The organism is Spirosoma arboris, assembly GCF_009754945.1.
GTDB classification, from domain to species: domain Bacteria; phylum Bacteroidota; class Bacteroidia; order Cytophagales; family Spirosomataceae; genus Spirosoma; species Spirosoma arboris.
In genome coordinates this window covers 346,029-403,699 of the sequence record NZ_WPIN01000008.1, presented here as the reverse complement: position 1 = coordinate 403,699, position 57,671 = coordinate 346,029, and the positions used below count along the sequence as shown (strand labels likewise).

The window sequence follows — 57,671 nt, the reverse complement described above, 5'->3', positions numbered from 1 at the left end:
TTTCTTGTATTCAGATTTCGACTCAAAAACATTAGATCCATTTTGAACTAGCATTTCAACTAAGTCGAAAATAAAGTACCATGAGCTATTTAAGACCAAATTTTCACAGCTTTTGATAACCTGCTTTGGATCATTACTGGGGAAAACCAATAAAGAATTATGAAATATTTCTCTATCTATCTTCATTAGCAGGTTTTTCCCCGCCCTCGAATCATCTTCTTCTAGATCTATTTCAATTTGGATCATAAAGAAGAAGTAAATCTCTTCCCAAAGGAAATTCTTTGTTATTCTATCCAAGGAGCCGAATTGTACTTGTTTAACAACGTAGCCGTATCGTTCTGAGAAAAGTTTATCCATTATTACTGTAGCGTTAAAGGATTGATTATAAGATATTTTCAGAGATTTAGAAAGTGTTGACACGATGTTTACTATTCGGGCATCAAATCAATCTCCTTTCGTTTTCGCTCCTCATCGACGTGCACATAGATCATTGTCGTTTCAATGTGTTTATGACCCAGTAGCAGCTGGAGTACTTCGAGTCGTCCACCGTGGCGTAGGAACCGGGTAGCAAACGTGTGCCTGGCCCAGTGAAAGGATATTTTGGGATTTAGGTCGAGTCGGCCAGCAATCACTTTAATCGTTCGGTTCATCGACTGTTCGACCACGGTTTCCAAGAGTTTGCCCTTTTGGGTGGTGATCAGAGCCACGGCCTGGGGATGTAGCGGCACCTTAATTTCTTCCATTATATCCCGCGTCTTTTTATAGGGTTTAAAGTGTAGGGTATTGCGCCGAACCTCTTTCCAGGTGATGGCCAACAGATCACTGATCCGAAGGCCGGTGTAACAGCTGAACAAAAATGCCCGAAGGGTGGTAACGTGCCCCTCTTCTAGCTTATCAGAATAAAAGTGCCGCTTCAAGGTCAAAAACTCCTCTTCATTTAGATAGTCCACCCGTCCAACTACTTTTGGCATTTTAAATCCCTTGAACGGATAGGTAAATACGTACTGGTCTTTCTTTGCCCAATTGCAATAGGTACGCATGTCCTTGAGCTTTTTCCAGACCGTATTGCCAGATCCCGCCTGTCGAAACAGCCAGGTTTTATAATCATCAAGCCAGGTAGTTGATAATTCTGAGAAAGGAACCCTTGCCTGATACTGCCTAAGCGTAGCCAGGGAGGATTTCTGAGCTGACCATGTAGCTTTTTTAATCCGCCCTTTCTGGTGGTTCTCCTCGACCTTTCGTTCCCAGTAAGCCGCAAAATCATCTCTCGAATGCTGGTTGGCCAATTCCCGCTGAAACGAATCGACTGTCAGCTCAATTCTGGAAAGCCTGGCCCAGATAAAGACCTCATTAATCTCTCCAGCTTTCCGCTCAATCGCCCGGCAGTAATCTTCATGCAATTTATCCCCACGCTGCCGGGGCAAAATCGTCTCTTTTTCCTCATCAACTTTTTCGGCTGGCCAGTGCAGATCCAGGGGCACGGTCGTCTTTTTGCTATTAATAATTATCTGAAAAAATAGCGCTGCTGTACCATCGATACGAATGCGCTGCCGGTTGATGCGCAGCTTGTAGGAAAACTTCATGTTGAAGTGGTGTTGAAATACAATGCTCTCTGAAGCGCCTGTGGCCAGTGTTGAAGCGATGTTGAAATGAAAAATCCGCGTCTACAGATCGTACACGCGGATTATATCAACTTTGGTGGCCTTATAGGGACTCGAACCCCAACCAACAGTTCCGAAGACTGTGATGCTATCCATTACACCATAAAGCCATTGCGCAAAAGTAAGCCTATTTCTACAATTTAAAGCCCTGCTACTTCAAATAGAGCCTATATTTTAAAAAATCAGAGAAAAAAGCGCAAACGACAGCTCATAAAACAAACTTGAACGACTCTATAACATCTCTTTCTCCAGTCGCGCTTTGCGGCAATTTTTCCGATAATACTCAATCTAGTAGCATTCAGGCCAAACAATCTACTAAGTATATAAGTCCTTAAAAAACAATATTTTACAAGGCAATGAATAGACATAGGCAGCTATAATCGTAATCTAAGGAAAATCTAATGTCACTCTAATCCAGCCTTAATAGCAGGAAATTATTTTTGCTTTAGAATTGGTCATTTAAGGGATAGACATAAAACACCAGACTTTTTTAATCTGGTGTTTTTATTGTTAAGCCTTAATCATTCAATATCCCGTTTGTGGATGTTAGTTTATAGGTCCTCTGCATGAAAAAAATAGTAATTATTGAAGACGACCGACGTATTGCTCAAACGATTAGCCGTGGTCTCCAGGCAGAAGGATATGCTACTGAAATTGTTTATGAAGGCGGCAATGGGAGACAGGTAGCCCTGCAACCAGACGTCGATTTATTAATTTTAGATCTCAACCTACCCGATATTAATGGCTTTGAAGTTTGTCGTAGCGTACGAGCAGCAAAACCCCATTTACCAATTATCATACTGTCGGCGCTGGGAGAAATAGAGGATAAGGAAGAAGGACTTGCGCTGGGAGCCGATGATTACATCGTCAAGCCATTTGATTTTCGGGAGTTGATTGCCCGAATAAAGACTTGTCTACGGCGCTCAGTATTTATGACCGCGGCAACTGCCGATAAACAAAAAGTCTTGCAGATCGCCAATTTAACCGTGAACGTCATCACCAAAGAAGCTCGACGGGGAGAAACCATAATCAATCTTACTGCTCGTGAATTTACGCTATTAGAATACCTGGTCCGAAATCAAGGACGCGTATTGAGTCGACTGGATATTGCGGAGCAGGTATGGTCTAGTCATTATGACTCAAGTTCTACCGTTGTAGAAGTCTATATTAATTACCTGCGCAAAAAGATTGATCGCGATTTTACGCCCAAACTGATTCATACTCGACTGGGTATGGGCTATGTGCTTAAAGAAGAATAAGCCTCTAATCATTTTCTAATTGTTTTCTATAGAGATTATAACTTTTCATTAAGCCTGCTGTAACCTGCACAATAGACCTTTGTCGCTGTCTATCACTTAACGCATGCGACTGTTTATTTTTCTGTTTTTTCTTTTTCTAAGTGCCTCTTCTGTTCGATCACAAAGTACTCTTGGACAGGATTCCCTATCGCTTACCTTGCAGCAGGCCGACAGCCTGTTCATCAAAAATAATTTACTGCTGCTGGCTGAACGGTTTCGTATTGATGCCAGTCAGGCGCAAGTGCTGCAGGCGGGTTTGTACGATAATCCTTCGGTCAGTATCGAACTGAGTGCCTATAATAATGAAGCTCGTCGGGTGCTTGATGTAGGCGCTCAGGGAGAGAAAATTGTTTCCATACAGCAATTACTGTATACAGCAGGCAAACGAAATAAGCGGATTGCACTAGCCTCAGAAGCAACTCAATTAACCCAATTTGAGCTATTGGATCTACTCCGGGGTCTACGTTTCGATCTACGCAGTCGATTCTACTCGATTTATTTCCAACAAAAAACACTGGCTCGTTTCGATCAGCAGCTCGCTACTTTACAAACGACTGTAGCGGCTTATGAAATCCAGTATTCGCGGAGCAATGTATCACTCCGAGAACTACTTCGTCTCAAAGCCTTGCTGTTTCAACTAAATAATGATCGCACAGCTATTGTGTTTCAATTGGCCGACGACCAACGGGCACTACGCACGTTATTATCAATCGATCAGCCGGTTAAACCTCAGGTTGTTGATGAAACGTTGGCGCGCTATCACTTGCCTGCTCAGACCGAAGACACGCTTCAGCAAATGGCGTTACGCAACCGACCCGACTTGAAAGCGACGGAATCGCTGACGCGACAGGCGCAGTTGAATTATAACCTCCAACGCGCCTTAGCCGTGCCCGATATGCGTGTAGGAGGCACCTACGACCAGGCGGGTAGCTACATTCAGAACTATGTTGGCCTGTCTGTTTCAGCTGATATTCCGGTATTCAACCGAAATCAGGGAGCCATTCGGGCAGCTCGCAGTCAGATTCAGTATCAGCAACAACTCCAGCGACAAAAAGCAATGCAGGTAGGCAATGAAATGGCTACAGCCCTGCAAAAAGTACAGGAAGTAGAGCGTCGGGTACAGGCGGTTGAGCAGTCCTTTACCGACCAATTCGATCAGTTGAACCGGGGCGTTGTTACCAGTTTTCAAAAGGGCAATATCACTCTGCTGGAGTTTGTCGATCTGATCGAATCCTACAATGATAGCATTAGTCAACTCAATCGACTGAAGGCCGACCGGGTAAGCGCCTACGAAGAACTCAATTACCTCATTGGCGAAGATTTATTTAAGTAAAGCTGGGCGTCTGCTCAACTAGCCAATCATCAGCAACGTGCTATCCTTCATACTGCCGGATAAGCTGTCCGGTTCAATAAAACAATTATGAGAATCAACGTTTTTTTGTTACTCGGTAGCCTGACCATTGTTAGTTCATGCGGTCCGAAACCGACGCCTGAAGTAGCCGGAGCCTTTATGCTCTCCGATACAATGATGCATCGTATTCGGATAGATAGCGCCATAACGCAACCTGTTCGAAGTGAATTAACCCTGGTGGGCAAGGTTGTTGCCGACGAAAATCGGGTTATTAAAGTGTTTCCATTGGTGGGTGGAAACGTAGAAGGTGTAAATGTAGAGTTAGGCGATTACGTCCATAAAGGGCAAACGCTGGCCTCTATCCGATCTGGAGAGGTTGCCGATCTGGAACGTCAGTCGATTCAGGCGCAGTCAGATTTATTAGTGGCCGAAAAGAACCTTCGGGTTGCCCAGGACTTGTTTGAAACCAAACTTACCTCCCAGCGCGAAGTAGTAGCCGCTCAGAAAGAAGTAGAAAAGGCGCAGGCAGAAGCCAATCGAGTTAAAGAAGTGTCGCGGATTTATGGTATCGGGAAAGCGTCGATGTATACCGTAAAAGCGCCTATTGACGGATACGTCATCGAAAAGAATGTCAATCGCGACATGCAGCTCCGCTCCGATAACGCAGATAATCTATTCACAATCGGTCAGATTAGCCAGGTTTGGGTATTAGCCAATGTCAATGAAAGCGACATTCGGCAGGTGTATACAGGCATGGAAGCCAGCGTACAAACGCTGAGTTATCCTGATGAGAATTTCAAGGGACAGGTCGACAAGATCTATACCGTTCTGGACCCTAATACCAAGGCGATGACCGTTCGGATTCGGCTCAACAATCAGGGCATGAAACTTCGTCCGGAGATGCATGCGACCGTAACTCTACGCTATGAAGACGGAGGCAAACTGGCCACAGTGCCGTCTGATGCCGTCATCTTCGACCGCTCCAAGCAGTACGTTTTGGTCTTCCGAAGCCGCTCCGATATTGAAACCCGCGAAGTGGATGTCCTCAAATCACTCGGCGACAGGGCCTACATCAAGCAAGGCATTAAACCAGGCGAAAAAGTCATTTCCAAAAATCAGTTGCTGGTCTACAACGCACTTAATAATTAAGCGAGGAGCAGAGAGCTCGGAGCTCGGTTTTCGCCCTGCTCCGAGCTCCCTGCCCCGTGCCCCTCTCCATGAACAAATTCATCCGTAGCCTGGTCGGCTTTTCGCTGAAGAATCGCTTCTTTATTTTCTTCATGACCTTAGGGCTGATTATCGCTGGTATATTCAGCTATTTACATACCCCGCTGGAAGCTTTTCCAGACGTAACCAATACCCAGATTATTGTCGTGACGGAGTGGAATGGCCGCTCCGCAGAAGAAGTTGAACGTTTCGTGACGGTACCGATTGAGGTGGCCATGAACTCTGTTCAACGGAAAAGCAATGTCCGCTCCACAACCATGTTCGGCCTATCGGTCATGAAAATCATCTTCGACGATGGGGTCGATGATTTTTTTGCCCGCCAGCAGGTGAATAACTTATTGCGCAATGTAGCATTGCCCGACGGAGTTGAACCTGAAATCCAGCCGCCCTATGGCCCGACCGGAGAAATCTTTCGCTATACGCTCGAAAGCAAAAATCGCGATAGCCGTGAACTTCTCACACTGCAAAACTGGGTCGTTGATCGGCAGTTACGGAGCGTGCCAGGCGTCGCTGATATTGTCGCGTTTGGTGGTCGCGATAAGATCTACGAATTACGCGTTAATCCGACCCAACTGACCAAATACGACATTACTCCGCTGGAAGTATACCAGGCCGTAACCCGCAGCAACATCAATGTGGGGGGCGATGTCATCGAACATAACGCCCAGGCCTATGTGGTTCGGGGAATTGGCCTGTTGACTTCTATTCAGGATATCGAAAATATTCTGATCGAGGAAGTTGGCGGCAATCCGGTGCTGGTTAAAAACGTAGCAGAAGTTGCTGAATCGAATTTACCGCGCGTAGGACAGGTCGGTCTGGATACCAACGATGACGTTGTAGAGGGCATTATTGTGATGCGGAAGGGCGAAAATCCCAGCGAAATTCTAGGCCGGGTAAAGGCTAAAATTGAGGAGCTAAACACACAGGTACTCCCATCCGATGTGAAGATGGTGACCTTCTATGACCGCGACAACCTCATCGAGTTTTGTACACATACTGTACTCCACAACCTCACCGAAGGTATTGTTCTGGTAACAGTCATTGTGTTCCTGTTTATGGCCGACTGGCGCACCACGTTGATCGTTTCGATTATTATTCCGCTGGCGTTGTTGTTTGCGTTCATGTGTTTGAAACTACGCGGCATGTCGGCCAATCTGCTGTCGATGGGCGCGGTCGATTTTGGTATCATTATCGACGGAGCTGTAGTCATGGTTGAGGGTATTTTCGTCTCACTGGATCATCTGGCTCACCGAGTTGGCATGGAACGCTATAACAAAATGGCCAAACTCGGATTGATTCGAAAAACAGGTGGCGACTTGGGCAAAGCGGTCTTCTTCTCCAAACTGATCATTATCACGGCCTTACTGCCCATTTTCTCCTTTGAGAAAGTAGAAGGTAAGATGTTCTCGCCTCTGGCCTGGACATTGGGCTTTGCCTTACTGGGTGCCTTATTATTCACCCTCACACTCGTACCGGTACTATGCTCGATGCTCCTTCGGAAAAACGTCCGGGAGAAAAATAATCCCATCGTCAATTTTTTCAACTGGATCGTAATGGCTGGTTTTGGCTGGTGCTTTCGCCACCGCCGACTTAGTCTGGTTGCGGCAATTGGCTTTATGGTGGCAACCTTTTTCTCATCTACGATGCTGGGCACTGAGTTTCTGCCTCAGCTTAACGAAGGAGCACTGTGGGTAACCGCCGAATTACCCATGAGCATGTCGCTACCCGAAAGTGTCGATATGGCTCAAACGATTCGTAAGGATCTGAATACGTTTCCCGAAGTAAAGCAGGTGCTCTCACAAGTTGGGCGTTCCAACGATGGAACCGACCCGAATGGCTTCTATTTCTGTCAGTTTCAGGTCGATTTGAAGCCTAAAGAAGAATGGTCGAGAAAAATTTCTGTTGAGCAATTGACCGATGAAATGGACGGCAAGTTGAAGAACTACGCTGGTGTTTTATACAATTACTCACAGCCAATTATCGACAACGTGGCCGAGGCCGTAGCCGGCTACAAAGCCAGCAACGGAATCAAGATTTTCGGGCCAGACGTTTACGAACTGGAAAAATATGCCAATCAGGCTATGGATGCAGTTCGGGACGTTGAGGGCATTAAGGATCTGGGTATCATCCGAAATGTGGGACAACCGGAAATGAGCGTGCTGCTTCACGATCATAAAATGGCCCTTTACGGCGTGTCCACTTCCGACGCTCAGGCTGTCATCGAAATGGCGATTGGGGGCAAAACGGCGTCCATTCTGTACGAAGGAGAACGCAAGTTCGACATTCGGGTTCGCTTTCTGCCCCAGTATCGTAAAAGTGAAGATGATATTATGCGGTTAATGGTGCCAACGATGAGTGGCGGCAAAATTCCCCTGAAAGAAATTGCTACCATCCGAAAAATCACAGGCCCAGCGTTCATTTATCGCGATCTCAACAAACGCTTCATTGGGGTAAAATTCTCGGTACGTGGCCGTGATCTGGGCGGTACTATTGCTGAAGCGCAGCAACGGGTCCAGCAGAAACTCCAGACCGCCAAAGGGTACTCGGTAGAATGGGTTGGCGAATTTGAGAATCAGGTTCGTGCCACCGGGCGACTTGGTCAGGTCGTACCGATCAGTATTGCTGCTATTTTCGTCATTCTGTTTATCACATTCGGTAATGCCAAAGACGCTGGCCTGGTTCTGTTCAATGTGCCCTTTGCACTCATCGGCGGTATTCTGGCCCTGCATATAACGGGGATGAACTTTGGAATTTCGGCAGGTGTGGGCTTTATTGCGCTGTTCGGTATCTGTGTTCAGAATGGGGTCATCCTGATTTCAGTCTTTAATCAGAATCGTAACGATCGAATGCCCCTCGATGAAGCTATTCGGGAGGGCGTCCGATCCCGCATTCGGCCCGTAGTCATGACGGCGCTCATGGCAGCTATTGGTCTGCTACCCGCTGCCGTCTCGACCGGTATTGGTTCTGAAACCCAAAAGCCGCTGGCCATCGTCGTTATTGGGGGATTGATTACCGCAACGGTATTAACTTTACTGATCTTTCCTATCATTTATCGGCTCTTTAACCGGCACCATGTGCACCGGTTTAGCGATTTGGATTGACAATGATGTTCTAACAGTATAGTGGTATCAGACATGAGTGTCTGATACCACAAAACATAAATACCGAATACATGACCCAGCATTACCGATTGTGTTTTTTAGGATACTGCCTGGGGATATCGGGTTGTTTGGCGCAACGTACTGACTCACTGAGGAGCACTTTTTTTCGGGCTGAACTGGGCAGTTATATCACCAGCCAAACATCGGTACCGTTTTGGCTACGAACCAATCAGTATGGGATTGTTCCCCTGAAAGGTTCGATTGGTACGATTAGGTTGGGCGCTTACTCAGATTACCGATCTTTTAAGACCAATGAAAAAGCAGGCAGCCGTCGGCGATTCGATTGGGGCTATGGCACAGAAGTGGTTGCTAATGGTGGAGTCGCCAATCAACTTATTCTACCCGAAGCATACGTCAAAATACGCTATGGAACAGTAGAGTTTTATGCCGGTCGTCGGAGGGAATTATTTGGATTAGCGGATTCGACGCTCTCAACAGGCTCGTATGCCTGGTCGGGGAATGCCTTGCCTGTCCCCAAAGTACAGCTCGAAATTCGATCATTTAAACCACTTGGTTTTACCAAAAACTTTGTCGCCATTAAGGGAAGTTTCGCCCACGGTTGGCTGGGTGGGCGGTTTGTACAACACACCCTGCTGCATCAAAAGTCCTTTTATATTCGATTAGGGAAACCAGCAAGCCGTTTCAAGGCCTATGGGGGTCTAAATCATCAGGTTGTGTGGGGCGGAGAAAGTCCTGATTTACTAAAAATAGGCTTGATCACAAGCGAGCAATTACCATCGAGTTTTAAGGACTATCTGAGTCTAGTGAGTGGGCTTCGATCCTCCGATTCAGGCATCACGAATGCGGCCGCCTATACAGATTTTGACCTGACTAACCGAGTCGGCAACCACTTAGGTTCGGTTGATATTGCTCTGGAGTTGGCTACCAATTCCCTCACCTATTATCTCTACCGGCAGAATCCCTATGAAACTGGCGCATTGTTCTACGGAACGAGTCTGGCTGATGGATTGAACGGTTTACGTATCCGGTCCAGAAATCCTAAGGCAGTTATCCAGCAAGTATTGATTGAATACCTAAATACGGCCAATCAGGGGGGAGATGAGTTTATTATTAATGATCCCCAACATAGAGGCCGGGTTGATTACTTTAATCACGCCCAATTTCGCGATGGCTGGTCTTATCAGGGTTTGGGAATTGGTACCCCTTTTATTCCACCCGCTTTAGGCCCCAATAATGCGCTTCCGTACGGAACCTTTACCAGCGACAATCGGGTGCAGGTGTGGCATCTGGGTATTATGGGCAATCTTTTTCCCCGTACTCATCGCTGGTTGTCAGGCCCTGTAACCATTCAAAGTAAATTATCTTATAGTCGAAACTTAGGAACCTATACAATTCCCTACCCTCAACCAATTTATCAGTTCTCGGGCATACTGACCGTAGCTGCTCCGTTGATCTGGCTGCAAGGCTTACAGGCAACCTCATCATTTGCTTTAGATGAAGGCGGCCTTTATCCTACTGCGGCTGGGTTTTATATTGGTATTCGGAAAGAGTGGTCAACATCAACTGCAAAACGATAGAAAACGATACCGACTATTTACCAGAAAATTCCTATTTATTGTATCGCTATAGTTAACATAAATAACCATAAAGTAACTATTATTTTCACTATAAAGGCGCCATAATTCCTAAATTATTTTATTATTAGCCCTAAAATCACTACCGTTCAGTAAATTTAGTATAATACCTACATTAACCCAATTGTGTGGTTAGCGCCAAAAACTGACCTAAATCCGCCTATTTTACCAATAAATACAAATTATATGTTAAATAAATTACATTCACACACATTAAAAGTAGATACATTAAATGTTTTAACAAATTTTAGTTTAACCAATATAGTAATTCTTATACATCTATCTTAAATTTGTAACCGTAACCAGTACCTAGCCTGTATAATGTAACTATAATGAAACGAACTCTGCTAACAAGCAGCCAGCTCCAGCAGCGGCTATATGACAAACCACCAGTCGATACCTTTGAGAGTCTTTACAAACAATACGTAGACAAAGTTTATCGAAAATGCCTGAGCATGACCAAAGACGAGGACACGGCTCAGGACTATACGCAAGATATCTTTCTCAAAGTATTCGAAAAGTTCGATTCGTTTCAAAATCGTTCCAGCTTCTCTACCTGGCTCTATTCGATTGCTTACAATTACTGCGCTGATCAGCTTCGGTTAGCTAAACGATTACCAACAACGACTTGGGAGGAAGATGGCATTGGCCATGATCAATCTGACTTACCAGAAGCTCAGTTGCACGAAGATACACTTCAGGTGGTTCAGCAGGCCATGGAAACACTCTCAGCCAAAGAGCAGAACTTACTCCGATTGAAATACGAGGATGGCATGAGTATCGAGGAGATTGCTCAGTTGTACGATATCAAGCCAAGTGCGGTCAAAATGCGGCTCAAGCGGAGTCGGGAGAAAGTGCAAAGTCTCTGTGCCCAACGGGTATTGGACTGATCGATTTCGGCTGAGCCCGCATTCAGTATGCCCCATCTGATGACTATTCACAAAGTTCGACACTCTATATGAGATGTTCCCAATAATAAATCCGTCATTTATTGTTCTAATAAAGGGCGAATTACGTATAAGGGGATACGTGAAAGGGAGTTGGTTTGACTTTCTATTTGAAGATTTTCTGAGAAAATTCCGTCAAATACTTGCGCCAGTTTGCCCAGGTATGGCTACCATCCGTTTCTAAAAAATCATATTTCATACCAATGCCATCCAGTTGATTTCGGAAGTCCTGGATGCCACTTAATAAGATAGGAAAATCACTCTTCCCGACGGCTATCCAGTACAATTTATAGCCATTGCGCTTCTGAATCACCAGCTTCTCCTTCAGGTTTTGATAAGCTGGTGATTCAGAGTGATCTTCGGGTTTATTGTTCAGGGCAGGTGAAAATAGTCCCATGTAATCAAACGTGTTGGGATAGTTTTGGGAGATGTAACATGTATGATAACCACCCATAGATAAACCGGCAATGGCACGACTCTCTTTTGTGGCCTTTACCCGATAATTGCCTTCAACGAATTTCAGTATATACCCAAAGGTTTCTTCAAATTTCCCATCCATCGTTTGAGGAAGCATAAAACTTGGCTTTGTAAACCCTTCACTTCCTTCGCCGGGTGCGGCTTCCTGGGAGACATTGCCATTGGTCATGACCAGAATCATGGGTTTGGTTTTACCCTGCGCAATCAGGTTATCCAGAATTTGGGAAGCTCTACCTAAACCCATCCAGGCTTCCTCATCCCCCCCAATGCCGTGCAATAAATACAGTACAGGGAAGTTGGCTTTGCTGTTTTCATATCCTGGAGGTGTATAAATAGTAACCCGACGAACCTTATTATTTCCGGGAGAGCTATACCAGCGACGGCTAACCGTTCCATGAGGCACTTCAGTCACTTTGTAAAGATCGGCATACCCACCATCAATAATGAAGGCATTCGATACATTGGCAACATCACGGATGACATACGCATTAGCAGGATCAACGGTTTTCATACCATCCACGACATACGAATAGGAGTAAAATTCAGGCGACAAAACGTCCGTTGTGTACGTCCAAATGCCATCCTCCCCTCTTTTCATTTCGGCGGAAGGACGCGTAACGCCGACACTGTTCATCCAGCCCCCAGTAATTGTAACTGTAGATGCTTTCGGGGCATTCAGTCTGAACGTAACCGACTTATCTTTATGGATTTCAGGCGAAATAAGTTGAGGCTCTCTAGTAAGCGCCTGCTGGGCATTCATTGAACGTATCGTAAGTCCAATCAGTAAAATCAATAAAGGCAATTTTTTCATGTTTTGAAGTTAAGTACAGCTCCAGATTCACTACTTACTCTTTTGGGCAGACACAATACTGACCATCGCCAATTTCAACCGATTGCCGGTAGTCGTACTCATGCTACTTCGCTGTCGATTTTTTCAGCTTATTGAGCGTAAACGGTTCACCTGGTGCCAACACGTTGATTCGTCCCGGATTAACTACCGCTTTCGCCAGCTTTTCGGGGTCGCCGTTGAACGGATTAAAATCAGGTGCATCAACTGAGCCCCAATGGCAAAGTAGCAGCGGGGTATTAGGATAGGCATTGGCGATTTTAACTGCTCCCTCGAACGTGAAATGCCATTCGCTGTCCGAAAAATCAAAGAAAATAGCATCCGGTATAGGCATCGTCAGGTGGCCCGGTGTTAGACGGGAGTCGCCTGGTGCCCAGATATTGCCATCGGGTGTTTCGATCCAGAAGCCGCAGGCGTCTTCATTCTTGAAACGTCGCTTACTCATCCCCGGATACGCATTTTGATAGGCGTGATCTGCAGGCGTTAATTTGACTCGTATGGGGCCAAACTTGAATGTATCACCAATGTTATGTCCGGCAGATGGTAAGCCTAAGTTTTTCATTAGTGAGTCGACATAGACTGTCGAGTGGTATACGCGAGTGACGCCTTTCAGATCCTGATTGGTCGGCACGCTGAAGTGATCATTATCTGCATGCGTGACCAATACAGCATCCAGCCTGGGAACATCTTTGGGCGCAATCGGAAAATCAATCAGGACGGGCATATCAAACCCTTCTAACAACGGGTCAACCATAAACGTAGTCCCGCGGGAGTTGACAAAAAAGCCCGCAAAGCCCAGCCATCGGATTGTGGTTTGTTTTGAGGCTGCAAACGCACTGGCTCCAAAGGGCTGCGTTTTCGGCGCCTTGGCCTGGTACTTCTTAACGACCTTTTTTGTGCTGTCAGCCGCGGTTTGTGCTTGTGCACTGATCGTCAGGAAAATACCCATAACTATGAGGAATGCCCATTTTTTTGCACGTATCATCGGTGTTATATTTTTTACCTCTCCCAGGGAAGAAACGACTTCGACCACAGGCGATTTGGCTAATTGATGGGACAAAGGTCCTGCGTTTTTGTGGTCAGCCGCTTATACAGATTCCGGTTTTACTTACCAATATTACCGATTGAGGCTACCCGGTGAACACTCCTAAAATTCGGCTGTTACTTTTGAGTCAGTTGACTTACAAGCCGATGGATAAAATCAAAAAAGTAGACAGCGTTGCCCAGTTCAACACTCAGCGAGGACAGCAAACCCAGCACCCACTGGTTAGCGTGTTGGATCAGTCCAAATCAACGCCCATTCATCCCTTTCGTCACCTGTCGGAACTCTACATTGTCTTTTTGAAAGATGCCCACTGTTCTCCACTGAGCTATGGACGTAATCAATACGACTACCAGGATGAGACGCTATTATTCATTGCACCGGGCCAGGTCTTTGGATTTGATGAGAACGAAGAATCCCTGCAACCCAATGGGTGGGCACTGGCCTTTCACCCCGATCTGATTCGCGGCACCTCGCTGGGAAAGCATATTAAGGATTATAACTTTTTTGGTTATGACATCAATGAAGCGCTGCACATTTCCCATCGGGAACGACAAATTGTGCTGGAATGCTTTCAGAAAATCCAGTACGAACTAGAGTACCCTATTGATAAACATAGCCGTACGTTGATCGTCAGCACGATTGAGTTGTTTCTCAACTACTGCGTTCGGTTTTATGACCGGCAGTTTATCACCCGAGAGCATCTTCATAAAGATATCCTGGTTCGGTTTGAGGAACTATTGGATAGCTATTTTGACTCAGATCAACCCCAAACATTAGGTCTACCATCGGTTAGCTACTGTGCCGAACAACTGAATTTATCGGCTAATTATTTCGGAGAGCTGGTCAAGAAGGAAACCGGCAAATCAGCCCAGGACTACATCCAGACTAAAGTCATTGAGGTAGCCAAAGAAAAGATCTTTAATGTCAGCAAGTCACTCAGTGAGATCGCCTATGAAATGGGCTTCAAATATCCACAGCACTTTACACGACTCTTCAAGCAGCACGTGGGACAATCCCCTAGTGCATACCGGCTTTCATCGAATTAGCAACCGCAGGACGACTGCAACAGTATAGTGAGCGCACTGTTGACGTGTGGTACAGTCTCAAAAGAAAGTCCCACTCACCTGACTCTGTTTGAGCTTTATGCTTCTAAAGCGACTCATAAAGCCCAGCAATAGACGACTCATTGTCTAAAATACAGATAGATAGGCGAAGGGATGGTGAAATCAGTCATGCGTACTGAAATTCTACCGGTCGCACTCGAAGCAAAATTTCAATCTATAACTCTGAAGCTTACTAACTTATAATTCAAAAGCACTCGATGTTTATACATGGATACTAAATTAAATTTCAGTCTGTTCGTTCCCACCCGAATTGTCTTTGGCCGTGGGGAGTTAACCAATCTGCATAGCCAGCCCATGCCGGGAAAGAAAGCATTACTGCTCATTTCCAACGGCAAATCGACCCGGCAGCACGGCTATCTGGCCCGAACCGAAGCGCAGTTGAAACAGGCAGGTATTGACACGGTGCTATTTGATCAGATCGAGGCCAATCCATTCAAATCAACGGTCATGGCTGCCAGTATACTGGCTCGCCAGCACCAGTGTGATTTCATTGTAGCGCTGGGCGGGGGTAGTGTAATCGATGCGTCCAAGGCAATTGCAGTTGTATCGACTAATCCGGGCGATTTCTGGGACTATATCGCAGTTGGTACCGGTAAAAAAAAGCCCGTTGAACACAAACCTCTACCGATTGTTGCCATTCCGACCACCGCCGGAACTGGCTCCGAAGTCGACCCATGGGGTGCGATCATCAATGAAGAAACCAATGAAAAAGTAGGCTTCGGCATTGATGATACGTACCCGGTACTCGCTGTGATCGACCCGGAACTCACCATGAGCGTTCCACCCGCTTTTACGGCTTATCAGGGTTTCGATGCGATGTTTCACAGCATCGAACGCTATCTTTCCAAAACAGCCAACGCGCTGAGCGATGTGGTCACGCTGAACGCCGTAGAGACCATTGCAGGCCACATTGCCCAGGCCGTTAATCATGGCAATGACCTCAACGCCAGAGAACAAATTGCGCTGGGTAATTTGATGTCGGGGATCATCATGAAACTCAGCAGCGGGATCTCCCAGCACTCGCTCGAAAATGCGATGACGGCTTTTTATCCCGATCTACCGCACGGTGCAGGGCTGCTTATTCTCTGCGAAGCCTATTTCACAGATATGATCGACAAGCACGTCTGTGATGAGCGGTTCGTACAACTCGCCCGCGTCATGGGTATACCCGATGCGACCGAGCCGACAGAATTTATAACGGCCCTAACCCATCTGATGGCCGAATGTGGAGTAGCTCAATTGAACATGGCCGATTACGGTATTTCTCCGGATGAGTTTGGCAAGTTTACGGTGAATGCAAGAGCTACTATGGGTGGCTTGTTTTTGGCCGACCGAGTGCCCCTGAGTGATGAAGACTGTGTGGCGATCTATACGACCGCTTATTATAAGATGTCTACCATAAACCAAGCTTAATCCATGAAACGCTTGCTATTAATGGGCATAATGCTAACTCTCCCGATAGCTTCCCTGCTGGGTCAGGTATCCAGCAAGCCCGCCAATCAAAAAAGTCCAGATATGAACCGCGTCGAACGTACCGAGAAAAAATACCAGGAATTATTCAATCAACAGATTATGGCCAGCAAAACCGATCCTGAATTGCTGACCATTCTGCAACGATTCATCTTTGGCGAAGTGTTCTATATCGGTAATTTAACCGATAAAACACGAGAATTGATTACCCTAACGGCCCTGGCCACCAATCAAACGATTCCGCAATTAACTCCGCATACCAATGCCGCATTGAATGTTGGGGTAACACCTATTGAAATTCGGGAAGTGATTTATCAGCTAGCCCCCTTCATTGGCTACCCAAAGGTATTGAATGCAATGGAAGCCATTAATAAAGTGTTCGAAAGCCGAGGTATCAAATTGCCATTGGCCAATCAGGGGACTGTACGCGAAGGAGAGCGGTTTGACAAAGGCAAAGAAAAGCAAGCTCCCCTTTACGGCGACGGCATGAAACAAAACATGAAAACATTGCCGGGTGAGTTCGCCGATGCAGTGCCAAGAATCCTGACAGAATCCTGTTTTGGTGATTTCTATACGCGGGCCGGTTTAGATCTCAAAACTAGAGAACTCATGATCTTGTGTGCCCTGGCCACCCTAGGTGGTACTGAACGGCAAATGGTATCCCACGCATCGGGTAATCTAAAAGTCGGCAACGATAAAGAAACAATGCTGTCAGCGATGGTGCAGCTCTACCCCCTACATTGGCTTCCCACGTATTTCTAACGCCATCAGCGTGATCCGGGAAGCAAAGCCCGAAGAGCCAACGGCCACAACAGACAAACGCTAAAACGTAAACAAATTCAAAAACGAACGCCTGGAAACAATTAGCTAACCGTATCAGCCTTAGGGCTTGTAAGCCACTAAGTGTATCATTATCAATTTAACGTAAAATGGAAAAGCAAGCTCAAAACAAGGACATACCTGAAGGTTATCAACTGGGTGCCGTACAGTATTTTTCGGGGAATGTATACGTGAAGTCGTTAGTCGTCCCAGACGATATAACCAATTGCAGCGTTGCCGACGTGCTGTTCGAGCCGGGTGTTATAAACAACTGGCACATACACCCTGCTAACCAGATATTAATGGTAAAGGAGGGCGTATGCTACTATCAGGAAGAAGGGCAGCCGTTACAAAAATTTCAAGTAGGCGAAGTCGTAAATATTCTACCAGGTATTAAACACTGGCATGGCGCATCTCCCGATGGCAGAATGATCCATACGGCGATCAACATCAATACAGAGAAAGGAATAGTGACCTGGCTAGAACCAGTAGCAAGCCCGAAATAATTTATCTACTCAACAATCATCCTGGTGGATTTTTATCTCGATGAATGCACAAACAAATACGCCAGCCTATTTCCGCAGTTCCAATACCAAAGCTGTTTTGGCGGGTAGTTTGATATCGTTCAAATCAGCCAATGCCTGATCAGTCAGTACATTTTTTGCCGATGAGAACCCCTTCAATCGCTCAGCAAAGCGAGCAGTATTGAGCGTAATCTCTTTTTCATTGGTGTTAGTGGCTACCATCACCGTTTTGTTATTATCGTACCGGAAGTACACATAAGTGCCTTCCTGTGGCAGAAACTGCATCAGTTTTCCGGCGTGCATTACGGGATTATCGCGCCGATAAGTGGCCAATTTACGAACAAACTGATAGGCCTCATTTTCACGATCTGTACGCCCGGCGGTTTCGAATTTATTGTCTTTATCGCCGGGGAAACCACCGGGAAAATCACGTCGAACTTCGGCATCCGAAGGATCTTTAAAGTTCTTCATCAGAATCTCGGTGCCGTAGTACATAGACGGAATTCCCCGCGTGGTCAGCAGCCAAGTCAGGCCAATTTTATATTTTTCGAAATCCTCGCCAATAACCGACAGATAGCGATCGGTGTCGTGGTTATCCAGGAAAGTTACTAGTTTAGTAGGGTCTTGATAAACGGCATCCTGAGCCAAGGCCTGATAGAATCGATTTACGCCATCATCCCAACTGAATTTTTGCTTCAGCGCATCGGTCATAGCCGCATATACCACAAAATCCAATCCACCGGGCTGATTCGATTTAAAGGGGAAATCGATCTTGTTTCGGGTATAATACGCCTGATCCACTACGTTGTTGACCCACGATTCGCCGAAGATGTGAATCTTGGGGTATTCGGTCAACAGCGCCTGATTACAACGGTTCATGAAAGGTTGATCGTTATACATGTACGTATCGATACGCCAGGCATCGACGCCAAAATTTTCGACCGACCAGATGGCGTGTTGAATCAGGAAATTGGCCACAAACGGGTTACTTTGATTAAGATCCGGCAGGAATGGAACGAACCACCCATCGAGCGTCACTTTTCGATCACTTTCGGCTCCATGCGGATCGGTGATGGGTTGGTATTTATACGATGTATTGGTGTACGTTGGCCACTGGTGAAGCCAGTCTTTGCTGGGCATATCTTTAATAAACCAGTGATTGATACCGCAGTGATTATACACCGCATCCTGCACCACCTTCATGCCTGCTGCATGCGCCTGCTTTACAAACGATTTATAGGCTTCATTCCCGCCAAAGCGCCGGTCAACAGCGTAGTGATCAGTGAATCCATAGCCGTGATAAGCCGAACGCATGGCGCCACCCTCATTCGTAAGAGGTTGATTATTTTCGAGCACAGGCGTAAACCAGATGGCCGTAACGCCCAAATCTTTCAGGTAATTAATTCGCTGGGCGGCTCCGGCCAAATCGCCCCCATGCCGGTAGAAGGGGTTGGCACGATCAGCATTGGGGTCGGCCATATCCGCAAATTTATCGTTGCTCTGATCGCCGTTGGCAAAACGGTCAGGCATGGCTAAATAAATAAAGTCAGCAGCCGTAACTCCCTGCCCTTTAGGGCTGGCGTCACGAGCTTTCAACGCAAAGGGTTGGGTGAGGGTCTGATTCCCTCGTTTACCCACAATATTAAGTGTACCCGGTTTTGCCGTTGGCGCAATGACAAGATCCAGAAAGGCATAGTTCGGGTTTTCGACAGTGTGTGCTTTTACTAGTTTCACTCCCGGATAATTGAGCGAGTAAGCTAACGTTCCGGCATTGGGGCCATAGACTAATAGTTGCAGATTTGGGTTTTTCAAACCCACCCACCAGTTGGTAGGATTAACGCGCTGAATCAGGGCATTTTGAGCAAAAGCAGTGCTAAAAACCGAAAGCAGAGCGATTAAGAGCGTAAAAGTGAGTCTTTTCATAGGTAGCAATTAACAGAACTAAGAATAATGCAACAAGAACGTAAAAATAACCCAAGATTTTCGTTGAAAAAGGCCATAGTTTTGCGGATACGAACCTGACTTGTTTCCGAAACCTGAATTAAGCCGACCTATGTATACTGCGTCTGTTGTCCCGGTGATGGACAAACTGATTATTTACCAGATTTTTACACGCCTGTTTGGCAATCAGAACACCACAAACCAGACAAACGGAAGCCGTGACGAAAATGGTGTCGGAAAATTTAACGATATCAACGATGCAGCCCTAAAATCCATCCGGCAGTTTGGGGCATCGCATATCTGGTTTACAGGTATTATTGAGCACGCGACCCAAACCAACTACTCGGCCGATGGAATTCAACCCGATGACCCAGCCGTTGTGAAAGGGCAGGCTGGGTCGCCTTATGCCGTTAAAGATTATTATGATGTTGACCCCGATCTGGCCGTTAATGTACCCGATCGTATGGACGAGTTCGATGCGCTTGTGCAACGAACGCATGCCAATGGACTGAAGGTTATCATCGACTTTGTACCGAACCATGTTGCCCGGCAATACCAATCTGATGTAAAACCAGCGGACGTTGTAGATCTTGGCCAGGACGACGATACAAGTGTGGCATTTTCCAACAAGAATAATTTTTATTATCTGCCGGGGCAAACGTTTGTCGGGCCACAAGACTACTTATATCATCAGCAGAATAATACCAACAAGCTACATGAGTTTCCAGCCAAAGTGACTGGTAGCGGATCGATTACGGCTACTCCTGATATCAATGACTGGTACGAAACGGTAAAGCTCAATTACGGCTTCAATATTTTTGACGGAAGTACCCAATTCGATCCTATTCCGGCAACCTGGCATCAGATGCTTGATATTCTGTTGTTCTGGTCCGACAAAGGTGTTGATGGGTTTCGCTGTGATATGGCCCACCTGGTACCCGTTGAGTTCTGGCAATGGGCGATCAGTCGGGTTAAGCAGCGCTATCCTCGCCTAATTTTCATCGCTGAAATTTACGATCCAGGCTTATATCGTTCCTTTATTTTCGGAGGTGGATTCGATTATCTGTACGATAAAGTGGGTTTATACGATGCTATTCGGCGGCTTATGGAAAATCATGGCTCCTGTTATGATCTTACTCGTGTATGGCAACAGGAATCCGGCGATTTTGCCCAACACATGCTTCGTTTCTTAGAAACCCACGACGAACAGCGAATTGCCTCCCGCTTCTTCACCAACGACCCCTGGGCGGCCATTCCGGGCATGACACTCCTCGCCACCATGCATACGGGTCCTATGTTGCTCTACTTCGGGCAGGAGATTGGTGTACGGGCCGAGGGAGTGGAAGGCTTTAGTGGCGACGACGGTCGTACAACCATCTTCGATTATTGGGGGCTGGCCGACTGGCAGGGCTATGTCAATCAGGGACGTTACGACGGAGGTGGCTTAACCGAAAGCCAGCGCCAGTTGCGGTTGTTTTATCAACAACTAAATTACCTTGTTAGTGGCTCTGACGCGATTCAGAACGGGTATTTCTACGATTTACAGTATGCCAACGACAATGGCCAAAGTGCGAGTTATGACGCCCATCAGGTCTACAGCTATCTTCGCTATACCGAACGTCAAAAATTACTAATTGTCTGTAATTTCTCGAATTATAACACCTATGAAACAACCGTTATAATACCGAATCCTGCCTTTGGAGCGATGGGACTGGACCCAGCGGGTACGTATCAGTTCAGCGATATTTTTATTAGTGGCATTCAGATTGAAACAGTTGGTTTAGCAGGTGTACCCATTCTTTTACCTCCACGAGCAGTATACGTGCTGGAAATTAAATCGTAGATTCATGGTACCTTTTGTCCGTTTCTTCAGTCAATAGATTATAGCCGAAACTGTAATACCCACCTATGCAAAAATTGTTTACAGCTTTTCTCCTCTTGCTGACATCGTTGGCCGGCCAGGCTCAGGAGGTTGTTTTATCAACTAATCTGCATTCATTGACTGTTGTGGGTGGTAAAACAATTCCCGAAACGACCATTAACATCGGAAAGCAGTTTCTGGGCACCCCTTACATTCCTCACACGCTGGATATAAATCCTACCGAACAATTGGTTGTCAATGTGCTTGAGTTTGATTGTACGACGTATTTAGAAACAGTTCTGGCACTTTCGTTAGCCTGGCAGGAGGTATCTGACAAGCAGAACCAACTTCTTTTTGAACAAACATTTCGAAAATACCTAACCAAACTCCGCTACCGCGATGGGCGTATCGACGGTTATGCCAGTCGACTACATTATTTCTCAGACTGGCTTCGCGACAACGAGCGTAAAGGACTTGTTTCCGACGTAACTCATGAATTACCAGGAAGCGTGACAGTGGCGAAGTCAGTTTCGTATATGACTAGCTCGACCTACAAATATCCACATCTAAATGACCCTACCGTTTTCAAGCAGGTAGCTCAAACCGAAGCTGCACTCAGTCAGAAGTCCTTTTCATTCATTCCGAAGAAAAACATCCGGCTTGCCGAAGCGCAACTTCGCGAAGGTGACATTATTATGCTGACAGCCGCCCGGCCTGGTTTAGATATGAAGCATGTAGGACTGGCCGTTCGCCAACCTGATGGACGAATGCACCTCCTCCATGCATCTTCTGATCAGGGTGTCGTGGTGATTACGCCCTATCCCATTAGCGACTATGTACTGTGGCACAATCGTCTTTCTGGCGTCAGAGTAGCCCGATTGCGGCCGATTGGTACGCCGGTAACGGCCGCTGCGAGTGGTCAGTAAGCTGAGAACTGATTTCTTAGTAGGCTAGATTCCTAAGGAGAATAACTGCTTTAAATAGGCTGACTACCATAAGGCCCCATAGTAGACCGTTAAGGAACATAACCGCCACCATGCCCGGAAGAGAAAAGACTCCGATTTTCTCATTATCGACGGGAAATTCCATCAGAAATTGTACGAACTTTTGCCAGGGTTTGGCAGGCCCCCAGTAAATCAGGAACGGGAAAGTAGCGACAAGAATCAGGGTATAAAGTAGGCCAAAGCCAGCTATCTGAAGAAAGAATCGAACCATTATGCTTTGGATTTACAAGCTGAATTGGTTCTTAAAAGTAAGATAGGGCACCAGGCATTTGCCAGCCTAAACGAATAACTGGTATCAAGTAAGGCATAACACGTTGTATACCTCAATCTTTTGGTTGCCTCTATTACCGGTCCACTGGCAAATACTCATAAAATGTATGGCTAACGATCATGTGTACGACTACCATTTACACGAACGCCAATTCATGTAAATGGTAGTCGTACGCTATTGAGTCGATTAACTCTGGGGCGACACCGTTAACCGGCAGCCCGTGTAACAATGATATAATCCTGAAAAAAGGCAGCCCCAGATTTCCCCTGAATCCGAATCGTATTGTTACCCGGAGTGAGCGAAATTGTTGCATTATAGGTCCGCATTCCTCCATCAGTGCCTTCTATGGGGAAATCAACTGGAGTCCCTCCGTTAATAATAAGGCTGGCAATACCTGCTGCTTGTGTATTTGTCTGATAACGTAGTGCCAGACTATAATTAGACGCGGTTGCCGGCGCCCCTGTTACTGTGTAGGTTAAATAGTCGGTGTTTTTACTATAGGGTCCACGCACATTGCTATCACCCGACGATCCCGATGCGGTTCCCGTTCCTGCGGCATCCTCAGCCTGTATTTTCTGCGAAAAAGGGGAATTGTTTATGGCTCCGGGCTTTATCAGGGGAGGTATTGTTCCCGCCGGAATTACGGCTCCATTATCAACCGTCAACGTAAAACTTCCAGAACTGGCGGCAGCCTCGAAAGCTGCCTGCCCCGCACTGTTCAAAGGGTAATCGGCTGTATTTCGGCTCGTGGTTGCCAGGTAAAGTACTTGGCCGTCTGTAGTGCGACGAATTCTAATTAGTTGTGTACCTAGTGCCATAATAGATATGATTAAGTAACCAACAGAATTGGTTAGTCAGAATAAAGTATTGTGTCAGAAAAAAAACTCAACAGTATTGAATAAGGCCAGTTTACTACCTTGTAAATTGACTTCTATCTGGACATTTGGGACCGGATTTAGAATAATTGTTTCATAACTATTTTTACCTCGGCTAGGGTCGAATGCCCAAACATCGATCGCGTTATCTTTAATCCGGAACATGGCATCAGGGCGGCCGCGCCGGGCATTAGGATTATTTCCATAGGGTCCGTCGAATGCCGCAGCATGTTCCAGAATGGTAGTTCCATCGGTTTTAGGCTCAACCCATACCCCAGAATCTTTAAATTGGTAGCGACAGTATTGCCAGGGTTCCCCTTCCGTTCGGCTGCATTGAGCATAATAATAAGCCGCTTCGAAACCGGCATCATGCCAACGGCAGGGTTCAGTAGGGTAACCGTCTGACGTTATTGGAGCAGGCGTACCTGGCGAATTCGGTTGCCATTGCCAGATATTGGGAGGTGTACCAGGATCTCTGGCTTTTACTTCATTGGGATTGGTGCCGAACTGATCATACTGACTTCGATCATCAAAAATGATATAGCCAATTGTGCGACAAAAGCCAACACCAAAGATATTGCCTACCTGCCAGTCATAGTCAACCTGAGGGTGTTTGTCGGTTTTAATGGCGCCTAGATTTCCAACCGGACGAGTGAAAATATAGCCATTATGTAAACTACTATTTTCGCTACCAAGCCCTTCTACTTTCCCCCAGTCCAGGTAAATTAATTGAGCGGGCGGAATTCCCGGCGGGGTGTCATTTATACCTTTCGCCATTACTTCAGCAGCAAATGCTTTGTTGTAATAGCGACTGGCGTAATCAGGCTGGTCGGCATAGTGTTTAATAATGGCACCCACTCCCATGGCTTCGAGCCCTGCCAGTGGAAAAAAATAATTGCAGGTTTGTCGGGCACCATCGACACTGGAAATCTTCTGTTTAAACTGCGGATCAGTGGGCATCGTATTTCCCCCACCAGGCACCTGGTAATTCCAGGGGTCGCCATTGTAATTGGCATCGCCCCCATACGTTCCAAAATCCCGGAAAGGCAGTCCACGTGGATTTGCCTGAGGGTCCCGATATTTTTTCAGCCGTGCTGCATACCATTGATAATATTGCGGAGCATAGTTTGGCATGCCATAGAGACCTTCCTGAAACTCATTGGCCTCAAACAGCGCACAGGGTGTTTTATTACTAGCCCGAACCATGTCATCATTACTCAAACTTTGTCCTCCATATCCATCACCCGTATAGGGGCCTGGCGCACCAGGAGTTTGAAGGTCTATACTATGCATCCAGTTAATTCTCTTCTCATCCGTCAACTGCTGATTATCCATGACTGCCTGCACACCCCCTCGCCTTAACGAAACAATGCTGTCAGATGTAATATCCGTTCGCTTCCGGACAACAGCAAAAACCCGATTATCTGGCAATGACATCGTTGGAGCATCTTTCATACCCCGAGCTACCCAGATATCGGTTGGTGAAAGCCAGGCGGGTCTGGTTACCCGATAAGGAAGAATGGGCTGATAAGTGGGCAGCGGATCTGTACCCAACATGAGCTGAACAAACGCTTTTCGATTCCAGTGATAAGGGCCTATCGGCGTTGACCCGATAGTCATCATAATGGATATACTATCGCCCGGACTAAAGTCATAGGTAGTTGGCAAACTAGTTAAAGCGGGCATTCCACCTATGTAATAATAAGTCGACTCTCCCGGTCCAACGCCCAGTTGTACTGTATTGACAATTCGGGCTTTGCCAAGTGCATTCCACTCTACAGCTGGTGTAAATAGCTCAGGGTTCGCAACAATCACTTGTACGGCTACATTCGGATTGGGTGTAAAATCGCCATTTGAGGCTGTAGCATAGGTGTCGTTTGGACTTACTGGATCTGCCGTAAAATCAGTATTTAAGGCTGTGGCGTAGGTGTCGTAAGGCATAAGACATAAAAAGTGTAAAAAAAGAAATAGATACGTCTACGGCGGTGACTACACAGGGAAACTACCCCCTTTAGGTTAATTATAATGTGACTATTTCTAGTCGTCTACTAGGATAAAACAGGTATAGCAACAATCTTTCCAGAACATCAAGAATTCAATACATTATTAGCGAACGGTAATCAACAGGTTATAAAAGGTCTATTAATTGAGTTCTATGAGAGAAAACCGTCGTTTTTCTATTTCGACCGCTGGAAATTCCAATTCTTTTCTTTCTCCCCTGATTTATTCAAGAGCTACTTACTTCTACGCTAGTCCAAGTGCATCAAAAATAGGATTATTCATAGTATAATCGATTTATTCAGCAACGTATACATCCAAAATGTAGTTTTGGCGAGATGTTTGCTGTTATTCCAAGAGAGTAACATAGAGTCGTCATATCTATCAACTCGTTATTTAGTAAAAGTTATATCTACTCAACAAGCTTTATCTTTTTTAGTATGAGAATAGCACTCTACATCGCGTTTTTTAGCTGCACAACAAGACTTATCCTGGCTCAAACGAATTACGTAACCAGTTCCCCTAATGCAAATTCGCCAGGTACCTATAATACCATTGTTGGGCCGTCTGCTGGGAATGGTACGTTGACCGGCTATTTCAATTCGTTCTACGGTTTTCAAACGGGATTATCGAACACGGAAGGCTATGAGAATACATTCATCGGTAATGCAGCGGGTAAGTATAATACCGTAGGTACTGATAACACATATTTGGGTCATCATACGGGCATGTCCAGTATTACAGGTAATTACAACACGTTTATGGGCTCTATGTCGGGCCAGGCAACTACCACCGGGAATCGCAATACGTTTATAGGCTATGAATCTGGCCTGTCAACGACTACAGCCAGCTTTAATGCATTCTTCGGGAATGGAGCTGGCCGATTAAATACGATTGGTTACAATAACGTCTTTTTAGGAAACAATTCGGGCTATTCGAACAATACGGGTTATTACAACACATTTATCGGGAGCGATGCGGGCTACTCGAACTCGGCGGGTTCAAGTAATGCTTATATGGGGTATCGGGCTGGTTATAATACGACAACTGGTTCAGGAAATACCTTTGTAGGCAATGTAGCAGGCCAGGCGAATACCACTGGCGCGAATAACACGTTCATCGGCGGAAATGCGGGTATCTTAAATGCGACTGGCAATCAAAATGCATTTGTCGGCTATGCATCAGGCTCCAATGCAACCGCAGGTTCTCAAAATGCATTTTTAGGCTATAACGCTGGCTTTAACACGACTACAGGCTCTGGCAATACGTTTATTGGCAGCGCAGCTGGTTATGCCAATACAACAGGAGCGGGAAGTACTTTTTTGGGAAGTAATGCCGGGTATGCCAATACAACAGGGTCAAATAATACACTAATTGGCGTTAATACCGGACAGGCGAATACCACGGGGAGCTTTAACGCCTTTGCGGGTTCCTATGCCGGACAGGCGAATACTACGGGCTCCCAAAATGCATTCATCGGTACCAACGCTGGTTATAATAACACAGCAGGTTCGACAAATACCTTTATTGGTAGCTCGGCTGGTTATGAGAATACAACAGGTTCCAGCAATGCGTTTATGGGTGGCAATACGGGCTCCTTCAACACCACTGGTTCGGGAAATACGTTCTTAGGTATCTCTACTGGCCTCCGCAATACGACGGGCTCGAACAATGTATCAATTGGCTTTCGGGCTGCCAGTAAAAGCCAGACTGCCAATAAAAATGTCATCATTGGCGACAGTGCGGGCTTTAATAATACCGTCGATGGCAACGTAATGCTCGGTTCTAAAGCGGGATTTAACAGCCTGACTGGGCAAAAAAGTACTTTTTTAGGTTTTCAGGCAGGTTATAATGCCCTTGCAGATTCGAATACGTTTATCGGTTATCAGTCGGGTTTCGCCACGACTACAGGCAAAGGAAATACTTTTCTGGGCGTAAGTGCAGGCCGGGGGAATTCAACCGGTAGTCATAACACCATTATTGGGAACGGAGCCGGACCAGCGAATCTGGATGGAAATGACAATGTTTATTTAGGCTATAATTCGGGGCAGTTCGACAGGGGTTCGCAAAATATACTGCTGGGTACAGGAACGGATGTATTGGCTCAGAACTTAACCCGTGCTACAGCCATTGGGGCAGGCGCCCGAGTAGGGGTCAGTAATGCCGTAGTGTTGGGCGACAACGCGAATGTAGGCATTGGCACATCCTCGCCAATGGCTCGACTGGAGGTTGTTGGTGAAACGCCAGATGCTAGCGGTTTTCGGCTAACTCAGTTGACAGCCAGTAGCCCTACGGCCCATTCTACCGATCAGTTTCTGACGGTAAACGAGCAGGGTGATGTTGTTAAAGCCCGCTATCTACTACGCATCAATAATACGGATGAGTGGAGTGACAAAGTTTTCGTATCGACCTATAAACTAAAATCACTGGAATCGGTGGCTACTTATATTAGCCAGCATGGTCATTTACCAGGCATACCATCGGCAGAGCAGGTTGTTCGGGAAGGAGTTGACCTGGCAAAGATGAACGCCACATTGTTGGAGAAAGTAGAAGAACTGACCTTGTATTTGCTTGACATGAAAAAAGCAGATCAGCAAAAGGGCAAACAGATAAACCAACAAAACCTACGTATTCGGCGGTTAGAAGCCCAAGTTCGAGCCTCAAAGAAAAATAGATAATAGCGGAATCCTCCTTTATGTAGCAATAGCTAACGCAACGTTTGGCGCATTACCTGCGTATCGACGTATAAGGGGCGTGGTGAATGCCTTGGAGAATGCTTTTAACTACCAACCTATGAAAGCAGCCCCGCCGGTCATGGCGGGGCTGCTGCATTTAACGATAATACCCCTCCCCTTCTCGCTAGTAGAATCAGCCAAAGACGTTTAGGTGCTTTTGAAAGAGAGCTTCATATTTCATCGCAGCCGCCTTCTGATTCGCGTCCTTGCAGGCTTCTACAATCGTTTGGAGTATATACAAGTCAGCATTGGGGCTACGAGTCTGACTACTTCGGGCATAAATAAGGTTCTGATCAGCACGGGTAGCCATTGTATCGGCAATTGTCAGGGCTTTCTGCGTATCATTTACAGCAAACAGGAACCGTACGTAGTTGGATGAAATCTGATCGTATGGAATACTCTTATCCGGCATAACTTTCAGCGAATAGTCGAGCACTTGACGGGCTTTGTCGGTCTTCCCTTCCCGGATTAACTGATCCGCCAACCGGAAAAAGGCTATTCTTGCCGAAATAACAGGTGGACCTTTATAGGTTTCGTCGTAGTAAACATCTGGGTTGTCGAACTCCCTCCAGAACGTCTTCTTCATCATATTGGTATACATTACCTCCGAGTTGACATAACCATCTGTAGCTCCCGGCACGGCCACCGGCATCAGACGGTAGGTATAACCTTCCAACTGCATATAATTCTTTAGATTCAGGTAATGATCATTGGCCAGCGTACTCGAAAAATAGATAGGTCGCTGCCAGTTGTTGGTAGCAATCATGTCGAGCATAACCAGGTCGGGTTTAAAGAGATCTTTTTTGCCAAGAGTCCACTGCAATGTATCCTTCAGGAGTGGCCGTAGCGAGGCCGGAACAAATTTTGCCTGATCAACCGCTTGCTTATCAATAGGCAGAAACAGAATTGACGATGGCAGAATATTCGTCATCTCACCCGTAGTCAGTGGCACCTGAATGGCTGGGTTATTGGTCTTAATCAGGTTGATGTATTGCTTCAGGTCGATACCGTTTTTTACACCAGCTACTTCATAAAAAGGAACAATATCATTTTTACCTTTATTAAACTGATCAAATTCCAGCGACATCGGCACGGCATCGGACTCATAGGTTTTGCGCTTCATCTGCTGAATATACCACTCCGTACCCAACAGGCTCAGGTTACAGACACGCACGTCGCGCCGAAAACTTTCTACTTCCTGCACATACCAGAGCGGAAATGTATCGTTGTCGCCCTCGGTAAACAGGATAGCATTAGGGGCACACGAGTTGAGCATATTTTTAGCAAAATCGACCGAATGAAAGCGGTGATCGCGGTTATGATTATCCCAGCTTTTAACGCACATCATGACCGGTATAAGCAGGCACATGCCAATAACAAATTCGTTTCGGAACGTAACCGATTTAAATCGGATAAAGAAAGCGCGTAGCACCTCAACAATGGGCAACACGCCTAACCCAAGCCAAATGGCAAAGAAGTAGTACGATCCAACATAGATATAATCGCGTTCGCGCGGCTCGGAGGGTGGTGAGTTGAGGAAAACCTGAAGACCAATCCCCGTAATTAGAAACAGGAAGCCGATAATCAGGAAGTCGTGACGGCGACGAACGTACTGAAATAGCAGGCCGAAGAGCCCTAGTAAAAACGGCAGCATGTAGAAATTGTCGTGAGCCTTATTAGCTTTCAACAGGTCAGGTACGTTCTGATCCGACGACCAGGGCAGTAAATAACCAGCTCCCTCTTCGTCGCTTTCCCGCCCGGTGAAGTTCCACATCAGGTAGCGCCACCACATATGGTTTAACTGGTAGGTAAACAGAAATCGGAGGTTATCACCCATGGTCGGTTTCTGACCTTCTGCCAGGCCAAGCATCTGCCGGTAGAGTTGTAGGTGATTGAACTGACTGCTGTACAAACGCGGAAATAGCATTTCATCGCCAGGTGCATAGATATACTCGGGCTGATAGTCGAAGATGACGTACTTGTCCCCTTGTTTTTTCCACATCGGCGCTCCTTTTTTCTGATCAATCGGCCGGGCTGTAAATACCGGGCCGAAGAGTAGGGAGCGGCTTCCATACTGTTCCCGATTCTGGTAAGACTTGAAGTTCAGTACATCGCTGGGCGCGTTTTCGTTGATGGGTGGATTAAAGCTGGCCCGCACTAATACCTGCATATAAGACGCATAGCCAATCAACAGGAACGCCAGGCCAAGTAGGGATGTGTTCAGAACAACTCGTTTTTGGCGGGCAGACCAGATAATACCATAGCCAACAGCTCCCAGAAAAACCAGCGTAAAGAAAATCACCCCCGAGTTGAAAGGAAGGCCAAACGTATTAACGAACAGACGCTCAACGAAGAAGGCCATACCCGGCAAACCTGGGATCGACGCGTTAATGATGCCGAGCACGACGAAACCAATACCCAGTGCGCTAGTGCCGCCCCAGAACGTTGGTTGAGGATACTTTTTAAAGTAATAGATAAGGGCCAGCGCCGGTATAATAACCAGATTCAGTAAGTGAACACCGATCGATAAGCCAATGAGATAGGCGATCAGAACAAGCCAACGGTTAGCTGCCGCATCATCCTGAATACGCTCCCACTTGAAGGTTGCCCATAGAACAATCGCCGTAAAAAATGATGACATACCGTATACCTCCGCTTCAACGGCCGAAAACCAGAAAGTATCCGAGAATGTATAGGCCAGCGCACCAACGGCCCCCGTCCCAATGATCAACAACGTATCAGTAAGTGTATATTCCTCTTCGGACTGGCCAGCGTCTCGGTTACTCAACAGCTTTCGGGTAAGCATCGTAATGGTCCAGAACAGGAACAGGATTGTGAACGCACTGGCCAAAACAGATCCCATGTTGACCCAATAGGCTACGCGGGTAAGATCTCCCAGCGACAGCATCGAGAAGATTCTACCCAATAAGAGAAACAAAGGTGCGCCGGGCGGGTGAGGAATCTGGAGTTTGAAGGACGAAGCAATAAACTCACCACAGTCCCAGAAGCTGGCCGTTCGTTCTACGGTCATGGCGTAGGTGGTGAAGGCAATTGCAAAAATGAGCCAGCCAGTCAAATTGTTCAGGCGTTTAAACGAGAGCATAGACGTAGAGATTTTAGCGATATGTATTTGTGTAAGAAGTCGCCAAAACTACAGTCGGAGTTTGCTTTCTTAGATTACCTACATCGTTAAGAATTGTTAATAAGTTCTTGATTTATACTTATTTAACATTTGCATCGGGCAATATCATGCTGCTGTTAGATCAAACTATACTTTTCTTCATTCAGGCACGCTATTTGGCTTCTATAAGTTGCCGTTTACTAAAAAGATTTACGTTCAAATAACGTAATAATAACGCAATGGCTATATGTACCATAATATGTATGTATACTAGTGGATATTTATATAAGTTGACTTTCCTTCCTCTGCATGAAACATCTCTCCACCATTATCTTACTAACTAGTATTATTTATTCTCCCATCCATGCCCAGACAAGTAATCATCAAGCTTATATAGAAGTGGGTGGGCTGGTTTCATCAGCAGACCGGACGCCATTCTGGCTGAGGGCAAATCAATTTGGGGTAGTGCCTTATTCATCACCAGTCGGTACGTTGCGGGTGGGCGTGGCAGGCTCTGTTTCCCTCACCGACACTATGCGTAAATCAGCAGCTCGTGCCTGGGTGCTTAGTTATGCCGCTGAAGCTGTTGGGAATGCGGGAAAAGAGAATCAACTGCTCGCTCCCGAATATTACGTAAAGCTGTCCCATCGACAAATTCAGTTCATAATTGGCCGCCGAAAAGAGGTCATTGGTCTGGTTGACACCACGCTCTCTTCGGGGTCTTACTCCTGGTCGGGGAATGCGCTGCCGATTCCTAAAGTTCAGTTTGGAACAAAAGGATTTGCGCCATTGGGGCGCAGGCAATGGCTGGCTATCAACGCTTTTATAGCCCACGGTTGGTTTGCCAATACCGACTATATGCAGCATTCGTTTCTGCACCAGAAATCGGTTATATTCAGAGTCGGCAAACCCTCCTCTCCTGTGCGCTTATATGCCGGCATTAACCATAATGTCCAGTGGGGTGGCCATTCCGATTACTTAGATTATCATTATGCCGTTAATGGCCAGCTTCCTGGTGAGCTACGTGATTTCCCAAATGTTTTCCTGGCTATTCGGACAGATGGCTTGAATAATCCCCGTATTACGTCTTTTGATTATGTCAATCTATACGGCAATCATGTTGGCAGCATTGATTTTGGCGCCGAGTTAAGACTAGCGTCGGTCAATTTGATGTTCTATCACCAGCATAGCTATGATGATGCCTCAGGTATGTTTTTCAAGAACGTGCCGGATGGGCTAAGTGGTCTTCGAATTCGACCGTTACGATCTGGTTCATCTGGCTTCCACGTCGACGATTTTCTGGTCGAATTCCTAACTACACTGAGCCAGAGTGGCGCAATATTTGCCCCTTGGAATGGCCTGTCAGGCAATGATAATTATTTTAACAATGAGCAATATAAGGAGGGATGGGCTTATAAAAATCATATTCTAGGAACCCCTTTTATTACATTAAGGCAGGATAGCAAGCCGGAATACCAGACCGCAACGAGCTTAACTGTAAACAATAATCGTCTTCAGATGGCTCATATTGGCTTACGGGCTACGGTAGCACACCGGATGACTTTAATGGCGAAACTATCATACAGCCAAAATCTGGGAACTTATGCTGAACCTTTCGCAGGTTCGCCAAAACAATTGTCTTCGATAGTACAGATTGGTATGCCACTGTCCTGGCTGGGTGGTTTATCGCTAACAGCATCTGTTGCCGCTGATATTGGTGAATTATATACTAATACTGTTGGTGGATATGTAGGGTTACGGAAGACAGTTTGGCGGAGGTAAGCGTTCATGAAACGCTTGGTCTCCCCTCTTTCGGCCAGAAATCAGGCCGATTATAGCCTCATTTCCACCGTCTTTAAAGCCAAGTCCGCCTTCTATATAGTCTCCCCTTTGGGTACTGCCTTGCTGTAGTAGCTTTAGTTCATCAAACTGAAGGCAAACTAAAAACCGTCAAAAGTTCACCCCAAAATCCCTACATCCATGAAAGTACTACACTGCAAAGACGTTGGTTTCGATTGCCCAGGTATCATCCAGGCCGGAAGTGAAGCCGAAGTGCTACAATTAGCCGCGCAACATGCGCAAGAAGCCCATCAGGTAACGGTTACGCCAGAAATGGCCGAACAAATCAAGCCCCTAATTCATGAGGCTTAGCCCGTTGACCAAAATCATGAACGCCAAACGAATTCTACTTACCCTACTTGGAATCTTGTGGATGGGCGCAATAGCTCACGCACAAGTATCGACAGCAAGTGCCGCTAAAAAGATGAAATTCCTGATTCATATTACGTGCGCTCCAGACAATGCAACGAAGGCTGCTTTAGGTTTTCTGGTAGCTAAAACAGCCTTAGACGAAGGCCATACCGTCGCGCTGTTTCTGGCGGGCGATGCCGTTACGTTACTGAAAGACGTGGAGTTAGATAAGGTTGTCGGCTTGGGTACGGGCAAACTCCGTGACCATTATGAAGCCATCGTGAAAGCGGGTGGGCGGTTCTATTTGTCGGGCATGTCATCGAAAGCACGGGGTCTAACCGATGCCGATATAAGCGGAAAACCGGCTGAATTTGCGATGCCTACGGTGCTGGTTCGGCTAGCTGCCGACAGTGACCGGATGTTTACGTATTAGGAATACCTAAGTAATTATTAACCGCAGCGTCACAGAGAACATAAAACACTTGTTCCCTCTGTGACGCTGCGGTTAAATAATCAGGCTGCTTTTAGTACGTCATTCATTAAGGAAATGACATAGTTGATTTCCGATTGAGTCTGATCCAGCAATTCACGTACTATATTCGAATCAAACCGATCCAGATGCTCCAGCTTATATGCCAATTTAGCCAGGCTGGGCATACCGGCGCTCAATGCAGTTCCATTCAACTTGTGTCCTGCCGATTTTAACCCATCCAGATTCCGGTTTGCTGCCAATTGTAAAAGTACAGACAACGAACTAGTTAGTTCCCCTTCAGCAGCTTCCATTAGCTTCTCCAGAAAATCCAAATCCTGCCCTGCTATCATTTTTAACACCTGAGCGTCAAAATGAGCATCGGGCTCATCCGAATTAGCAATCGTTTGCGTCTCAACGGATTGTGTCTCCAGCCATTTTTGAAAGAGGGAAACCATTGATTTTTCAACAATCGGTTTCGTAATAAAATCATCCATACCCGCTGCCAAACACTTTTCCCGTTCACCCTTAACGGTACCGGCCGTTAAAGCAATGATCGGAATATGACGTCCCTGTTCTAATTCCCGAATGCGTTGTGTAGCCTCATACCCATTCATGACAGGCATTTGAATATCCATCAAAATCAGATCAGGCTGGTGCTGGACGTACATATCGACTGCTTCCTGCCCATTAACGGCTTCTATGACCTGGGCATTCGGTACTAGCTTGGTCACGAAGGTTTTAGCCAGTAATTGGTTTACTTTATTATCCTCAACCAACAATACTTTGACCGCACTGGTACCAACCAGAGTCGAATCCTCAACCTCTATAGTCAAGGGCTTGTCATTTTGCTGATCTAGTCGGGATAAAGCCCGGAACAAATCATTCATTTTAACCGGCTTCACTAAGCGCTGGTTAATGTCTAACAATTCACTCGCTTTGATAAGTCGTTCATCATCCGATGAGCTATGCAGGAGGATAATAGCCTGTTTGTCGGTAGACGACGAGAAATTAGCCCGAATTTTCTCAATGGTTTCCAGGCCGTCCATATACGGCATATGGTAATCCATCAGAATCACATCGTACTGTTTATTTTTGGCTAGTAGCTGAAGGGCCTCAAATCCGTTACTGGCTTCTTCGACGATAATCTGTTTTAACAAAAACATTTGCCGTAAGATCATACGGTTGTTTTCATTATCATCTACAATCAGCACATTCTTCACCAAATCGACATTCTGCCAGTTAATTGGATCACCAGTTTCGGTTTTAAGTCGAACATCGAACGAAAAGCAACTACCTTCTCCCAGTTTGCTAACCAACTCAAGGCGGCTTCCCATCAAGCCTAATAGCTTGTTAGAGATAGTCAATCCAAGTCCAGTTCCGCCGTATTTTTTCGTGGTCGAGGCATCTTCCTGAGAGAACGCGTCAAAGATGCGATCCTGCATTTCGGGTTTAATGCCAATACCCGTATCCCGTACCTCAAAGCGGAAAGTGACATACTCTTGCGCCGGATCGGTTAATGGTGTGATTTTTAATTCAATCTCGCCTTTCTCGGTAAATTTGACAGCGTTACCCAGCAGATTGACCAGTATCTGCTTTAAGCGTACAGAGTCGATATAAATAAAGCGAGGTAAATTGGTAGGCAAATTCAGCAACATTTCAAGGCCCTTGTTCTGAGCCTGATAGGTGATTATATCGGCGGCCTGGCTACTGATTTCGTAGACGTCTACTTTCTCAATAGCCATCTCCAGTTTACCCGCTTCAATTTTAGAAAAGTCCAGAATATCGTTAATGATGCTTAATAACGCATTCGCCGATTGGTCGACTATAGACAGATACTGGTGTTGGGTTTCATTAAGTGATGTTTTCAGAACCAGATCGGTAAAGCCAATTACCCCATTTAACGGAGTCCTGATTTCATGACTCATGTTGGCCAGAAATTCAGATTTTGCCACGCTGGCTTGTTCTGCCAGTTGTTTGGCTTTTTTCAACTCCTCTCGTTGGAGACAGGATTCGGTAATATCCTGGGTAAACATCATGATGCCTCCAATAGACCCATCAAACTGGTACCAGGGCCTCATCTCCCACCGAATATATTGAGCATGCTCCCAGCCGTCTGGTCGTCGGATATATTCATCATTTTTTACCACCTCTCCGTTAAGGCCTCGCTCAATAACGGCCTTCCACTCATCAGATATAGTTGGGAATACGTCATAATGCGATAAGCCAACGACACTATTCTCCAGATGGTAATCTTCCATCCAGCGGTTACTGGTAGCCAGGTAAGTCATTTCCCGATCGAACATAGCTACAGCCGCCGGAGCATGTTCAACAAAGGCCGCCAGTCTTGATTTTTCGTTGACTAATTCCTGCTCTGCTTTTTTCTTTTCGTCAATATCCTGAAACGTGCCATATAGGCGTTTGCACCCTTCTCCGCCAAATTCGGGCCTTCCTACTACGCGCACCCATACTTCCCGATCTGCCGCTGTAATGATCTGAAGTTCTACATCAAATGCAGTCCCTTCACTAATGGATCGGTCAACAGCCTCGACAATACGGTCGTAGTTTTTCCCTCTAAAAAAGGTTTCGCCCGTATCAAGCATAGGTGTAAACTCATCGGGTACCTCATGAATCGCTTTGGTAACTGATGACCAGTACATAGTTCCCTCGGTAAAATCCGCTTCCCAGGTGCCAATTCGAGCTACCTCATTGGTTTGCTCCAGCATTTGCTTCGTCCACTTCAAATCGACTTCCAGCTGGTGCCGCCTGGTAATGTCGATGGCATTCCCGATGATGTAAGAATCGCCATTTAGTTCATGCTCCAGAACGTTCGCAAATAACCAGATGTGCAGGGAGCCATTTTTATGCAGTGTATGCATAATACCATTAGCCCGACCATTTTTACGAATGGCCTCCAGGTAAGCCTCAAATCCCGCATGTTGTTCTTGAGGGACAACATTTTGCAAACGGTGACCAATCAACTCTTCGGGTTGGTAACCTAACGCCTGAGCCCCAGCAGCATTGACCGACAGAAGTGTACCGTCCAGGTCATGCACGCACATGAGTCCCTGAGAATTTTCAAAAAATGAGCGGAATCGATTCTCCGACTGATACAGCTTAAACTCTTTCTGTTTTTCGTCGGTGACATCTCTGGCAACGGCAAACAGGTAACCCGTTGCTGGTTCAGGTGTAGCTACCCATTGGAGATAGCGGTAGGTGCCATTTTGGCACTGGAAGCGATGGGTAAAATTGATGGCGGTATTGCCCGTCGCCAACTTCCTGATCTCTTGCTCAGTAGCCAGTCGATCGTCGGGGTGAACCAGCTCGAAAAAAGATGTGGTCAATAAATAATCTTCATCCCAGCCTAATACCTGATGAAAAGCGGGGTTTATTTTTTTGAGGTACCCATCGGTACCAGCCACAAAAATCAGATCGTTAGATAGCGTAAAGAGATTTTCAAAATAGGCAAGCTCCTGTTTCTGGCGGTTTTCAACAATAAGGTCCGTTGCCATGTCGCCCAGTATTTTTAACGCCTGCAACTGCGTTTCGGTAAGTTTTCTGGGAGCCCGGTCCAATACACAAAGTGTTCCTAAGGCGTGTCCATCGGGGTCGGTCAGCGGATAGCCAGCATAAAACCGTACATTAGGATCTGATGTTACGAATGGGTTCTCTTTAAAGCGCGTATCCAATGTGGCATCTTCCACCTCAAGAATAGAGCTCCCTAAAATAGCGTATCGACAAAAGGCGACCTCCCGGTCGGTTTCGGAATCGTCGATTCCCACCCGAGATTTAAACCACTGCCGCTTTTCATCGATCAGTGATACCAGCGAAATAGGTGCCTGACAGATTAATGATGCCAGTTCGGTAAGACGATCGAATGCTTTATCGGGCAGGGTATCCATAATTTGATACCGATGTAAAGCTTCTAGTCGCTTACTTTCATTTGGGATAAAGGACATAAATTTTACTAGCTAAGCCAATAGAGAATTAAGTTACTAGATCAGCATCGAACTATTGCCGATATTTATTTATTGGTAACTAATGGATACCATAAATGAAATAACCTAAACTAAAATATAAATTTTCTAGGTAAACTAGTATTAGCAGAAATAAGTGCCAGCAAACCAGTTAGAAGCTGGTTTACCAGAATAACCTACCTTTTAGTAAATATTTTGTGTCTATTCTGGCAATCTGTATCTAATGAATAAACCGTACCCATCTAACTTGTTCTGTTCATTATGAATACGCGCAATTATCATTCAGTCATCTTAAACTATATCCTGTGTACACTGGCTGCCCTGGTTATGGCAACGACCTGGGCCATTGTAACTATGTAATCGGTTTGCCACTCTGACTAGATGAGGTGGCCAAACCAATGTTCCGTAAGAGCAATAGTCAATGGGCTACTAAAGTATATGTTTAGCAAAAATGACTGACTGGGCGTGGGGCAATAGAAATCTACTGTTGCCCCAATCGAACTGATTAGTCAGCAAGTATGGGATTACCGTTTGCCTTAGGGAAGAGGAATGGATAGAATTGGAAATGCTGGCTCTACTAAAGCCAGCATTTTTTTTGCTGTTTTGCCGGAGTAGCAATTTAACGTCAGTTTAATTCTACGTCATACCCAGAACTAGGGATTGCTATTCTTTCATCTTGCAGCCGTCCCACTGCTTATTTTCAACTCGTTCCTGGTGAAACCTATGCCAAAACACTGACAACGACCGCAGCTGAGCCTACGCAAGCGATTACAGAGCCAACCGAGTTGCTAGCTAAGGCCAATGCGACCATTACACAGGTTGAAATCTACGTTCGGAATGACAGGAAACTGGCAACAAATAAGAAATTGACTGAGCGAATGAGTCGGGTAAAAAATCTGTTGGCCTCTGCTCCTGGAACGCTGGCACCTGAGGCCGTCCATGCTCCCGGAAAATGAATATTGTGGAACGGTTGGTGCTCAAGAAAATCAACAGACAGATAAACCATCAACTGGCTCCTAATCATACAGAAAAAACAACGATTAGGCCGGTAATTCTGATCGGAGGTATTATCCTGTTGATTGGCGGATTGATACTTCTAATTGCAGGTACAGGCACAGCCGCTTTTATTGGCCTGATTATAGCGCTGATAGGTGGTCTTGGAACAATCCTTGGCCTATTTGGCCAGTAGAACGCTTAGGCGTGTCGATTTCTCGTCGTTGTTGAATGCTATAGCGAGTCATCTCCTCTCCCTTCTACCCAAAGTGTAGCATTCATTTTACCAAATCATCTCTTACCGAACTACGTACCTGATACACCCCAGGTTAAAAGCCGTACTGACTGTCGAAGCTCTTCATATAGCTAGCTTCGACAGTCAGTACGGCTTTTAATTACTTATCAACGAGCGATTTAGACATTTGTCCAGTGCATTCGCCGAGGAGGGCTCCAACTTTGTATCGTCAATCACAACCAAAAAGACGATATGAACTTATTCGTTTTACCCAGTCTCCTCCTTGCCGCAGGTCTCCTGATTATAGTACAATTCTACCGTCCTGGTATTGGGATCAATGGCTTCTGCAAAGCCAGTTCACTGCTGGTCATTCGGTATACTTCGCTCGTTTATAATCAATAGTCAATCATGGAAACAATCGTTTTTGCTACTGACCGACGTATCGGTAAATTACTTATTCTTGGAGCTGTTCTGGTATTCATTCCGTACACCATCCTAACCTTAATTTTTGATTATCCACTCATTCTTCGGGAGGATACGGGTACTATATTAACCCGGTTTCAGGCAGGTGGCTCAACACTTATTGCTGTGTGGTGGGCATTTGCGGTCACGGGCTTACCTTTGCTGGAAGCCTACGTACTGATTGGTCAGCGACTGGAGAACAAGCTGCCTTTCATTCGATGGGCCACTATTTTGGGTGTTGCTTCAGGGCTGGTACAAATTATTGGTTTGTTACGCTGGACATTCGTCGTGCCCGTGCTTGCCAACAACTATGTTCATTCAACTGATCCGGCTATTCGAGCAGCCAGTATTGTTGCATTCCAGACGATTCACCAATATGGTGGGGTAGTACTAGGCGAGCACTTGGGTCAATTACTGACAATTGCCTGGACAATCCTGATTGCATCGGCATTTAATCAGTTGAGTCTATTCCCAAAATGGCTAAGCTGGTTTGGTTATTTCGCTTCGACAATTTACCTACTGGCACAGGGCGATTTGTTTGCAACCGTTATTCCTGGTTTTCCGGTCTGGGATCTGGCGGGTCTTATTGGTAGCACCCTCTGGTTAATCTGGTTGGTTGTTGCAGGTTTTCAATTTCTTAAGCTCGGCAGGCAGGAAGTGAGAATGGTGCTTGTATAAAGCGTGTAAAAAAGGTCGTCTGGATACACAGGCGACCTTTTTTATTGATTACAACGCTTTTACCGTTTCCAGGGTCATGACAAAAACGCCTTACCTCATGACTAAATTCTCCTTATTTTTCGCCTTGTTGATCGTCTTATCGGGTTGTCAAAAAGAGACGATTACTCCTGATGATGGAACATTACCGGGTCGTTTTCGAGTGGAAGCTGACCCCTTGCGCTGTTCGCTCCCTACTACGCAATGGTTAACCATTCAGCTGACCGGCGATGGAACATATCACTTTAACTATGACCGATTTGGCTCGGGAACCTATCAACTAACCGGGATTCTAGCGGTAAAAAGCAGTACAACGAAATACGATCTAACATTAGATGATCAATTGATTGGTCAATATGTGTTTGAAGATCTACGTACCCTCAACGGCACTCAGAAAAGATGGATGCTGATGGTTAATCATAGAGCCGATCAGGCTGATGGACTGGAGTTTATGGGTGTGAAAGAATAACCTTTCGCACGGTTGCTTCCTCTGCTTTGTACATTCGATACCAGCCAACGTTGCATGTCAGCTACATAATACTACTTACTATGGTCTGAATCGGCTACTTTTGTCGCTTGCCAACCTGACGTATCATGTCTATCAAAGCATTTCTTTTCGACCTCGATGGGGTCATTGTCGACACGGCGATTTACCATTATCAAGCCTGGAAACGACTTGCCAACGAACTCGGCTTCGACATTTCAGAAGAATTTAACGAAGGTCTCAAAGGTGTTAGCCGCATGGAATCGCTGGATCTGATTCTAGCTCACGGAGGGCTAACCTTATCGGAGGAGAAAAAGACTGAACTCGCTACTCAGAAAAACCAGTGGTATCTCGAACTCGTCAGCCGGATGACCTCCGATGATATTCTGCCGGGCGTGGCTACCTTCTTTTCGCAGGTCCGCAAGGCGGGTCTGCAAACGGCGCTTGGTTCGGTGAGTAAGAATGCGCCGATGATTCTGGAGCGAATTGGCATGACCAATGCCTTCGATGCCATTATTGACGGAACTAAAATCAGTAAGGGGAAACCTGACCCGGAAGTATTCACCAAAGGAGCCGCCGAACTGGGCGTCAGTCCCGTAGAGTGCGTTGTGTTTGAAGATGCCGTAGCGGGTGTAGAAGCAGGCAAGCGAGGGGGTATGTTTGTAGTGGGGCTGGGCTCGCCTGATGTGCTTACCCAGGCCGATCTGGTTTCTCCTTCGCTGGATATACTAACGGTAGATGAAGTATTGGCAAAGGCGTCGGTGTAAGTTTTTGTGGAGTCAGGTGCTCACATCTGGCTCCACCTTAAAACGCCAGCCAGCCTGAGAGTTTGATGGCAAAGGGGGTAACGGGCACGCCGGTTCGGCTGAGATTATCGCGATACGTGAGCCGGTGAATGGCATCGATTCGCAGCACTTTAAAGATATTGTCGATCCCGTAGCCTACTTCTATGTACGGCGTTCGGGTGAGTGAGCTGAACCCTTCAACTGCCTGACCCGCTGCATTGGTAGCAGGAATCATGGCTAAATTATCAGCCGAAACACTACCCGCCAGAACCTTTGCGGTGATCAACTCGCGCCATTTGAGCCGACGCAATAAGGGCAGTCGATTGAACAATAAGCCATTGAAATTATGCTCAAACTGCACCGTTGCCCAGCGGTCGCAAACGAATTCGAAGTAATTCATTAGGTTGTAAGCATTCCCTACATAGAAAGACGACTCGTTGCCCAGGGGTGTATAGAGCAATGGATAAGGAACTGTTGATGGAATAATTCCCAATCCCAGAGTATAGTATGTTCTGCCCAGCACACCCATTCGAAAGGAATGCTTCATGCCCAGAGCGATACGGTGGTAGGTAAAATCGCCATCGAGAACATTCCGAACGCCAAATGTATAACGTAATGTAAAAATAGGCTTGCGCACGGCTCCGGTGCTAAGGCGCACATTGTCGTTCTGAAGTATTATCTCATCGGGAGCAAAACGGGTTTCCGAGATCAGCTCCGTTGTTTGATAGGTACTCCGAATGGTCTGGTCGTCGTCATGCACTTGTGGCTGGAAGGCAAATGGAAACAGCGGCTCGAAACTGCGATTACGTAAAGCCAATGTTTGTGTAAAACCTCGACCCATCTCGCGCCGGAAATACACCAGGTTTTCTTCCTGGAAATACGGTCGTCGGATAGTACCAAATCGCGAGTAAGCAGCAAATAGCGAATTGTTCCCAATATTGTCGGTAGATACCCCAATACGCTCCAGATCATAGCTTCGCTTCACACCAATGACCGTCCAGGGCTTTCGACTCAGAATATATTCGATATTGGCACTGTACTTTATCTGTTGATCCTGAGTACCGTAAGCGACATAGCCACTCAGAAGCCACTTTTTACTGAAACCCGTGGTCGTTCGTAAACCAAGCCGAAACCGGTGGCCCTCGATATTATTGCTGGCATATGAATTCAAAATTGGCCCCAATTCGACATTCCATTTGCCCAGCGGTTTATAGCCAATTACACCCAGCTTTATAATTTCGCCCGCCACCTTCACCAACGGTACATTGCGTACCGAATCGACAACATGCATTGCCCGCAACTCATCGGGTGAGAGCGAATTGGGCCTGACGCTTTGCCAGAAAGCCGTATCGGTTTCCTTGTAGTCGTCGGCTAGTTCAATGGCTGGGTCGTAGAAATTGAGTTCTTTCGGTTTATTCTCAACAATGTTATTGGCAAACGTAAAAAACCGAATCAGAGCGCCTGGTGCCCGTGGAGCGGGTTCGTCGGTGTCAATCGTCACTTGTGTCTGAATCGGAAACCGCAGGCCCGAAGCGGTTGTTTCCCAGTCCTGTTCGATGTGTAACTCATCGACGAAGTTGATATTTGCCCGCTTATCAACCCGAGCATCTATCTGCGCCAACGCCATATGGAGCGTGTCAATCAAAACGGTACCGGTAAACGCTAAATCGCTCACTCGTTTAGGCGTAAACTCAATTGCGTAACAGATCGCATTATTGAGTGAAACAGTATCTTTTAAACGAAACGTATAGATTGTCTCCCACTGACTACCTAAGGGAGATGGAATGTCTTTTTGCAGGATGTAAAGCGAATTTCTATAAAAATTGTACTGCTGAAATGACGCACCTGTTAGTTGGGCAATTAGTCCACCATCTGTAACACCCACTCCGGTTACGTGCGACTTTAAGACATATTCTTTCGTTTTTTCAGGACTGGTGCGGGCATAAAAGTTAGAGAACGTCTCCGAAATAAATACGGGTACAGCAGGCTTACCGTTCTCGTCGATAATGGCAGGAAGCTTCCCTAATAATCGCCCGATTGGCCCAGGCCCTTTATTATTTTTGCGCTTCTGAGCGAAGTTGTTGATATAGGCTTCAATCTTCGTATAACTATCGTATTGATAAGCCTGAAGTTGCGCTGGATTGAAGTGATCTCGCCGACGAACGACCTCCCGCATAACCCGATAAGCAGGATCTCCCCCCTTGGCATACACTTTCACCTCCTGAAGCTTGGTAGCTGCGGCTACTAACTGGGCATCAATTGTTTGGGTTGTTTGCGTAAGAATAGGGTATGTACCTGTACGATACCCTAAACTAAGCACCAGTAATGAATCGGAGAGCTGCGTAATTTTGAGGGAGTAGCGCCCATCGGCATCCGATGTTGTACCCGATGTTTTGCCTTTTAGTGCAATACTAGCGAACGGGATACCTTCGCCAGTTATTTTATCCGTTACCCGACCACTAATTGTATAGACTGCTTGCTGAGCAGTTGTCCCTTGAGGCCATCCGAACAGCAAAAGGCTAAACCCAATAAAGAGTCGTAGTAGTCGAATCATTCAAACGTAGTGTAAATAGCTATCTGGTCAAGGTAATCAAAAAATAGTCAATACAGTTTACTATATAGGCAAAATTTAAGTTATTTTTTTGCTTCCACTAGCCATTGAACAGACTTCTTGTAAAATAGAAAGATAGAATAGTACTGAGACAATTAAATCGATTGTCCTCTGATTATCAGTACGTAAGAAAGCACCTTTCTGTTGCAATGAGCAACCTCGCTTTTATAAAGCAAATAAGGTGCAACCAACTGCATCCCTATTGACTAATCAGTATGTACGAAGTTAGGCGATTTATTGAACCGCCGGATAAGCTCGCTGAGCGGCAATAATCTGCCACTTTTTATCTTGTTCTTTGAGTAAGTGCGTGTAAACGGAGGGCGTCGTGGCCGTTGAGTTTGTAGCAGTACCGTATACCAAAATCATATGGTCGTCCAGGGCTTCGGCACGGTCAACTTTCGTTTTGACAACCTCAGGAGTTGTTCGTTTCAGTATATTTTTTTGTATATCAGAGCCGCTCAAAATCGTGCCAGCTTCCGTGAGTATAGCGGTTTTGACAGGTAATATGGTCGCTATTGCACCCGTATCGCCTTTGGTGTAAGCCGTGGCATAAGCCGTTTCTACGGCATTGGCAATCGAATCGACTTTAGTTTGTTCCATTGGGCCACCCCGCGGTCTATCGCCCCGGAACAGATTTTTACCGGCATTGGCCAACTTGTCAAAAACGGGAACATCAAATCCGATTCCGGCCGCAAAGACGACGGCTACTATAGCGGGCAAGATGAACTCCTTCTGAATAGCACCAGTCCTACGGTTTTTTGTGTACCCTACCAACGATGACCAGTTGTTAACTATATGGAATACAGCTGCTACGAAAAACAATATACCAAACCAGGCATGAGTATGATCGACAATGTGAGAGCCCTGCCCGAAATAAATTAGTAGACCCGTAATGGCCAGAACAAGAAAAATTGCTGCAACAAAAAGGCTAACTAAATTTTTGGATTTCATAATACTCTCTAGAATGGAATAGTGATCTGCTCTTCAGTTAATTAATCGTGTCAAACCTATGCAGGCTCCAACGAATGAACTATTGACCAGCAAAGTAAGACACAAATAAATTTGAACGATTACCACAAAGCTATTTATTCCAGGGATTTCGCAAAGCGACCGGTCTGCCAGTGCAAAGGAATCGATCACTAATCTACTCAAAACAGATAAGACGTTGGCTCGATTGTGAACCAACGTCTTATCTGTTTTGAGTAGTTCAGTACAGCTTATGGACGACCGCGACCACCGCCACCAGTACGTCCGCCACTAGCGGGTGCAGACTGTTGCTGTTGTTGTGGACCCGTGTTGTTGTCGCCACCACCGTCGCCTTTCAAATCATCGTTTTCAACCGACTTCCGGCGTTTTTGTGGTGCGTCGAAACTCATTTTACCAAGTTTGTAGCTAAACGTCAGGCGAACACCAGCGTTGTAGTAACTCGTTTGCGAGTTCTGCATCAGGATTGGTGACGCCAATTCTGAATGCTGTCTGAACGGATGATTAAAGATGTTCTCCGCTGCGAGTCCTAAACTTGCTTTCTTGTTATTAAATTCTTTCCGCATCCCCAGGCTATAGAAATACATGGCGCTCTGTTGTCCCTGTAGCTGCACCTGGTTTCCGCGACCACCGCCGAAGAGCTGGAAGCCCCAGCCGTTGCTTAGTGACAGGCTACTCATAATCCGTCCTGCAAGTACCCAACCTGAATTAGAGGCCGAATAAATTGGGTTCGCATTATTATTCGTCAGGTTAACATGGTAGAGGTCGATACCCCCGCCGAGTTGCAGCTTACGGAACAGGGTTCCATTACCGAACAGGTTCAGACCGTACGCATCCTCATGACCAACGTTCAGGTAGGTTGTACGAATTACCTGTTGCAATGCATTATTGATCAGCGATTGCTGTACGTCGCGAACGGCTGTGATTTCATTGTTTGTCCGACGGGCAAACACGGTTGCGTTCAGGTATAACCCCTTGACACTGGCGCTCGTACCGAATTCGATATTGTCGGTTAATTCGGGCGACAGATACGGGTTTCCGATAGAAATGTTCGTTGGGTTTGCGGTATTTACGTTCGGGTTCAGGAATTGAATACCCGGACGCTGAATCCGACGGTTGTAGGCCAATTTGATAATTTTGCCACCTTTCAGGCTCTTCGAAATATTGATGCTGGGCACCAGATTTCCATAGTTAGGAATAGTGTTAGCTGCACCTGCCGACTCATTGCTGAACTTAGCATTTATGAACGTGTATTCGTACCGAGCACCTGCCTTAATGGTAAATTTGCTTTTTGTGGTAAGCGTGTAAGACAGGTAAGTAGCTGCAATATTCTGATTGTAGTCAAGTCCATTTCCCTGACGGGTAGAATCAACAGTATAGGGTGCGTCGGAACCATTCGCAACATAGTACTGATAATCACTGTTCACCTGACGGAAAATCCCCTTACCGCCAAACTCAAGAAGCTGATTCGTTTTGATCGGTGTTTGATAATCGATCTGAAGTGTCGATTCCTGGTTATAGCTTGGGTTGTCGTTTTTTTGACGCGAGGTGATGGTCTGGAAATCGGTACCACCCATGATATCAGCGACAAAACTATTTGTCCGGTTATTACGGCTATACAAAGCCAGGATACTAAACTCCTGCTGAGGCTTGTAGATTTTTGTATACGTTACGTTAGCATCAACCGTACCCGATAAATCTTTTGTGTCTACATTCCGATTACTAACAATAGGGAAGTAGCTGTTTGGCGAGGTGATCGTTGTCATCAGATTATTCTGAGTGCTCAGGCCGTTTCTGGCACCGTATCGAATATTGGCCGTTAGTGACGTCCGTTTATCGATATCGTAATCCCAGCCTAACTGGTAGTTACCAAATATCCGTTGATTCAGCGTATTAGCTGTCTGTACAGTCCGTGTCCAAGCCGAATAGGTATTTGAAGTCTGATCGTAGCTGCGAGTGCTTTGATCGTTCAAAAACGCCCCACGTACATTATACTCCGCCCGACCGAAGCCACCTAGCGAAAAGCCCATTTTACCGGTACGGTAGTTACCATTGATACCAAGGTTGGCCCCCCGGTTCCCAGCGCCACCGTTTACGTCGAGCGTCATTCCCTGCAGCGTGGTTTTCTTCGTCACAATATTGATGATACCTGCCGAACCTTCTGCATCGTATTTGGCAGATGGCGACGTGATTACTTCAACCGTTTTGATCATGTCCGCCGGAATCTGCTTCAAGGCATCCGCTACACTGCTGGCAACAATTGTGGAGGGTTTGTTATTGATTAATACCGTAACATTACTACTACCACGTAAGCTAACATTCCCGTCCAGATCGACCGAAAGCATTGGCACTTTACGAAGAATGTCGCCAGCATCACCACCTTTGGCTGTGAGATCTTTATCGGCATTGTAGACCATCCGGTCTACTTTCTCCTCAATCATAGCCGCTTGCCCAACCACATTTACTTCGTTCAGTGTTCGAACATCGGGAGAAATTTTAATCGTACCCAGGCTAATATTGCTGCTCTTATCAACGGTAATAACGCTACTTCGTTTATCCTTGTAGCCAATGAAGGAGTAGAGAAGACGATACCTGCCAGGAGCTACGCGGGCAATCGTGAATTGGCCTTTCCCATCTGCGGTGGTACCATCTATGGGTTTATTGGTCGCAATATTTAATAACGCGATCGTAGCAAACTCAACGGGCTTGTTAGTCGTCGAATCCATCAGTATCCCACTGATTTTAGCGTTACCTCGAGCAATTGGTTCTGCTTCGGATGAGGTAGGTGCCGATTGAGGTGTGATACCCGTCGGCGCTGGTGTACTGATCACGCTCGGTGTAGAGCCAGCCGGAGCCGTGAATTTATCGGGAGCCGTGGTGGCTGGAGTCTTCGTTTCGAACGGATCAGCCACTGCTGGTTGAGGAGTCGCGGGCGTCGTTGTCGGCGTAGTAGGCGTCACCGGCACCTGAGCAAAGGAAGTAGTTGCACTAACGATGAGTAAAGAAAGTAACAGCGTTTTCATAAGATTAGAAATTGATGCGCCAAAGGTGCAATGGCCCGACTACTTCAGGAAATCAATCTGGCGGAATGCCCGTTTTTGGGTGTTGAATACAAAAAATAGGCCCGCGAAGAATAGCTCCGCCGACTGCCTAACACAACATCCAAAAGTCAAAAACGTTTATGGCCTGGCTATTTAAAGTTATCGACTGTAAATGACTGGTATTACTTGTTAGTGCCGGTATTGACATGGGACTCTGAATTGAAACCCTATCCAGATAGCTAAGAACTGAACAGCCGGTCAACAAAAAGGCTTCCTGTAGCGTGGTGGCTTGTTGGTAAACCAGTACATTTGTTGATTAATCCGTAACTCAATTTTAGGCGGTGAGCGGTTTTATGACGCGTTTTTTATTGTTTCTGGCTATTTTTTGCCCCATTTTCTTTCTTTTTACCTACAATTCTGGCTACGGTTACGATGCATATGAATACTTAATTATTGCTCGTACGCTCAACAAAGGGTATGATTTATACGACTTTATTCTCTCGAAATCATACCTGCTCTATTCCTCCACAAACGTATTGCTAAACGTGCTCGGCGGATATAACCACCTCGGTGTTTCAGCCCTGATTACGCTACTTGCCACGGGTGTACTGATATCTTCGTGGCGAGCCGCACGCTTATTTAGCGAACGCACAGCTTTCCTGGCTGTCATACTAACAGCCGCCTGCTGCTTTTTCATGGAAATGAATTTCCTGGAGCCCGAAAGCTGGGTTGCCATCTTTGGCCTGAATGCCTTCACACTAGCCGTTGGTAATAATGGCAAACAAAACTGGCGTTGGCTTGGGGCGGGTATTTTGCTGGGTGTAGCCATGTGCTTCAAAAGCGTAGCAGCATTCTATGTAATTGGATTCGGCGCTTTTATTCTGCTCTTGTGGCTTACAGATCGCTTAACTTTCTGGCCAATGGTATGCCGAGGTATGTTCGTATTAGCTGGCTTTGCCATGCCATTACTTATATCGATGCTTTATTTTTACGCAACCGGTCGATTAGAAACCCATCTGGAGTGGACGTATGTTTATCCGTTTGGTGGATACCCATCCCACACGCTCTTTCTAGCTAAGTTTTTAATCAAAATTAGCTGGTTGTTACTGCTATTGTTAGTGTCATTTGTCGTTGCAGTGCAGCAACCTTACCGGACAATTTATCAGCGAACACCGGCCTTATGGCTGGCATTGCTACTAGCAAGTTTTGCCTGTGTTACCATGCTCAAAACTCAGGCCAGCCATTATTTCTTTCAGGCTGCTGTTTTCTTTGTTCTACATCTAGGCTTCCTGGCAGACCAATGGTTGATCCATTATGAAGCTCGTCACCAGACTATTTCTTATCGATTAATACTACTGAGCGGTGGTACGCTGGGCCTGCTGTTACTGGTTAGTGTACTGCTCTATCGTTTCGATACGATTCAACGCTTTTTAACGATAAAAGACTACCAGGATGAAGAAGCCGCCGGCTCATTTATTCGGGAGCAGGCTGGGCCGCAAGGTCATGTACTGCTGTTCGATAATGCGATGCCTTTATATTATCTGTCAGACCGGGAGCCCAACGTGCCGTTTATTTTTACCGAAATGCAGACAACCCATTACCTGGAGTCTCATCCTGATACCTATGGGCGAGCTCTGGCCGATACAAGCTTAAAGTTTGTCATTTTTGGTACCCGGTCTAGTCTAATCGACGATAGTACTGCGCTTACTAAGCCTGTTAATGTGCATGCCATTCAGCAACTACGTGCTGGCTTACAAAAACACTTTGTTCAGGTCCAAGATCCACGTTTTCCGCTACCCTATTGGCGGAGAAAGTAAACCCATCGTTTTCGCTTATATTTGCTTTATGCTGCTATCTGTTCTGATTCCCGCTTATAACGAGATTAATAATATTGATACCCTTCTTGAGAAAGTCCAGGCTGTTTCACTAACAAAAGAAATTATTATTGTCGACGATGGCTCTACGGATGGTACCCGCGAACGACTGAATGCGTATCGATCTGTACCGAACATTCAGGTTATTTTTCACGAACATAATCAGGGAAAAGGAGCGGCTATTCGTACGGCTATTCAACACATGACCGGCGATATTGCCATTGTTCAGGATGCCGACTTAGAATATGAACCGCAGGACTACCCAGCCTTAATAAAACCCATTGCCGATGGCAAAGAGAAAGTGATTTACGGATCTCGCTTCCTGAAACCCGAAAATCGCCATTCCTATTACAGCTTTTACGTAGGTGGTCAGGTAGTTACCTTGTTGACTAACATTCTCTTCAATCAACGGCTCACCGATGAGCCTACCTGTTATAAAGTATTCGACGCCAATTTCCTGCGCTCCATTCCGCTTGACTGTACCCGATTTGAGTTCTGCCCTGAAGTAACGGCTAAAGTAGCGAAGCGGGGTATACGTATAAAAGAATTACCTATAAGTTATTATCCACGCTCTATTGCTGAAGGCAAAAAGATCTCGTGGTTAGATGGTATCGAAGCCATTTGGGTCCTCCTTAAGTATCGGATTGTGAAGTAATGACATTGTTATGTATAGTCAAACGTGGTCAGGAATTGACTATACATGACAATAAATTACTATTCCTCGATCCGTTCTTTCATTAAACTCAGAAACGTTTTTGGCACAGAGGCTTCGAAACGCATAGCCTCGCCCGTTATCGGATGCTCAAACGCCAGCACTTCGGCATGTAGTCCCAGACGCCCGATTGGATCTGTTGTTGCTCCATATTTAGCATCGCCGACAATAGGGTGGCCAATGTCCTGCATGTGCACCCGAATCTGATTTTTGCGGCCAGTTTCCAGTTCAAGTTCCAGCAAAGAGTACGCTCTGTTGGACTTCAGAATCGTATAATTTGTAATGGCCAACTGCCCATTGTCTGGATTTTGGCTCGAATAAACAATCAGGGCTTTGCTTTCACGCAGGAAGGATGTTACTGTACCTTTTGGCGGTTCTGGTACACCTTCTACCAAAGCCACATATGTCCGCTGTTTGGTCGTTGCATTCCAGGATTCCTGCATGAGCTTCTGCACTTTCTCACTCTTGGCAAACATCATAACGCCCGACGTTTCGCGATCAAGTCGGTGAATGATAAATATTTTGTTTTTAGGGTTCTCTTTTTTGAGATAATCGCTTAAGATACCATAGGCAGTACGATCCCGCTCTTTGTTGGTAGCCATAGAGAGCAGCCCGGCCTGTTTATTAATGACAATAATACTTGGGTCTTCATATAGAATGGTTAGACCCCGATATTGAGTTGTCTGGGGAGCACGGTTAGCGCCTACGGTCACAATTTGACCCGACCTTAACGGATGGTTAAACTGTGTATACACTTTGCCGTCAATCAGAATTTGCTTGTTACTGAGCAGCGACTTGATATTATTGCGATTCTTATGAGGCAATTGAGCAATCAAAAACGCCATTAATTCGGCGGGTTCCGAAACGGTCAGTTTGATGTCGGTACGCTGGCCACGTTGCCGGCGAGGCTTGTCGGTATTATCCATTCGGCAAAGGTACAGTTTCCAGACCGTATTGTTTTAGAATCGATTCTCGCTCAAGTTAAACGCATTTAACTAGTAAGTTTGGTCTTGATTCTGGCTTTTATGGCATGAAATGGAATTTTTTTTGCCAAATTGCCGGGTTTTCGGCCCTTTAGTAGCCGAAAAGACTTTTTTAGTTCAGTGATCTCAACATCTATCCAACTCAATCGATAGCATACGAGTCTACATAATCTTTTAGTCGTATTCTATCATGTAAGTATGAATATTATCCTTGACGCTAGTCCGCTTGGAATCGGATTTTATCATAGGCAGGCCAGAACAGGTATTAGTCGCGTAATTGAACAGCTAATATCTGGTATGCACCGGTCTCCTGAAGTCAATTTACTATTGGCAGCACCAACGCATATAGCTGAGACCATGCGCTATGCTCAGTCTGTGTTTGATGATAAGGCACCAACCTTTGCCAATAAACCGAGGGAACAATATTTGGCCAGGCTTGAAAATCATCTATTAGGCTATTTTTCTCCTGATGGCAAACCAACCAAAGTAATTCGGGAACTTACGTATCGAACACGTCGGGCAGTAGGTCATGATGTATCTGCTTTCAACGTAGCAAGTTTGCCAAAACAGACTTTATATCATGCTACGTTTTTTCCGATTCCCGAAACTATTCGTCAAAGTCGGGCCCTACCGATGGTGCAAAGCATCTACGACATAATCCCGATTCTACATCCTGAATGGTTTACATCGGGCGAACAAACGGTTAAGCAGGTATTAGCAACGCTTCCTCCTGACGCTTGGGTAACGACAATTTCTCAGGCTACCAAAGATGATTTCTGTGCGTATACGGGTTTCGATCCAAATCGGGTAGTCCCCATTTTACTCGCAGCTTCTCCCACTTTATTCTATCCAGTAACTGATCACGCCCGACAGCAGACTGTAAAACAAAAACTAGGCATTAGCGATAAGCCATATCTGTTGAGTTTGGCTACCCTCGAGCCCCGTAAAAACATTGCGCATCTCATTCGTTCGTTTGGGCAATTGGTGGATGAGAGAGCGTTGCCTTCCGATGTACAATTAGTATTAGTTGGGACAAAAGGCTGGAAGTTTGACGAGATTATGGCAGAAGCGAGTAAAAGTCCAGCGTTGGCATCGCGATTGGTCTTTACTGGTTTTGTACCAGATGAAGACCTGGCACCACTTTATAGTGGAGCGATGGCTTTTATTTATCCCTCTCTCTATGAAGGCTTCGGTTTGCCACCTCTAGAGGCTATGCAATGCGGTTTACCTGTCATTACGTCCACGATTCCTGCCATCAGCGAAGTCGTTGGCAAGGCAGCTATCCAGGTTTCCCCAACGAATACCGACGACCTCTGTCAAGCCATAATTACCCTGGCAAAATCGCCATCGATTCGTGCTGAATTATCAGAAAAGGGATTGAAGCAAGCCTCCTTATTTGGGTGGGACAAGTTCAATGCAGAACATATAACGCTTTATAAAACCATTCTCAATGGGCAGTAATACCTGTGGCAAACCCTTATTTGCCCAGCCACTCCTTAAATTCAGTCATACGGTCGCCACTAACGAAGACTTCCTGACGGGATTTGGGATTTAAGTCGAGTTTGAGTTTGCCTGCCGAGAAGGTGTGAATCGTTTGGATGGCATGCAGCGAAACCAGAAACTGACGGCTAATTCGAAAGAACTGGCGCGGGTTCAGTAGCTGAGTTAGTTTATCTAAACTATAATCGACGGGTAAGGTCAAGCCATCCTTTGTCACGAGAAAAACGACTTTTTCTTCCAGATAAAAATAAGCGACTTCACTAGTTTCGACGCTACGAATTTTCGTACCGACCGTAATCATAAACCGGTCTTTGTAGTCGGTCTGTTTCGACTTGCCAATCAGGCTTAGCAGCGTTTCAATGTCGTGAGACGAAGACGTATTTTGCCCAAACTGTTTTTTCAGTGATTTAAATTTTTCGATAGCCGCTACCAACTCATCATAATTAATGGGTTTTAGCAAGTAATCGATACTATTGACCTTAAACGCCTGAATCATGTACTCGTCATAGGCCGTTGTGAAAATAACAGGTGTGGTCACTTGCGTTTGCTCGAAAATGCGAAAACCCAAATCATCTTCGAGGTGAATATCCATGAATATCAGATCAATAGGCTGATCCGATTCACCAAACCATACTACCGCTTCGGCCACCGATGGAATACGGGCCAATACTGCAATATCTGGATCGTATTTATGAAGCAGACTTTCAAGCCGTTTGGCGGTCAGATTTTCGTCTTCAATGATAACTACGTTCATTTTTCAATCAGTAACTACGTGCATAAATGAGTGATCAGACTATCTGTTATTTACTAACCAATACGCTAGTCCGATCACTTACTACTTCGTGCATTCGCTCATTAAGTAATAATGGAATTTTTACAACAAAGCTGCCTTCACTTTCCCCTACCCAAACCGAGTCTTCGGTAAGCAATGCGTAGCGAGTAATGATGTTTTGCAGACCTACGCCAGTTGACGTTTCTGATTGAGGGCGGGGTTGCAGATTGTTTCTGACAACTAAACAGTCATTTTCAAGCTGAATGTGCACCTTCAGTGGCTCTTTCGCCGACATCCGGTTATGTTTTACGGCATTCTCTACTAACAGTTGCAGGGTCAGGGGAGCAATACTATACCGGGTCTGATCGGCTTCGGGTACATTGATAATCACGTCGAATTTGTTCTCGAAGCGAATATTCAGCAAAAAACGATAGGCTTGAATAAACTCCAGCTCGGTCTTAAGTAGCACCCGTTCATTATCTTTCTGTTCCAGAATATAGCGGTATGCCCGCGAGAGCTGATCAATGAATTTTTCGGACAGTTCAGCGTCGGCATGCACCAAGGACGATAAGATGCTGAGGCTGTTGAACAGAAAGTGAGGATTTACCTGACTTTTGAGTGCAGCAAACTGAGCCTGTACGTTCTCTTTTTCTAATCGTTCGGCCCGAACCTGAATTTCCTCTAACCGCCGGTTAGCCCGACGATTAGCGGCTAAATAGAAGGCCGATAACATCGACATCACTGTCAGGCCATTATTGACCCGGCGACGCTGTTCGCGCCCTTTTCGTCGATCTTCTTCCGAACGTGGTGGGCCAACAGGACGTTGAGGGCGCGGGTCCTGATCCCGATAGAAACCAAAACGCTTCTCTAAGACATCATCCAAATTGTGCCAAAGTATACCAAAACCAAGGTTAAACACAACCGCCAGTGCACTGGCAATCAGCAAGGTTGCGATCTGAGCCGGAATTTTAAACTCAATAAGAAAGCCATCTCCAAAACGACTAACGAACCGTTGCTGTAGCCATTCGGTTACGGTAAGCCAAGCGTATAGGAACAAAATGATCAGGCTTATTTCGAGCACCCAAAACGGTATATTTCGTGGCGAAAACAACCAGTCTACCGTTGCACCATTGACATACAGCCGAATAGGCCAGTAAATAACGAACACGCTCAGGGCGAGTTGCCATTTTTGCGAAGTCGTTAAGCGATAGGACATAACACGTTAGGTTTATAAACAAAACTAATTATTCCGAATAAACCGCAAAAAAGAAACCAGCGGAATGCCGGTTTCGGAAGCGTGAGTGACGCCTTTAGGTTCGTGAGCAGAAGCTCCCTATTGCCTAAGCAGGTTATAGGCTTATAGTGCTATAATCGATTCGGCCACTTAGTACGTAGCGCGCCCACCCGACAAATCGAAAATGAAGCCGGTGGTGAAACTAGCCTCCTCCGACACAATCCAGGCAGCCATAGCGGCAACTTCGTCGACCGTGCCTAAACGTTTCATTGGAATTTTAGCTGTCATATAGGCTAACTGTTCGGGAGCCGTGTTTTCATTCATGGCCGTTTTAATAACGGCCGGAGCCAGACCATTGACCGTAATACCCGTTTCGGCATATTCTTTCCCGATACCTTTCACCAGGCCAATAACACCCGCCTTCATAGACGAGTAGCCTGTCATAAATGGATTCCCTTCTTTGCCCGCAATAGAGGCTAAGTGGAGAATGCGCCCATAATTATGCTTCTCCATGGCCTTAATTCCGTATTTGGTCATCAGGAAAGCTCCTCGCAAATTGGTATGATACACCCGATCATAGTCAGCTACGGAGTAGTCTGTGATTTTGGTATTAGTGGGTCCTACAATACCCGCCGAGTTCACAATAATATCTAGCCGACCAGCGGTTTCGGCCACCAGTTGAACTGCTTTTTCAACCGAACTCTCCTGTGAAATATCGACAATATGCCCTGTTACATCGAATCCCTGTTTGGAAAACTCAGCCACAGTACGTTCGAGCTGAACATGGTTGATGTCGAACAGGACAATCGTAGCTCCTTCAGAAGCAATTCTGTTGGCAATCGCTTTACCAATCCCATCGGCACCGCCCGTAACAATTGCCACCTGATTGGCAAATCGAGTTAACATGATATGAAGGTGTTTTTACAGACTATAAATTCATCATACATAGCGTAGCCATCCAATTTCAGGATGATCAGCTTTGTATCGGCCGTACCATTTACAGGCCGGATATAACAGCAATACCAGCCCAAGCCACACGGCATATACGCCACCCAGTGAAATACCCGCGCCATCGGGTCGGCCGAAATTGATGGGCCCCGAAGGAATATCCGCCCACGAATAGCCTTGTAGAAAACTCATGACAAGCATGGATATATGCACCAGATACCAATGTAGGATGTAGTAAAACATGGGCACTTTTCCATACACCGTCAGCCAGCGCGTGAAGCCATTATCGGCACCATCGATTGACGATAAAAACACCAGCATCAAACCAATCGTAACAAGGGTATATAGAAGCGACGGAGGGTATTTAGTTACGTTCATGAACGACAGAAACGTAAACAGTGCGTCTTTCTGAGCAGACCAGGGGGCTGGATCGCCGTAGAGGTTCAGAAAACGGAGTAGTATAAACAGCGCCAGGGCACCTAAACCGACGCGTAACAGGAGCTCTTTTCGCGCTTCGGCAGGCCGCTCCATCAGTGAGCCGCAGGCAAAGCCAACGAGCATAATACCCAGCCAGGGAATTACTGGATACGCTACCAATAACGCAAATGATGGGCTTATCGAAAAAAAATCGGTACGAAATAGTAACGCCCAGCCCAGGCGAGCCGCCTGATTCGTGAACGCTGGCACGGATTGAAGCAGGTTATGTCCAAACACGATCACTAAGCCAATAATGGCGACCCATTTGACCGGCAATTTCGCTACGAACGAGAGGATAAGTAACCCTCCGCCAATGGCGTAAATAACCTGTAGCATGAGGGAATGGAAATGAATGTCGAACCAAAAGGCAAAGTTGATAATCGTTAGTTCGAGCAGGATTAGAACCATACCCCGCTTCCGTAAAAACTGCCGGGCCGATGCATCGTTTCGCTTTCTAAGCGACAGATAAGCCGATGTTCCCGACAAGAACACAAAGGTTGGGGCACATAAATGCGTAATCCAACGGGTCATAAAAATGGCGGGTGTTGTAGTTGTTAAATCCGTAGGATTCTGACTCATTGCCGGAAGGTGCAATAAGTCACGAACATGATCTAACGCCATGATTACCATTACCAGACCGCGAGTTACGTCAATGGCAGTTACGCGCTTCATTAGTTAGTTATTCTGTTTCAGGTTCCACTGTTCCAGGTTTCACACTCCACATGTAAACTTGGACCATGAAACAGTGGAACATTTAACGTTTCTTATATCGGCATTGTGTGTTATCCGATTTTACATAATACGACTTATAATTCAGCGCTTTATGGTCAGTACAACCTTTTAGATCAAGCACTTCCACCTTCTTAAAATCAAT

At 46.0% G+C, this 57,671-nt stretch carries 44 protein-coding genes and 1 tRNA gene (2 of these 45 cut by a window edge); 25 read left to right on the top strand and 20 right to left on the bottom strand.

The features are described 5' to 3' along the window. The 3 genes from GO755_RS22585 to GO755_RS22575 form a co-directional block, all read right to left on the bottom strand. Positions 1-357: the 5' end (the start) of an AbiJ-NTD4 domain-containing protein gene (locus tag GO755_RS22585; RefSeq protein WP_157587548.1), read on the bottom strand. It extends 531 nt beyond the left edge of the window; 357 of the gene's 888 nt are visible here — the first part of the coding sequence; its start codon is at positions 355-357; the stop codon falls past the left edge of the window. Between the two features lie 71 nt (positions 358-428). Continuing rightward, positions 429-1,583, bottom strand: a complete 1,155-nt coding sequence (locus GO755_RS22580; RefSeq protein ID WP_157587547.1) for a tyrosine-type recombinase/integrase — start codon at positions 1,581-1,583, stop codon at positions 429-431. A gap of 113 nt (positions 1,584-1,696) precedes the next feature. Next, positions 1,697-1,771 (bottom strand) — tRNA-Arg (locus GO755_RS22575). Between the two features lie 456 nt (positions 1,772-2,227). On the opposite strand from GO755_RS22575, the gene GO755_RS22570 reads away from it, so the two are divergent. The 6 genes from GO755_RS22570 to GO755_RS22545 all read left to right on the top strand — a co-directional run bounded on the left by GO755_RS22570 (position 2,228) and on the right by GO755_RS22545 (position 11,183). Beyond that, entirely contained in the window at positions 2,228-2,920 is a 693-nt protein-coding gene (locus GO755_RS22570; protein WP_157587546.1) for a response regulator transcription factor, read from the top strand. Positions 2,921-3,023: 103 nt separating this feature from the next. Continuing rightward, positions 3,024-4,292 carry a TolC family protein gene (locus GO755_RS22565; RefSeq protein WP_157587545.1) on the top strand — a complete coding sequence of 423 codons (1,269 nt, stop codon included), beginning with the start codon at positions 3,024-3,026 and terminating at the stop codon, positions 4,290-4,292. A gap of 87 nt (positions 4,293-4,379) precedes the next feature. Then, on the top strand, positions 4,380-5,459 hold the full coding sequence (locus GO755_RS22560; RefSeq protein ID WP_157587544.1) for an efflux RND transporter periplasmic adaptor subunit: 1,080 nt from the start codon (positions 4,380-4,382) through the stop codon (positions 5,457-5,459). A 68-nt stretch (positions 5,460-5,527) separates the two neighbouring features. Then, positions 5,528-8,638 carry an efflux RND transporter permease subunit gene (locus GO755_RS22555; RefSeq protein ID WP_157587543.1) on the top strand — a complete coding sequence of 1,037 codons (3,111 nt, stop codon included), beginning with the start codon at positions 5,528-5,530 and terminating at the stop codon, positions 8,636-8,638. Between the two features lie 71 nt (positions 8,639-8,709). Beyond that, complete coding sequence (locus tag GO755_RS22550) at positions 8,710-10,236, top strand: capsule assembly Wzi family protein (RefSeq protein WP_157587542.1); 1,527 nt, start codon at positions 8,710-8,712, stop codon at positions 10,234-10,236. A 389-nt stretch (positions 10,237-10,625) separates the two neighbouring features. Continuing rightward, entirely contained in the window at positions 10,626-11,183 is a 558-nt protein-coding gene (locus GO755_RS22545) for an RNA polymerase sigma factor (protein ID WP_157587541.1), read from the top strand. A 163-nt stretch (positions 11,184-11,346) separates the two neighbouring features. Here GO755_RS22545 and GO755_RS22540 read toward each other — a convergent pair whose 3' ends face one another. Both GO755_RS22540 and GO755_RS22535 read right to left on the bottom strand, forming a co-directional pair. Continuing rightward, positions 11,347-12,528 carry an esterase gene (locus GO755_RS22540; RefSeq protein ID WP_157587540.1) on the bottom strand — a complete coding sequence of 394 codons (1,182 nt, stop codon included), beginning with the start codon at positions 12,526-12,528 and terminating at the stop codon, positions 11,347-11,349. Positions 12,529-12,631: 103 nt separating this feature from the next. Continuing rightward, positions 12,632-13,549 (bottom strand): MBL fold metallo-hydrolase, encoded by a 918-nt coding sequence (locus GO755_RS22535; RefSeq protein ID WP_157587539.1) that lies wholly within the window; start codon positions 13,547-13,549, stop codon positions 12,632-12,634. Between the two features lie 206 nt (positions 13,550-13,755). Between GO755_RS22535 and GO755_RS22530 the strand changes: the two genes are divergently transcribed. The 4 genes from GO755_RS22530 to GO755_RS22515 all read left to right on the top strand — a co-directional run bounded on the left by GO755_RS22530 (position 13,756) and on the right by GO755_RS22515 (position 17,528). Beyond that, the gene (locus tag GO755_RS22530; protein ID WP_157587538.1) at positions 13,756-14,655 is read left to right on the top strand and encodes a helix-turn-helix domain-containing protein; all 900 of its coding nucleotides are present in this window, start codon (positions 13,756-13,758) and stop codon (positions 14,653-14,655) included. A 285-nt stretch (positions 14,656-14,940) separates the two neighbouring features. After that, positions 14,941-16,146: an iron-containing alcohol dehydrogenase gene (locus GO755_RS22525; protein ID WP_198174898.1), complete on the top strand. Its 1,206-nt coding sequence runs from the start codon at positions 14,941-14,943 to the stop codon at positions 16,144-16,146. A gap of 3 nt (positions 16,147-16,149) precedes the next feature. Then, entirely contained in the window at positions 16,150-16,965 is an 816-nt protein-coding gene (locus tag GO755_RS22520) for a carboxymuconolactone decarboxylase family protein (RefSeq protein ID WP_198174897.1), read from the top strand. Positions 16,966-17,132: 167 nt separating this feature from the next. Further along, on the top strand, positions 17,133-17,528 hold the full coding sequence (locus GO755_RS22515) for a cupin domain-containing protein (RefSeq protein ID WP_157587537.1): 396 nt from the start codon (positions 17,133-17,135) through the stop codon (positions 17,526-17,528). Between the two features lie 66 nt (positions 17,529-17,594). Here the strand turns inward: GO755_RS22515 and GO755_RS22510 are convergent, their stop codons facing one another. Continuing rightward, positions 17,595-19,469 carry a glycoside hydrolase family 13 protein gene (locus GO755_RS22510; protein ID WP_157587536.1) on the bottom strand — a complete coding sequence of 625 codons (1,875 nt, stop codon included), beginning with the start codon at positions 19,467-19,469 and terminating at the stop codon, positions 17,595-17,597. Between the two features lie 130 nt (positions 19,470-19,599). Between GO755_RS22510 and GO755_RS22505 the strand changes: the two genes are divergently transcribed. Both GO755_RS22505 and GO755_RS22500 read left to right on the top strand, forming a co-directional pair. Next, positions 19,600-21,330, top strand: a complete 1,731-nt coding sequence (locus GO755_RS22505; protein WP_157587535.1) for an alpha-amylase family glycosyl hydrolase — start codon at positions 19,600-19,602, stop codon at positions 21,328-21,330. Between the two features lie 65 nt (positions 21,331-21,395). Next, positions 21,396-22,274 (top strand): N-acetylmuramoyl-L-alanine amidase-like domain-containing protein, encoded by an 879-nt coding sequence (locus tag GO755_RS22500; RefSeq protein ID WP_157587534.1) that lies wholly within the window; start codon positions 21,396-21,398, stop codon positions 22,272-22,274. Between the two features lie 16 nt (positions 22,275-22,290). Here GO755_RS22500 and GO755_RS22495 read toward each other — a convergent pair whose 3' ends face one another. The 3 genes from GO755_RS22495 to GO755_RS22485 all read right to left on the bottom strand — a co-directional run bounded on the left by GO755_RS22495 (position 22,291) and on the right by GO755_RS22485 (position 25,439). Continuing rightward, the gene (locus GO755_RS22495; protein ID WP_157587533.1) at positions 22,291-22,563 is read right to left on the bottom strand and encodes a hypothetical protein; all 273 of its coding nucleotides are present in this window, start codon (positions 22,561-22,563) and stop codon (positions 22,291-22,293) included. A gap of 266 nt (positions 22,564-22,829) precedes the next feature. Then, a complete protein-coding gene (locus GO755_RS22490) occupies positions 22,830-23,441 on the bottom strand; it encodes a carbohydrate-binding protein (protein ID WP_157587532.1) in 612 nt (203 codons plus the stop codon). Between the two features lie 54 nt (positions 23,442-23,495). After that, positions 23,496-25,439 (bottom strand): hypothetical protein, encoded by a 1,944-nt coding sequence (locus GO755_RS22485; RefSeq protein ID WP_157587531.1) that lies wholly within the window; start codon positions 25,437-25,439, stop codon positions 23,496-23,498. Between the two features lie 497 nt (positions 25,440-25,936). Here GO755_RS22485 and GO755_RS22480 point away from each other — a divergent pair, with 497 nt between their 5' ends. Continuing rightward, positions 25,937-28,174 (top strand): beta strand repeat-containing protein, encoded by a 2,238-nt coding sequence (locus GO755_RS22480; RefSeq protein WP_227687048.1) that lies wholly within the window; start codon positions 25,937-25,939, stop codon positions 28,172-28,174. Between the two features lie 190 nt (positions 28,175-28,364). On the opposite strand, the gene GO755_RS22475 is transcribed toward GO755_RS22480, so the two are convergent. Next, positions 28,365-31,334: a glycosyltransferase family 117 protein gene (locus tag GO755_RS22475; protein ID WP_157587530.1), complete on the bottom strand. Its 2,970-nt coding sequence runs from the start codon at positions 31,332-31,334 to the stop codon at positions 28,365-28,367. 327 nt (positions 31,335-31,661) lie between these two features. Here GO755_RS22475 and GO755_RS22470 point away from each other — a divergent pair, with 327 nt between their 5' ends. From GO755_RS22470 to GO755_RS22460, 3 genes are all read left to right on the top strand, one after another. Then, entirely contained in the window at positions 31,662-33,134 is a 1,473-nt protein-coding gene (locus tag GO755_RS22470) for a capsule assembly Wzi family protein (RefSeq protein WP_157587529.1), read from the top strand. A gap of 198 nt (positions 33,135-33,332) precedes the next feature. Further along, positions 33,333-33,503 (top strand): DUF1059 domain-containing protein, encoded by a 171-nt coding sequence (locus GO755_RS22465; RefSeq protein WP_157587528.1) that lies wholly within the window; start codon positions 33,333-33,335, stop codon positions 33,501-33,503. A gap of 16 nt (positions 33,504-33,519) precedes the next feature. Continuing rightward, positions 33,520-33,975 (top strand): DsrE family protein, encoded by a 456-nt coding sequence (locus GO755_RS22460; protein WP_157587527.1) that lies wholly within the window; start codon positions 33,520-33,522, stop codon positions 33,973-33,975. 80 nt (positions 33,976-34,055) lie between these two features. Here GO755_RS22460 and GO755_RS22455 read toward each other — a convergent pair whose 3' ends face one another. Beyond that, positions 34,056-37,913, bottom strand: coding sequence for a PAS domain S-box protein (locus GO755_RS22455; RefSeq protein WP_227687047.1), 3,858 nt, complete (start codon positions 37,911-37,913; stop codon positions 34,056-34,058). A gap of 860 nt (positions 37,914-38,773) precedes the next feature. Between GO755_RS22455 and GO755_RS22450 the strand changes: the two genes are divergently transcribed. The 6 genes from GO755_RS22450 (at position 38,774) to pgmB (ending at position 41,643) form a co-directional block, all read left to right on the top strand. Continuing rightward, positions 38,774-38,944 (top strand): hypothetical protein, encoded by a 171-nt coding sequence (locus GO755_RS22450; protein WP_157587525.1) that lies wholly within the window; start codon positions 38,774-38,776, stop codon positions 38,942-38,944. Further along, positions 38,941-39,177: a hypothetical protein gene (locus tag GO755_RS22445; protein ID WP_157587524.1), complete on the top strand. Its 237-nt coding sequence runs from the start codon at positions 38,941-38,943 to the stop codon at positions 39,175-39,177. Before GO755_RS22450 ends, GO755_RS22445 begins: the two co-directional genes overlap by 4 nt. A gap of 291 nt (positions 39,178-39,468) precedes the next feature. After that, positions 39,469-39,618: a hypothetical protein gene (locus GO755_RS22440; RefSeq protein ID WP_157587523.1), complete on the top strand. Its 150-nt coding sequence runs from the start codon at positions 39,469-39,471 to the stop codon at positions 39,616-39,618. A gap of 6 nt (positions 39,619-39,624) precedes the next feature. Beyond that, positions 39,625-40,356: a DUF4386 domain-containing protein gene (locus GO755_RS22435; protein ID WP_157587522.1), complete on the top strand. Its 732-nt coding sequence runs from the start codon at positions 39,625-39,627 to the stop codon at positions 40,354-40,356. Between the two features lie 97 nt (positions 40,357-40,453). Continuing rightward, positions 40,454-40,861, top strand: a complete 408-nt coding sequence (locus GO755_RS22430) for a hypothetical protein (protein ID WP_157587521.1) — start codon at positions 40,454-40,456, stop codon at positions 40,859-40,861. A gap of 125 nt (positions 40,862-40,986) precedes the next feature. After that, positions 40,987-41,643 (top strand): beta-phosphoglucomutase, encoded by a 657-nt coding sequence (gene pgmB, locus GO755_RS22425; protein ID WP_157587520.1) that lies wholly within the window; start codon positions 40,987-40,989, stop codon positions 41,641-41,643. A 37-nt stretch (positions 41,644-41,680) separates the two neighbouring features. On the opposite strand, the gene GO755_RS22420 is transcribed toward pgmB, so the two are convergent. The 3 genes from GO755_RS22420 to GO755_RS22410 form a co-directional block, all read right to left on the bottom strand. After that, positions 41,681-44,215 (bottom strand): DUF5686 family protein, encoded by a 2,535-nt coding sequence (locus tag GO755_RS22420; protein ID WP_157587519.1) that lies wholly within the window; start codon positions 44,213-44,215, stop codon positions 41,681-41,683. Between the two features lie 291 nt (positions 44,216-44,506). After that, positions 44,507-45,223, bottom strand: coding sequence for a DUF4405 domain-containing protein (locus GO755_RS22415; protein ID WP_157587518.1), 717 nt, complete (start codon positions 45,221-45,223; stop codon positions 44,507-44,509). A 266-nt stretch (positions 45,224-45,489) separates the two neighbouring features. After that, positions 45,490-48,279, bottom strand: a complete 2,790-nt coding sequence (locus tag GO755_RS22410; protein WP_157587517.1) for a TonB-dependent receptor domain-containing protein — start codon at positions 48,277-48,279, stop codon at positions 45,490-45,492. 371 nt (positions 48,280-48,650) lie between these two features. On the opposite strand from GO755_RS22410, the gene GO755_RS22405 reads away from it, so the two are divergent. Further along, positions 48,651-50,114 (top strand): ArnT family glycosyltransferase, encoded by a 1,464-nt coding sequence (locus tag GO755_RS22405; protein WP_157587516.1) that lies wholly within the window; start codon positions 48,651-48,653, stop codon positions 50,112-50,114. 28 nt (positions 50,115-50,142) lie between these two features. Continuing rightward, on the top strand, positions 50,143-50,826 hold the full coding sequence (locus GO755_RS22400; protein WP_157587515.1) for a glycosyltransferase family 2 protein: 684 nt from the start codon (positions 50,143-50,145) through the stop codon (positions 50,824-50,826). A gap of 59 nt (positions 50,827-50,885) precedes the next feature. Here GO755_RS22400 and GO755_RS22395 read toward each other — a convergent pair whose 3' ends face one another. Beyond that, the gene (locus GO755_RS22395; RefSeq protein WP_157587514.1) at positions 50,886-51,809 is read right to left on the bottom strand and encodes an RluA family pseudouridine synthase; all 924 of its coding nucleotides are present in this window, start codon (positions 51,807-51,809) and stop codon (positions 50,886-50,888) included. A gap of 255 nt (positions 51,810-52,064) precedes the next feature. Between GO755_RS22395 and GO755_RS22390 the strand changes: the two genes are divergently transcribed. Further along, on the top strand, positions 52,065-53,327 hold the full coding sequence (locus GO755_RS22390; protein ID WP_157587513.1) for a glycosyltransferase family 4 protein: 1,263 nt from the start codon (positions 52,065-52,067) through the stop codon (positions 53,325-53,327). A gap of 16 nt (positions 53,328-53,343) precedes the next feature. Here the strand turns inward: GO755_RS22390 and GO755_RS22385 are convergent, their stop codons facing one another. The 5 genes from GO755_RS22385 to GO755_RS22365 all read right to left on the bottom strand — a co-directional run. After that, positions 53,344-54,120: a LytR/AlgR family response regulator transcription factor gene (locus GO755_RS22385; protein WP_157587512.1), complete on the bottom strand. Its 777-nt coding sequence runs from the start codon at positions 54,118-54,120 to the stop codon at positions 53,344-53,346. A 46-nt stretch (positions 54,121-54,166) separates the two neighbouring features. Then, positions 54,167-55,354 (bottom strand): sensor histidine kinase, encoded by a 1,188-nt coding sequence (locus GO755_RS22380; protein WP_157587511.1) that lies wholly within the window; start codon positions 55,352-55,354, stop codon positions 54,167-54,169. 168 nt (positions 55,355-55,522) lie between these two features. After that, positions 55,523-56,278, bottom strand: a complete 756-nt coding sequence (locus GO755_RS22375; protein WP_157587510.1) for an SDR family NAD(P)-dependent oxidoreductase — start codon at positions 56,276-56,278, stop codon at positions 55,523-55,525. A gap of 33 nt (positions 56,279-56,311) precedes the next feature. After that, the gene (locus tag GO755_RS22370) at positions 56,312-57,469 is read right to left on the bottom strand and encodes a DUF1624 domain-containing protein (protein WP_157587509.1); all 1,158 of its coding nucleotides are present in this window, start codon (positions 57,467-57,469) and stop codon (positions 56,312-56,314) included. An 82-nt stretch (positions 57,470-57,551) separates the two neighbouring features. Then, positions 57,552-57,671: the 3' portion of a 3-keto-disaccharide hydrolase gene (locus GO755_RS22365; RefSeq protein ID WP_157587508.1), read on the bottom strand. It continues 777 nt past the right edge of the window; the window shows 120 of its 897 coding nt (coding positions 778-897); the start codon falls outside the window, past its right edge; its stop codon occupies positions 57,552-57,554.

Bases quoted from the DNA above. Each gene is read 5' to 3' on its own strand.
- GO755_RS22495 (WP_157587533.1), bottom strand. From the start codon at position 22,563: ATGGTTCGATTCTTTCTTCAGATAGCTGGCTTTGGCCTACTTTATACC.
- GO755_RS22550 (WP_157587542.1), top strand. From the start codon at position 8,710: ATGACCCAGCATTACCGATTGTGTTTTTTAGGATACTGCCTGGGGATA.
- GO755_RS22565 (WP_157587545.1), top strand. From the start codon at position 3,024: ATGCGACTGTTTATTTTTCTGTTTTTTCTTTTTCTAAGTGCCTCTTCT.
- GO755_RS22570 (WP_157587546.1), top strand. From the start codon at position 2,228: ATGAAAAAAATAGTAATTATTGAAGACGACCGACGTATTGCTCAAACG.
- GO755_RS22410 (WP_157587517.1), bottom strand. From the start codon at position 48,279: ATGAAAACGCTGTTACTTTCTTTACTCATCGTTAGTGCAACTACTTCC.
- GO755_RS22475 (WP_157587530.1), bottom strand. From the start codon at position 31,334: ATGCTCTCGTTTAAACGCCTGAACAATTTGACTGGCTGGCTCATTTTT.
- GO755_RS22545 (WP_157587541.1), top strand. From the start codon at position 10,626: ATGAAACGAACTCTGCTAACAAGCAGCCAGCTCCAGCAGCGGCTATAT.
- GO755_RS22405 (WP_157587516.1), top strand. From the start codon at position 48,651: ATGACGCGTTTTTTATTGTTTCTGGCTATTTTTTGCCCCATTTTCTTT.
- GO755_RS22370 (WP_157587509.1), bottom strand. From the start codon at position 57,469: ATGAAGCGCGTAACTGCCATTGACGTAACTCGCGGTCTGGTAATGGTA.
- GO755_RS22485 (WP_157587531.1), bottom strand. From the start codon at position 25,439: ATGCCTTACGACACCTACGCCACAGCCTTAAATACTGATTTTACGGCA.
- GO755_RS22480 (WP_227687048.1), top strand. From the start codon at position 25,937: ATGAGAATAGCACTCTACATCGCGTTTTTTAGCTGCACAACAAGACTT.
- GO755_RS22525 (WP_198174898.1), top strand. From the start codon at position 14,941: ATGGATACTAAATTAAATTTCAGTCTGTTCGTTCCCACCCGAATTGTC.
- GO755_RS22515 (WP_157587537.1), top strand. From the start codon at position 17,133: ATGGAAAAGCAAGCTCAAAACAAGGACATACCTGAAGGTTATCAACTG.
- GO755_RS22530 (WP_157587538.1), top strand. From the start codon at position 13,756: ATGGATAAAATCAAAAAAGTAGACAGCGTTGCCCAGTTCAACACTCAG.
- GO755_RS22505 (WP_157587535.1), top strand. From the start codon at position 19,600: ATGTATACTGCGTCTGTTGTCCCGGTGATGGACAAACTGATTATTTAC.
- GO755_RS22385 (WP_157587512.1), bottom strand. From the start codon at position 54,120: ATGAACGTAGTTATCATTGAAGACGAAAATCTGACCGCCAAACGGCTT.
- GO755_RS22380 (WP_157587511.1), bottom strand. From the start codon at position 55,354: ATGTCCTATCGCTTAACGACTTCGCAAAAATGGCAACTCGCCCTGAGC.
- GO755_RS22470 (WP_157587529.1), top strand. From the start codon at position 31,662: ATGAAACATCTCTCCACCATTATCTTACTAACTAGTATTATTTATTCT.
- GO755_RS22415 (WP_157587518.1), bottom strand. From the start codon at position 45,223: ATGAAATCCAAAAATTTAGTTAGCCTTTTTGTTGCAGCAATTTTTCTT.
- GO755_RS22520 (WP_198174897.1), top strand. From the start codon at position 16,150: ATGAAACGCTTGCTATTAATGGGCATAATGCTAACTCTCCCGATAGCT.
- GO755_RS22430 (WP_157587521.1), top strand. From the start codon at position 40,454: ATGACTAAATTCTCCTTATTTTTCGCCTTGTTGATCGTCTTATCGGGT.
- GO755_RS22390 (WP_157587513.1), top strand. From the start codon at position 52,065: ATGAATATTATCCTTGACGCTAGTCCGCTTGGAATCGGATTTTATCAT.
- GO755_RS22510 (WP_157587536.1), bottom strand. From the start codon at position 19,469: ATGAAAAGACTCACTTTTACGCTCTTAATCGCTCTGCTTTCGGTTTTT.
- GO755_RS22400 (WP_157587515.1), top strand. From the start codon at position 50,143: ATGCTGCTATCTGTTCTGATTCCCGCTTATAACGAGATTAATAATATT.
- GO755_RS22375 (WP_157587510.1), bottom strand. From the start codon at position 56,278: ATGTTAACTCGATTTGCCAATCAGGTGGCAATTGTTACGGGCGGTGCC.
- GO755_RS22540 (WP_157587540.1), bottom strand. From the start codon at position 12,528: ATGAAAAAATTGCCTTTATTGATTTTACTGATTGGACTTACGATACGT.
- GO755_RS22465 (WP_157587528.1), top strand. From the start codon at position 33,333: ATGAAAGTACTACACTGCAAAGACGTTGGTTTCGATTGCCCAGGTATC.
- GO755_RS22460 (WP_157587527.1), top strand. From the start codon at position 33,520: ATGAACGCCAAACGAATTCTACTTACCCTACTTGGAATCTTGTGGATG.
- GO755_RS22435 (WP_157587522.1), top strand. From the start codon at position 39,625: ATGGAAACAATCGTTTTTGCTACTGACCGACGTATCGGTAAATTACTT.
- GO755_RS22580 (WP_157587547.1), bottom strand. From the start codon at position 1,583: ATGAAGTTTTCCTACAAGCTGCGCATCAACCGGCAGCGCATTCGTATC.
- GO755_RS22490 (WP_157587532.1), bottom strand. From the start codon at position 23,441: ATGGCACTAGGTACACAACTAATTAGAATTCGTCGCACTACAGACGGC.
- GO755_RS22455 (WP_227687047.1), bottom strand. From the start codon at position 37,913: ATGGATACCCTGCCCGATAAAGCATTCGATCGTCTTACCGAACTGGCA.
- GO755_RS22560 (WP_157587544.1), top strand. From the start codon at position 4,380: ATGAGAATCAACGTTTTTTTGTTACTCGGTAGCCTGACCATTGTTAGT.
- GO755_RS22445 (WP_157587524.1), top strand. From the start codon at position 38,941: ATGAATATTGTGGAACGGTTGGTGCTCAAGAAAATCAACAGACAGATA.
- GO755_RS22420 (WP_157587519.1), bottom strand. From the start codon at position 44,215: ATGATTCGACTACTACGACTCTTTATTGGGTTTAGCCTTTTGCTGTTC.
- GO755_RS22535 (WP_157587539.1), bottom strand. From the start codon at position 13,549: ATGATACGTGCAAAAAAATGGGCATTCCTCATAGTTATGGGTATTTTC.
- GO755_RS22500 (WP_157587534.1), top strand. From the start codon at position 21,396: ATGCAAAAATTGTTTACAGCTTTTCTCCTCTTGCTGACATCGTTGGCC.
- GO755_RS22440 (WP_157587523.1), top strand. From the start codon at position 39,469: ATGAACTTATTCGTTTTACCCAGTCTCCTCCTTGCCGCAGGTCTCCTG.
- pgmB (WP_157587520.1), top strand. From the start codon at position 40,987: ATGTCTATCAAAGCATTTCTTTTCGACCTCGATGGGGTCATTGTCGAC.
- GO755_RS22395 (WP_157587514.1), bottom strand. From the start codon at position 51,809: ATGGATAATACCGACAAGCCTCGCCGGCAACGTGGCCAGCGTACCGAC.
- GO755_RS22555 (WP_157587543.1), top strand. From the start codon at position 5,528: ATGAACAAATTCATCCGTAGCCTGGTCGGCTTTTCGCTGAAGAATCGC.